The organism is Virgibacillus salarius (assembly GCF_039521925.1).
GTDB lineage: Bacteria > Bacillota > Bacilli > Bacillales > Amphibacillaceae > Virgibacillus > Virgibacillus salarius.
In genome coordinates, this window is sequence record NZ_BAAACY010000045.1 from 1 (window position 1) to 41,466 (window position 41,466).

Consider the following 41,466-nt stretch of genomic DNA (forward strand, 5'->3'; position numbering starts at 1 on the left):
CAGCTATCATTTTTTGATAACTGGAATCTTTTTTAACTTCATAAGGGCTAATTATGTCCCAGCCCCTTTTACTTTCCTAAACAATTAAAAAGTAAACGTTTTGTATGATCAAATCAGTCATCCACTTCTCTTTTCTATGTATGGTTAAAACGTAAGTACTAAATTAATAGAGATAGTCTAATAGTAGTGTGTTTATTTTGAATAAAAATACCCTTTTAAATATTAAGGAAAGAATCTATACTCTAAACAACTGGTTATAACCACATGATTTTTAAATCTAATGGGAAGCCAGAAGAATGGAAGGATTACTTTGGCTAGTATTACTTCAATAACGTAATCGACTACGAAGGAGGGGTCATTTTTTAAAAGCTAGTTTTATAGCTAGGAAGAGAGAATAATTTTAAACGATAGGAAGTGATTAATAAAGTGGAGAAACTTTTAAAATTGCTCGTCTCTAACGCTGTTATCATAGTTGCGCTTACAATGTTGGCATCAGCTAGTTTTGCGCAGGAGGAGCAAAAACATGAAACTGTAATTGGGAATCTTACAGACTTCTCTGTGGAAGAGAACACCTATACGTTATCCGCTGGTGATGCAAAGGTTCGTGTTGTTTTTTACAAGGATGATATGTTCCGGATTTGGTTGGCTCAAGATGGAGAATTTACGGATCCGGCTGGAGAAGCTATCATCGTAAAACATGAATTTCCAGAGTTAACAACGAATTGGTCTAATGAAGGAGATTACTATCGTATTGATACCAAAGATGTGACATTGCGTGTTTATAAACAGCCATTGCGGTTTGAGCTATATGAATCAGACAATAAAACCGTTGTATGGAAGGAAATGAAAGGGTTATCATGGGATGATGAAGAAACGAGCCAAACATTAAAACGTGCTGAAGAAGAACAGTTCTTTGGTGGTGGTATGCAAAATGGTCGATTTACTCATAGAGATGAAACGATAGAAATATCCACCTCTTATAATTGGGAAGATGGTGGACATCCGAATGCTGTTCCATTTTATATGAGTACAAGTGGTTATGGCGTTTTTCGAAACACCTTTTCTCCTGGATCTTATTCCTTTAACGACCCAGTAAAGACAATACACAAAGAAAAAAGATTTGACTCCTATTATTTTTATGGACCTGATTTAAAAGAGATTCTGGACGGTTATACTGAGCTTACTGGTCGACCTTTTATGCCGCCATTATATGGTCTGGAGCTTGGCGATGCAGATTGCTATAATGACGAAGGGCAAACGACTATAGACTCTCTAGAGGTGGCAAATGGGTATCTACAATACGGCATGCCTGTAGGCTGGATGCTTGTTAATGATGGGTATGGCTGTGGCTATGAAGGTCTGGTGGAAGTAGGTCAAGAATTAAGAGACCGGAATATTGAACTTGGGCTATGGACAGAAGACGGCTTGCCAGATCAGGAATATGAAGTTAGTGAAGCAGGAGTCCGTGTTAGAAAATTAGATGTTGCTTGGGTTGGACCAGGTTATCGATTTGCATTAAACGCTGCAAAAGAAGCCTATCAAGGCATCGAAGAAAATAGTAACGCACGGGGCTTTACCTGGATGGTTGAAGGTTGGTCCGGGGCTCAACGTTATGCTGTTCAGTGGACTGGTGATCAAACAGGATCATGGGAAAACATTCGCTTTCATATTCCAACAATTGCTGGTTCCGGATTATCTGGGCAGGCATTCACAACAGGAGATATTGATGGGATTTTTGGTGGAAGTGCAGAGACATACGTAAGAGACTTACAGTGGAAAGTATTTAATCCAGTATTAATGAGCATGTCAGGCTGGGCGGATACAGATAAACAGCCATGGAGGTATGGAGAACCGTATACCTCCATAAACCGAAAATACTTAAAGCTAAGACAACAGCTTTTGCCTTATATATATACCTATGCGGCAGAGGCACATCAAAGCGGCGTGCCTTTAGCTCGCTCCATGGTGTTAGAATATCCTGACGACCCTGTAACTTGGAATAAAACGACACAATATCAATACTTGTTTGGCGAATCCATGCTTGTTGCTCCGGTATATGAAGATACAGAAACACGAGATGGGATTTATTTACCAAAAGGGAAATGGCTAGACTATTGGAGTGGTAAAGTTTATAACGGACCACGTATCGTGAACGATTATGATGCACCATTAGATAAACTTCCGCTGTTTGTTAAAGCTGGTGCGATTATTCCGATGTGGCCGGAAAATAATTCCTTTAAAGAATTAGCCAATGATCATCGAGTGATACTCGATATTTATCCCCATGGCGAAAGTAGTTTCTCCTTATATGAGGATGATGGTATTAGTCGGGAGTATCAAGATGGAGCCTCGGCTAAACAATTAATTACAACCAACGCACCGAAGAATGGTAAAGGTAATATTGAGATTACAGTTGGTTCCAGCGATGGCGAATATGATGGAAAACCAGAAAGCAGACCGTATACCTTTACTGTTCATACAGGTGAAAAACCTGCAAATGTAGGGATCGGAAAAGGCAAGAAATTAATGGAATATGATTCGAAGGAAGATTTTGCAAAGGCAAGTGAAGGTTGGTACTATGATGCGGAAGATCGTAACGGTATTGTACACATAAAGACCAAACCAATGTCAACGAGTGAATCCTTCACAATGACAATACATGGATCCAGTAGTGTAGGAGATGACGAAGGTGATCCTGCAGCATTATTTCGCTTGGAAGTACCGGATGAGAAAAAAGCTGGAGATCCCATTACTGTGACAGCAAGCTTTCTGAATGGTTCGACCAAAAAAATGAAAGATGTGCTACTTTCATTAGAAGTACCTAATGGGTGGGAAGTAGATGGATCGACAAACGCTTTGTTTAATAAGCTGGATAAGGATAAAGAGGTCACTGCCACATTCACATTAATACCTCCAGAGCATACAGGCGAAGGTGAATATGATATAGTAGCCCATTCGACATTTAAACAGAGTGGAGATGATTATACCACTAATGCTTATTCGAACGTGTCTATTATGGATCCATATAAACTTAAACAATCGGAGATGACTGCAACTGCAACGAGCGAACAATCAGGTTCGGACCCAGCCGAAAATGCTATTGATGGAAACCAAAACACGATGTGGCATACGGATTGGTCTGGAGATGATAAGTTGCCACAATCTATCACCCTAGACCTTGGGGGCAAGCACGAAATTAATGAAGTTACCTATTTACCTAGACAGTCTGGGACTAATGGAATTATTACTAAATACAAGCTGTATACTAGTACCGATGGTGAAAATTTTAGAGAAATAGCAAATGGAGAGTGGAGTAACGATAAAGCGGAAAAAAGTATTCGTTTTGATTCAATAGAAGCGTCGCATATTAAATTAGAAGCAATTGAAGGTGTTGGAGGATTTGCTTCCGCAGCAGAACTAAATGTTTTTGTTTCAAAACGGCATCAAGATACGAGTACACAATCATTGTTGAAGTCGCTTCGTGATAATCGTGATAAAGTGTACACGGCAGATGCTTTCCATGAATTAGAATTACATTTGATAGCAGTGAGTCGTTATGAAAATAAACAAAAAGCAAAAAAAGTAGTGAAACACATGAAGGGGTGGAAAAGTCTACTTGATCAACAATTAGAAAAAGATGTAATATCTGATAAAGCTTTTGATAGCTTTCAAAAACAAGCTGATAAGCTAATTAAAAAGTGGAAGTAAATTTCACCTTGACGATCCATCTAAAATTCTGTAATAATAGAGTTAATTAAATATGGTACCTTTAATTCAGTCCAGAGAGGCTGACAAGGACAGCGGATATGTGTAGGGATATGTATTGATTTAACAATTATCCATAGTAAAGCTAGCAATGTTTTTGGATGTGGATAGTCCCTTTGAACATAGGCTTCTTGTCGCAAGCGACTGGAAGCCTATTTTTTAACACCATATTCTCTTCTTGGGTTGGTACCACAACCAGGAGGAAAGATAGATGAAAAAAATGGACGTAGAGTTTTCATTAGAAGCAGTGCCGTTGCACAAACGCAATGGATTTTTTAAAACGCTTGTGGTCATGCTTGGATTGACCTTCTTTTCAGCAAGTATGATGTCTGGGGGAGAATTGGGACAAGGACTAACATTTGTACAATTTATTGGCATTGTGCTTGTGGGTAATTTAATTCTTGGTGGGTACACGGGGGCATTGGCGTATATAGCTGCAAAGACTGGATTATCTACACACTTACTTGCTCGATATGCATTTGGAGAAAAAGGATCGTTTCTTCCCTCATTTCTGCTTGCTTTTACGCAAATTGGCTGGTTTGGAGTTGGCACCGCGATGTTTGCAGTGCCGGTCCAAAAAGTAACCGGTATAGATATCTATCTGCTGATTGCCATAGCAGGTATGGCTATGACATTTACTGCTTTTTTTGGCATGAAGGCTCTCGCTATCATTAGTTTTATTGCAGTACCATTAATTACGATATTAGGAAGTACATCTGTTTTTAAAGCAGCTGACAGTATAGGTGGTATGCAAGGATTATTGAATTATCAGCCAGAAGAAGCAATTAGTCTAGCAGCTGCTTTAACCATTTGTATTGGTTCATTTATTAGTGCAGGGACACTAACTCCAGATTTTACTCGATTTGCTCGTAAAAAACGATCAGCAGTTGTGACAACAGTCATTGCCTTTTTTATCGGAAATACACTGATGTTTGTTTTTGGAGCGATTGGTTCCATTGCAACAGGGTATGCAGATATTTCGGAAGTGATGTTTATGCAACAGCTCATTTTACCTGCAATTGTCGTATTGGGTTTAAATATTTGGACGACCAACGACAATGCGCTGTATGCTTCTGGACTTGGATTATCAAATATTACGAAGCTACCAAAGCAAAAACTTGTCATCTTTAACGGAATCATTGGAACATTAGCTGCGATGTGGCTATATAACAACTTTGTTGGATTTTTAACGTTATTAGGTTCTGCGCTACCACCAATAGGAGCAATCATTCTTGCAGATTTCTTTATCCTTCACCGGGGAAATTACCAGGCCTTTAGAAGCATGACGTTTCAAGCGATTAACTGGGTTGCGATAGTTGCGTGGGGAGCAGGGATTGCCGCAGCTATATTTATACCAGGTATTGCTCCACTTAATGCGCTAATTGGTTCAGCAGTCGTTCATGTAGTGGGGATGAGACTAGTCCAACTAAAGGAAAAACAGGTGATGACATCTAATGTAGAGAAGGTGAGTAATTAAAATGATTATTAAAAATGCTTCCTTACGAGGAAAAGCTGGAAAATGGGATATTACTATTAAGGATAAAATAATTACGTCTGTTACGCCTGCTAATACAAAAAGGAATGGGACAGATGCGATTGATGTAAAAGGTTCACTTGTGTTACCTCCATTTATTGAGCCTCATATTCATCTCGATACGACGCTTACTGCAGGAGAACCAGCATGGAATCAAAGTGGAACATTATTCGAGGGGATACAACGTTGGTCAGAACGGAAAGCTTCCTTAACGAAAAAGGATGTAAAAACCCGTGCTAAGAAAGCATTGACATGGCAAATTGCTCAAGGAATTCAACATGTACGTACACATGTTGATGTTACTGATCCGAAATTAATAGCTTTACAAGCATTATTAGAAGTTAAAGAAGAAATGGCACCTTATGTAGATTTACAGTTGGTAGCTTTTCCTCAAGAGGGAATCCTGTCCTATCCAAATGGTAAAGAATTAGTAGAAGAAGCATTAAAGTTAGGTGCGGACGTGGTTGGTGGAATCCCCCACTTTGAATTTACCCGTGAGTATGGTGTGGATTCGATGAAGATCGCTTTCGACCTAGCAGAAAGGTATGATCGTCTTGTTGATATTCACTGTGATGAGATTGATGACGAGCAATCACGTTTTGTAGAAGTAGTGGCTACAGAGGCATATGAACGCGGATTAGGTTCCAGGGTAACGGCCAGTCATACAACGGCTATGGGCTCCTATAATGATGCATATGCGTATAAGCTGTTTCGTTTATTAAGACTTTCAAATATCAATTTCATTTCCAATCCACTCGTTAATATCCATTTACAGGGACGATTTGATTCCTATCCGAAGCGACGTGGTTTAACGCGTGTGAAAGAATTACTAGAAGCAGAAATGAATGTCTGCTTCGGACATGATGATATCTTTGATCCGTGGTATCCACTTGGTACAGGAAATATGTTGCAGGTGCTCCATATGGGCATTCATGCTTCTCAATTAATGGGTTATGAACAAATTATTAATGCTATCGATCTCATTACAACAAACAGTGCAAAAACAATGAATATCGAAGAACATTATGGAATTGAAGCTGGAAAACCAGCAAACATAATCGTCTTGGATGCTGAAGATGAATACGAAGCTATTCGTAAACAAGCTTCCGTACTCTATTCAGTTCGTAATGGAATGATAATTGCTGAAACAAAACCAAGCGAATCACATGTTCATTTATTAGAAACAGCAAAGGTGGACTTTCAGAAATAGACTTAAAAGAGACTGATACAAAAGAATAAAGAAACAATTAAAAACGGACGATAATTAGTTGAATGAAGTGCCCCCTGTCAAGTAGACAGTGGAAATAATAAAAACTGACTTAAGCGGTTTTAGCTCTAAATTCGATAGGGCTAAGGCCGTTTAGTCGTTTTTGATATCTATCATAATTATAGAAATGTATATAGTCCTCTATGGATGCAGATAATTCTTCAAAGGACTCATATTTATTTAAATAATACTTCTCGCTTTTCAGTGTTCCCCAAAAAGATTCCATCGGCCCATTATCAATACATCGTCCGACTCGTGACATACTTTGCTTCATGTTTGCGGCATCTATCTTTTGCTTAAACATTTTAGATGTATACTGATACCCCCGATCGCTATGAATAAGCGGGCGATCTTGCAGATTTATTATATATAACTGGTAGTAAGCCTCTCACTTCAACCCAATAAAGTGAAATCAATGTTGGTAAATGGGAGACTGCCAATATTGGTTCAAAGGCATTTAGGTCACACACTTGTGGTACGAACAATCAGTGAGAGAAAACAAAACCCTCATTGATTAAAGTTTCACTTTATGGAAAAATTATAATCAAAAGTTAGTAAGACTGCATTCTTCCTTTGGTAATTTATTAAACTTGACAGGTTTTCGGAAAAAATGTATCCTTTAACGCTGTGTGTTAATTTAAAAATGCTTATTAAATCTCACATACAACTGACTAAATAAGTGAAAAGCAAAAAGGTCAGTATATGGTTATGTGAGATTTTTTTGTATGGAATTGAGAGGAGCAGATTGTTGAAGAATAGAAAGAAGCAAGATCAAACCATAGATAAGCCAGTTCTTTTTCTAAGTGGAGGGGCGCTACTTGCCTTTGTAATTCTTGCATTAATAAACCAGGAAATGGTCACCTATGTAGTTAATACGATGTTTAATTGGTCGGTAACCTATTTCGGCTCGATATATCAAGTTCTAATGGTAGGAACTCTAGTCATTGCATTAATACTTGGGTATTCAAAGTTTGGGAAAATTCGTTTAGGAAAATTAGAAAAGCCTGAGATTGGAACGTTCAAGTGGATTTCGATTATTATGTGTACGCTGCTAGCGGCAGGTGGTGTTTTTTGGGCAGCGGCAGAACCGTTGAGCCATTTTTTAACCATCCCACCACATTTCTCAGGAATTGAGGCTGGGACTACAGAAGCAGTAGTACCTGCACTTGCAGCAAGTTTTGTCGATTGGGGTTTTGTCTCATGGGCAATTTTAGGAACATTAGGTACGATTGTATTCATGTATTCCCATTATCATCGAAATGCACCATTAAAGCCAAGATCGATGCTTTATCCGATCTTTGGCGATAAGATTATGAAAAAAAGTGCACTTGGTACGTTTGTTGATGCCTTTTCGATTGTGTCAGTGGCAGCTGGTACGATTGGTCCAATTGGATTCCTTGGATTACAAGCAGGTTATGGATTAAGTGCATTGTTCGGTGTACCAAATAATTTATTTGTACAATGTCTTATTGTTATCGTTATTGTTCTAGCAGCTGGGATTTCTGCTGCGACAGGAATTCATAAAGGAATCCAAATTTTAAGCAGCTATAATATTATTCTCGCAGTTTGTTTAATGGTTGCTGTGATTATTCTAGGTCCAGCATTATTTATTTTTGATTCCTATTTGCAATCATTTGGATTATATGTCCAAGACTTCCTAACCTTAAACACCTTCCGTGGAGATGGAGCTTGGCTTGGCTTATGGACCGTTTTTTTCTTTGCTTGGTTCATTGGCTATGGTCCAATGATGGCGATGTTTGTTAGTCGTATTTCTCGTGGTCGCACAATTCGAGAGCTTGTAACTGCTGTTGCGGTAATTGCACCTGTGGTAACGACGTTCTGGTTTACAGTTGTTGGTGGCACAGGGATTTTTGCTGAAATGAATAACCCTGGTGCCGTATCTGAAGCTTTAAATAGTGCTGGACCTCCAGCAGCTATGATTGCTATCGCAGAACAATTGCCACTTGGTACGATTATCGGTTTCTTCTTTTTAGTAGCAACTATTGTGTTTGTATTAACGACAACCGATTCGATGTCATTAACCATCTCGATGGCGATTACAGGTAATGGAGACCCATCGAAATTCCTGCGTGTGTTCTGGGCAATTCTTATGGGACTTGTCGCAACTGTACTCATCACTATTGGCGAGGATAGTGTTGGATCGCTACAATCCTTTATTGTGGTGACGGCTGTTCCTGTATCGTTACTCATGTTAACCACATTTTGGACCGCGCCACGCGCAACTCGTGAACTTGCAAAAGAACAAAAGATTGATGAAGTTAAACGCTATACCAAATAAAAGAGATGTTAAGGGGCTGGCTCATTAGGTCAGCTCTTTTGTTAGTAGAGAATGGCAAAAAAATAGAAAATTGTTCATTTTTGGTAGACGAATAGTCCAAAATCATGTATTTTATAGACAAATGCATATTGAATAATTAAATTACGCTTCACTAGGGGTGCCTTTACGTAATGGCTGAGATCTATGTGTGACATGGAGACCCTTTGAACCTGAACTGGAGTAAGAACCAGCGGAGGAAAGTGACAGGAGTAGTGTGTATCAGCGACATATACCTTTTTTAGGATATCGTTATAGATTCATGCCACTTTTCCTTTGCTGGAAAAGTGGCATTTTTTTGTAGAAAAGGAGAGGAAGTGATGAAACTAATTGCGGTGACTACCGGTGAACAGGAGGAGAAATACCTTATCCAGACAATAGCGAGTATTATTCCCTATCTTGATGCTGTCATTCTACGAGAAAAACAAATGACCGAGCAGGACTATTCTTTGTTCATTCAACGTGTGCTTGCACAAGGAGTTCCGGAAGAAAAACTAATTATTCATGGCCATACAACACTACCTGGTGAAACGAATGTGAAGACACTTCACCTTTCAGAAAAGCGAATACAAGAGGTACACGATCTCCGAAAACAATCCCCCGGTTTACAAGTAGGGGTATCGACGCACTCCAACGAAGTAGCTAAGAGAGCGGAGCAGCTAGGTGCTACGTATATTTTGTATGGTCATGTCTTTTCGACAGCGAGCAAGAAAGGGGTGAAACCAAAAGGAGTAGAGAAATTAGCAGCAGTTGCAAAAGAGGTGAGCATTCCCGTTTATGCAATCGGTGGAATCACAAGCGCAAAGGTAACGGATATTTATCAAGCGAAGGCAAGTGGGATTGCTGTAATGTCAGGTGTTTTTAGTCAAAATAATCCACTGCAGGCAGTGCAATCGTTTCGAAAGGAGGTGAATCGATATGAAGAGACACGTTGATGTAGTGGTTATAGGTGGAGGCGTTATTGGGCAATCCATTGCTTACTATTTAAGTAAAAGTAGGGTTGTAACGACGGTAATTGAACAAGGTAGAAGTGGAAGAAAAGCTACACAAGCTGCTGCGGGCATGCTTGGTGTACACACAGAAAATGATCAGGAAGGTACGTATTATCAATTTTGCCAAGCAAGTAGAAATATGTATGCATCTCTAAGCAAAGAACTATTTTCGTTATCAGGGATTGATATTCAGCTTTCCACCAACGGTATGCTCGAGATAGCTACGAATGAAGAACAGAAGCAAAGACTGCGAGCAAAACAAAATGCATTTGAAGGCTTAGAATGGTTGGATGCGGAAGGGATTAGGCAACGAACATCAGCTTTATCCCAGGCAGTAGGGGGATTATATATGCGGCGAGATGGACATGTAGAACCATTGAAAGTGTGTGAAGCTTTTAAACAGGCATCTTTATCAATGGGAGGTCAGTTGATCGAGAATTGTCAAGTTGGAGAAATAGTCCATGACCATGATGTTTTTCATATTCAAATCGATAACGATGTTATCTCAGCTGATCATGTTGTTGTAGCGGCAGGTGTAAAAAGTGGGAGGTGGTTTGAAGCGACAGGATTAATGAATCCAATGGTCCCAACAAAAGGAGAATGCTTTGCCATAAAGCCAAGCATTCAATCTATTCAGCAGACGTTATTCTTTCACAATCTGTATTTGGTACCAAAACGAGACGGACGCTATATTATTGGTGCAACTAGCTATCATGATGATAGCAATAGTTATACGTCAACAGGTGGCATTTTTGAATTAATGAATCACTTATTGAAGTTGTTCCCATCGTTTAAGCAGGAAGAACTGCATAGCTGTTGGACTGGTGTTCGTCCGGGCACCAAAGATGGTAAGCCAATTATTGGAGAACATCCTGAGATTCCCCATTTGTATTTTGCAACCGGACATTATCGAAATGGTATTCTTCTTGCTCCTGCTACAGGGAAACTAGTTAGTGATATGGTCTTAAAGCGTTATGTACCATCATCGATCCAGCGTCTTTTTACACCAAATCGTTTCAGGAAAGGGGGGATCACATATGCAGATACACGTGAACGGACGTCAGGTGGAGGTAGCTAAGGATTCAATTATTGGCGAGTTACTAAAAAGCTTTAACATTCAAGCGAAACTCGCGATAGTCGAACAGAATCAACAAATTATTAATAAAACAGTGTATGACGAAACAATATTAACTAATGGGGATACTATTGAAATTGTTCATTTTGTAGGAGGAGGATAAGTCATGTTAACAATTGGCGAAAAATCATTTCATTCCCGACTGATGCTAGGTACTGGAAAGTACCCGACATTTCAAAGTCAAAAGAAGGCGGTGATAGCATCCAAAACAGAAATATTAACCTTTGCCGTCAGGAGAATGAACATATTTGATGAAAACGAGCCGAATCTGTTAGAAGAATTAGATTTGCAGCAATATGATTTACTACCAAATACTGCTGGCGCTAAGACAGCAAATGAGGCGGTAAGAATTGCCCGTTTAGCTAAGGCTACAGGTTTATGTGACATGATTAAAGTGGAAGTTATCGGTTGTGAGAAAACCTTGCTGCCTGATCCTTTTGAAACGATGAAAGCTTCAGTACAACTGCTAGAGGAGGGCTTCACTGTATTAACCTATACCTCTGATGATGTTGTATTAGCAAAACGATTGGAAGAAGCAGGTGTACATGCAATTATGCCAGGGGCTTCACCAATTGGATCGGGTCAAGGCATTATTAATACAATGAATTTGCAATTTATTATCGAACAATCCGACATCCCCGTAATTGTCGATGCAGGGATTGGTTCTCCGAGTGATGCCGCTTATGCCATGGAGCTTGGAGCAGATGGGGTTTTATTAAATACAGCTGTATCTGGCGCAAAAGATCCAATTCAAATGGCGGAAGCGATGAGGTTGGCTGTACAATCTGGACGATTAGGATATAAAGCAGGCCGTATTCCCAAACGAATGTACGGAATGAAGAGTAGTCCAGAGACGGCGATGATTGAATGATAACAGGACGGTATGCTCGCCAGGAACGCTTTGCCCCAATTGGACAGACTGGCCAGCGCCAATTAGTGACCAAACATGTTGTCGTAATTGGCGCTGGAGCATTAGGAAGTGCAAATGCGGAAATGCTTGTTCGAGCAGGAATAGGTAAGCTGACGCTGGTTGATCGCGATTATATCGAACTTAGTAATCTTCAGCGTCAGCAGCTTTATACAGAAGATGATGCGAGACAGAATCGAACGAAGGCAAAAGCAGCTCAACGAAGATTAAAAGCGATTAATCCGGAAGTGGAGATTACGGGAATTGTAGAAGAGTTTTCTGAGGAGAATGGAGAGAAAATAGTACAAGATGCCGATTTTGTTATTGATGGAACAGATAATTTTCAAACGCGTTTTGTAATGAATGATGTGTTAGCAAAACATCGTAAACCTTGGGCATATGGTGGCTGCTTACAGAGTACTGCCATCGCACTTACCATTATTCCTGGAAAAACTCCTTGTTTACAATGTTTAATTGATCACCTTCCTCAGGAAGGGAAAACCTGTGATACGGTTGGAATTATTTCTCCTGCGGTACAGGTGACAGCTGCCTATCAGACAACGGAGTGCTTAAAATACTTAACAGATAATGGTACATCTCCGGAGTTAGTACAAGTCGATATATGGGGACGGTCATATAGTGCGATTAATGTAAGTAGGTTAGTAGATCCCATTTGTTCATCTTGTTCTCAATCAGCAATTTATCCTTATTTAACCAAGGAAAAAGGGTTGAAAACGGCTATGCTTTGTGGAAGAGATACGGTACAAGTAAGACCAGGAGAAAAAGGGAGTTTATCAGTTTCTAATTTAGTGAAAGAGATCGGTAACCTTACGGATAAAATTAGAGATAATGGTGAAGTCCTCATTTTTGAAATTGACGATGTTCGTTTTGTCGTGTTTCAAGATGGCAGAACCTTAATACATGGCGTTAGCGATGTGAATACTGCCAAGCAATTATATCAGCGCTATATTGGCGCGTAGTTTTTAAGGTGGTACACTGGATGAAGTTTTTTCTCTATAAAGTAGAATATGACGGCGGAAGCCAGTGGAGGGAATAAAAGGAAATATTATAAGACAGGTGATCAAGCAAACGTTGGTCATAGTATTATCCGATTATAGCTAGTATTAGGAAGAGGATCGTGAAGCGTTATGGAATGGGGCTACTACTGTTCCATCTGCTATCCACAGATCTTCTGTCATGAAATAAGGATACATGGTTTAATATTGCTATGTAGATAGTTGAAGGGTGAGGTTACTAATCTAATACACTTATAAAGTAAGTGAAAGCAGAAGACCAAGGGATGGGGCTTCTGCTTTGTTAATTTTAAAAGTGGACCTATACAACTTATCTTAAAATGGGTTTGTTGCCCATTGTAAAGATTGTTTAATGAAAATACGAGGATGTAGTTTTAGTTGAGCGACCATATATTCCGCTAGATCTTCAGGCTGCATATACTTATCCTCATTTTTTTCTGCTAATTGGTCTCCGAAGGCAAGTTCTGTAGCAACAAGACTTGGATTCATCGTGAACACGCGAATATTGTTTTTACGAACTTCCTGCATTAGTGCTTCTGTCATACCTTGAATAGCAAATTTAGATCCACTATAGGAGGTAGAACCTGCTGTGCCTTTTAGTCCATTACTAGAAGAAATAGTAATAATGTCTCCTTGATTCTTTTCAACCATTTGTGGCAAGACAGCACGTGTAACGTGGTATGTTCCAAAAACATTAACCTCGAAAGTATGCTTCCATGTTACTGGGTCCATCTCTAGAAAAGCACCGTATGCTCCAATACCAGCATTATTTATAAGTATATCTGCTGAGCCAATTTCTTTTTGTAAGTAATCAATCGCTTGCTCAACTTCTTCTAGATTAGCTATATCAGCAGTAGCAAAGCTTGCTTTAACACCATGGGCTGCTGCTTCCTTTGCAACTTCTTCTAGCTTGCTTTTTGTGCGGGCGATTAGGCCAACATGGACTCCCTCTTTTGCTAATACGAGAGCAGTAGTTCGTCCAATACCACTACTAGCACCTGTAATGTAGGCAACTTTACCTTTGATAACTTGTCCCATATGAATCATCCTTTCTATAGCGATCTACGGTAAGTATAAGTTTTATAAGGAATAGATTCAAAGATAACTTATTACATCATTATCGGTGAGAAATGGATCCAATTTAAATGCTCACTACAAAGAGGGAATTAACAGGAAAAAGATTAATAAAAGCATGATTATAAAAAAACGTTGGTGAGAGGGAAAATGCTGTACTTCGCTTTCCCTCTCACTCGATTGCCTCCCATACGTTTTATCCTTTTTCACTACGAAACGCTAATTACTTTAATGATTAAGAAGGATGGGTAGTCTTTTCACACCGCGTACAATCATGCCTGTTCTCCATACTAAATCTTGTTTGGTAATATTCAAGGCAGCGTGCGGATAACGTTTAAAGAAGCTAGAAATCGCAATTTCACCTTCTAAACGAGCAAGCGGAGCACCTAAGCATGCGTGAATTCCCTTACCAAATGCTAAATGCTTACTTTTTTCTCGCGTAATATCTAGAATTTCTGGATCTTTGAATTGCTCTGGATCGTGATTGGCAGAATTAAGGGAAATGATGACTAGATCCCCTTTTTTCATAGATTGTCCTTTAAATAGGATATCTTCTCCAGCCCAACGCGATGTACTGTATTCAACCGGACCATTAAATCGCAGTGTTTCTTCCAATGCATTGGTGATTAATGTTGGCTGCTTTTTTAATAATTCTAGCTGCTCAGGGTGTTCTAATAAATTCATAATGCTATTCCCAATAAAATTAACGGTTGTCTCGTGTCCTGCAATTATTAATAATGATACAACACCGTATAACTCTTTTTCAGTAAGTTGGTTCCCTTCTGCCTCCGTAATGACCAACTTACTAATTAAATCTTCACCAGGATTTACACGTACGATAGCAAACCGTTCCTTTAAATAGTGGATGAAATTATCCATGTGCTGTTCCATATCCTCTTGTACCATGGCACCATTTGTTCCTTCAATTAAGACATTTGACCAAATGCGAAATTTATCACGATCTTCTGTTGGGATTCCTAACATTTCACAAATAACGATGATTGGTAGTGGGAAAGCAAGTGAATCGATTACGTCAACAGACTGGTGATTAGCCATTTCGTCAAGGAGATGGTCTGTTATTTCTTGAATACGACCTCTCATTCCTACAATCATTTGTGGAGTAAATGCCTTAGAAACAAGACCACGTAAGCGTCTGTGATCAGGCATATCTGCAAACAACATATTTTCATCTAAAACGGTATAATAATTTAATTCATCTTCATGTATCAGTTTTCTAAAATCTTTAATAAATCGTTGGTCCTTTAATGCTGCTAACGCATCTTCATATCTCGTAATAAACCATGCATACTGACCATCTGGAAGTCGTATTTGGGTAATTGGCTCTTCCTTTCTTAATTGATTATAAGTTGGATAAGGATTAGCAATGAATGGCTTTGTAAATAACGTATCGCTCACAGATTTCATTTGAACCGCTCCTTTTGCAGAAAAATAGGTTATCGAGTTTCTTTTATTTGATCAAACATAATTTCTACATATTGGAATTAAGAAGATCTTTTTACCATATCAATATAAAGCTGTTGATATGCTTTATGTTCTGCTTCCATACCTAACTCAGAATAGAGAATGGATAACCATTCTACTGGTTTAGGGTCATCAGGATATAGTTCCATATCCCAACTCATGCATTCAATAGCTAATTCTTGCTGTTTAAAATAATGATAGAGTTCACCCAGACGTCGCTGTTGATTAGGGTCTTCAGCAAGTTCATTTATTTCATGAACCAGATTAATAATCCGCTTTGCAAATGGTTTCGTCATAAATGGCTCTAGCCATTTTAAAATATCGGGAAGGGGTAGTTCAGAGAGTAATCGGCAGATAGCTTGATGTAACATCCTATCTGCCTGCTTCCTATCTATCGTATGTAATGTGAGAATGAGCTGCTGGAGTTCTTTAGAATTCAGTGAGACGGGATTGACGGTAATTTGTTCGATTGTATTTACTAACGATTTGGATTGGGTAGGTTCCAAGGAGAGGCTGTGCTCGCTTTGCAAAACCATTAATTTTTGTACGTTTTTTGTTGATAAATATACATTCAATAAGTCTTTGAGGAATGTATCTAAGGTAAGTCCGCGTGTATATAAATCTTCCAAAACCTCTATTAAAGAGATAGCAGGGTAGTGTTGGTCTAACGTGGCTTTTAATTCCTGATAATCGGCATTACGTTGTGTATAGACAGCTTGGCTTATATGGATAGCGGCTAAATCCATCCATCGTTCCTGCTGCTTATATATGTGTGCAAGCTTTTGAAAATCTTCGTATTTATGGTCATAACAAATTTCTTCTACATAAATGGGGTCTTTCATAAGCATTTTCTCATCTTTATGTTTGTATAGTTCCTCGTACTTTGCAAATGTTAAATCACTGGAAAACGTATCAACTAATCGGTGATTAGGAGCAAAGCCTCTAAGGATCCTAAAAATACGGTAACAAGATAGTAATTTTCCATCTCGTCGCTCTTTATAAAAGCATTTTTCAATAAAATTTGCTAGCTTTTCTTTTTTTATAAAGGATTCGAAGTAGGTAGTGATTAATGCAGTTTCCTGAAGTGTGTATTCATTTAATAGTTTTTGAAAAAGGGAACTATATTTTCGTTTCTTAAATTGGGAATAAGGTGAGATTTGTAATTCGATAAATGGATGTGGAGAAGAAAGTACGAGTCCGTATTGGAAAGCTTTCCTTAGGTGAGATGTTTTTCGGGTGGTCCTTGAGCTGTCATACGTTAAATACTTATCGTTATGGAAAAATAAATAATATCGTTGCTGCTGGAGGTCAGTGGCTTCTATAACCTTACTTTGTTTATAAATGGCCATTCGATTAACATCAAGTTTTAACGTATGCTGATTCAAATTCTTTAAAAATATAGTTTGATTTCGCATGCTTATCCTCCTCTAAAAGAAACTTATGTATATATATTAAGTATGTCTAAGATAAATGACTTGATCAAGAAAAACAATTTTAAATGGTGTCCTTTCATTATAGATGAAATAGTTTTAATTTGCATGCTTTGATTTTTTAACATAATTTGGGCTGCCTAATATATTGGTATATAGATGTTTTTATCCCGCATATAACTGGCAGTAAGCCCCCCACCTCAAGGAATAAAGTGAAAGCAATATAGATAAGAAGGGGTTCAACTGCCAGTAAATGTCCGATTGGTTCCACTAACCATCCGTGGGGAATAAACACACTCCCCACGGATGGAAGTTTCACTTTATCCCGCATATAACTGGCAGTAAGCCCCCCTCAAGCAGTGAAGAGAAACCATTATAGCTAATTGTGGGTTCAACTGCCAGTAAATGTCCGATTTGTTCGGGCCTACATGGAAGTAGGTCACAAAGGCGTTGCCACAGGACGTGGCGATTTAAGCCTTTGTACGTATTTGTTTCAGTAAAAGCCGGATGGAAGTTTCACTTTAAGAAAGAAAATCTTTTTAAATGATACGATGCATTTAATTTGGAAATTGTAAGGGGTGTAACAAATGCCTGCCATTTCAGGTGACGATTATATAAAGCGGATTGATCAGTTGAACACAGAAATTTGGTATAACGGGGGGAAAATAAATGGGAGGATTTCTCAGCATCCAGCTTTTAAAGGCGCGATTCAAAGTCAAGCCATGCTCTATGATTTGCAGCTGAGGGATGATTATATTGAAGAAATGACCTATCATTCACCTCATACAGGTGATCGTATTGGAACTTCTTATATACAGCCTAGGACGATACAGGAATTAAAGAAACGTAGTCGTATGATACAAATATGGGCAAAAATACATGGTGGAATGATGGGTAGGAGTCCAGATTATATGAACACCGTATTAATGGCCTTCGCTTCTTCTGCAAGGTTATTGGAACGAAAAGCAAATTGCTTTCCGAAGCGGCTTGTTCAATTTTATGAAAGGGCTAGGGAAGAAGATATGTCGTTTACACATACCTTTATTAACCCACAATTCAATCGGTCAAAGCATTATATAGAAGATAGCGAAGAACCAATTGCTGCCAAAATTGTAGATGAAACAGAAGCAGGTTTAATTATAAAAGGTGCCCGGCTTTTGGCAACACAGGGCGGAATGACAGATGAGCTGCTTGTTTTTTCAGCTGGAAGAATATTTGAAGAAAATAATGCATACTTTTTATCTGTTCCTAGTGATGCTAATGGGCTAAAATTCATTTGTCGCGAATCATTCTGTAAGGGAGATTCCTCTTTTAATTATCCATTAAGTTCTCGATTTGAAGAAATGGATACGATGATTGTATTTGATAATGTTTTCATACCATGGGAGCGGGTCTTTTTTTATAAAAACATCGAGGTAGGTAATCGTTTTCAACGAGAAAGTGCGTTTTTGCCTTTTAGTCTGCATCAAGTGATTAATAGGCAGGTTGTAAAGCTAGAATTCGTTTTGGGTATTGCTGAGGAGATTATCGAGTCAATCCATACTGGTACGTACGAGAATGTACAAGAGAAGATGGCAGAAATCATTGTCGGTTTAGAGACAATAAAAGCATTGTTAATTAAATCAGAGGTGAATGCGACACTGGATGAGTTTGGACTGATGCGACCGGAATTAGCTTCGTTACAGGCAGCAAGTAGCGCATTTCCCAAAATTTACCCACGGGCAGTGGAAATCATTCAATTACTTGCTGCTAGCGGATTAATGACTATACCTACAGAGGAAGATTTTAATTCGTCTATACGGATGGATTTGGATCAATATTTGCAGAGTGCAACAAAAGATGCAGTGGAAAGGGTGAAGTTATTTCGATTAGCATGGGATTTGACAATGAGCCCATTTGGTTCCAGACAAACACAATATGAGCGATTTTTCTTTGGTGTTCCTAATGTATTAGCAAGTGAATTATACCATGGTTATAATAAGAAAAAATATCAGGAGTTTATTAAAGCATTTATAGATCAAACATTCACATCGGAAAATGAAAGCAAAAGTAGTAGATAGCATAACTAAATATTAGTTGCTGAGACTTCACTCTGTATCGCACATTGTGGGGGGCAGACCCGAGAGACTATTTCTCCGACATTATTTTACTTAACGATTTAGGCGAGATTATCACCCTGCAAAATAGAAGCTAAGGCTTATCTAGGATTGCGCGCATTACTGAAATAAGTGAAGTCTATGAACTGGGTACCTATCGATCGATGCTACCTTTTGTTGACCGAAACCAACATCAGATTAAGGGGCAGTTTGTGAAGTATGAAAGGTGATTAAAAGAAGTGTCGATATAATAAATGCTTAGTAGGCATTATTTTTTTGCGGAGTAAGGGTAAAACCCACTTATTTGTTCAACTAGTAATCAGTGGGGGATAAACAATAATTGATAAACAAAAACCCCCACTGATTGAAGCTTTACTTTATCTAAAAGTTTCTCTTTTCATATGTATACATTTAGTCTATAATTTACAGGATATTTGCATAATTATGTCGAATATTAATGCGTAAATTTTAGATTAAGGTGGTGAATGGTATGGATCAACTAATAGATAAGATACCTTTTGTTAATCACGATTCAAGAATAAAGAAAATTAAGAAGGGTTTTTCAGCTGATAAAAAATTTGTAGTTGATAATCGCTATCTTATCCGAGTTTTTTCAAGTGAACAGGAAGCGAGTAGGGAAAAGGAATTTAAGACAATCATGCGCTTACAAACTTATTCCAAGTATGTCCCTGAAGCAGTTGAATTTGGCTCTATAACGGATACGGATTATTCATATATGATACTTACTTATATTACCGGTAAGGATGGAGAAGCTGTCTTACAATGTTTAACAGAAGATGAACAGTACGAAGCGGGAATTCAAGCTGGTATGGAATTAAAGAAGCTGCACGCCTTTCCAGCCCCAGAAAATATACCATCATGGTACGAAATTAAAAGACGAAAAAGTAATAAATATCTGTCAGAATTGGAGGCTATCGATGTTGATGTAAACATGAAAAGGATACTTCGGTCGTATATTAAGGAAAATGAGCAATTATTATACAATAGGCCAAATACATTTCAGCATGATGACTTTCATCCTGCTAATCTATTGATCAACGAAGGCAGATTTGCAGGAATAATTGATTTTCAGAGAATAGACTGGGGTGATTCTATTCATGATCTCCAAAAACTCGGCTTTTTTTCTAATCGAGTAAGCAATGCGTTTACAAGGGGAATTGTTGATGGTTATAACGAAAATGATGTTTCTATAAAGTTTTGGGAACTATATGCATTATATAGTGCCATGCATATTGTATCCTCGCTTGTGTGGGGAAGGAAAATGGGCAACTATCAGACCATGCTGACCTATTCGCTAGATGTTATTAGAGATCATAAAAACTTTACAACGTGTATCCCAGCTTGGTACCGCTGATCTTCATTCATAATTGATGGAACCATTAAATGAATGTGTTCGTATATAAATGATAAATATAAATAAGGAGTTAGCTATGAAACGAACGGTAGAATTTATATTAGGTTTAATTGCTGTTGCGATGGTATAGATGAAGTTATTAACATAATTTAGCTATATAGGCTAGATAAAATGGATTTTAAAGTATAAATACCTGCTTTGAAATCTATTTTTTGGTAGTCATCGGAAATGAAGGAAATGATAAAATTTGTCCATGTGGATAAATATGCGTGTTAAGCCGCGTCCAGCTCCAGCGCCCAGAAACGATGTGACTTCACGAATCGTCTCACGATAATTCATCATCGGCTCGCAAGCTCACTGTGATTTCCTTATTTCCGTTGACTCGCTCCACTCGCTATGTTTCCAATCGGGAGCTTGTATCCCGCATATCACGTGCAGTATGCCCTCAATATGGATAAGAAGGGGATCAACTACCAGTTATAGGTCAGATTGGTTCCAAGGCCTTTAGGTTATACCCTTGTGGTACTAACAATCCGTGGAGGATAAACATCCCTCCACGGATCGTTGTTTCACTTTATCTATATAGTGTGCACATCCCATGCTCTATATCTGGTTAATTACAATTAAACGTTATTTCTTATTTTTCCCCACTTAATTCTACTAATATTTTTGCTTGAGACTTGTCCTTAGATAATGCTTCAAAGCCTTTTTCAATTATGTCATCCAGCTGTATTTCATCCGTGATAACAGATTGTGGCTGTATTTGACCAGATGCCATTAAATCAATCGTTTGCTGAAAAGAAGTAGGTGTATAAGCTATAGATGAAGTGATTTTCACACCTTTACCTGTTAATTGGAATGGGTTCCATTCAATCGGTCTAGCAAAGATTGATACGATTACCATGGTTCCTCTTGGTTTCGTTGCTTGAATAGATTGCTCAAATGTAGGAGCTACGCCAGCAACTTCAAAGGAAACATCTACACCTTCAGGTACGATATCTGTAATAGCTTTTACTGGATCAGTTTCCCCAGAATTAATAATATGTGTTGCTCCGACTTCTTTTGCTTTTTGCAGCCTTGTTTCCGATAGGTCTAATGCAATAATTTTGCTTGCACCTGCTGCTTTTGCTGCAATGATTGTTAATAATCCAATCGGTCCAGCACCGAATACTGCAACAGTGTCGCCAAATACTAGTCCGCCTTCTTTTATTGCTTGAACAGCAACTGCTGTCGGTTCAACTAAAGCTCCGTCTTGTAATGTTAATGGCTCAGGTAGGTGATATACATTTTTTTCTGGAACATTTGTAAATGATGTAAATCCACCATCTGTATTTAAACCGATAAAGGCAAAGCCATCATATGGGTCAAGATCCTCTGATTTATTTCCGAATGTAAGGGTAGGATTTACTGCTACTCGGTCGCCCGGCTTATATGTGGTAACCTTTGCACCTACTTCTTCTACAACTCCTGCAAACTCATGCCCAAATGTTAATGGAGTTGTATCACCTGTTAAAGGATCTTCTTTTTCTACAGGAACAAATACAGGTCCTTCCTCATATTCATGAAGATCACTTCCGCAAATGCCTGCCCAAGCTACTCTCACCTTTACTTCAGTTTCTTTTAAAGGTTTCAATTCTCGTTCTTCTACTCGTACATCTTTTTTACCGTACCATACTGCAGCTTTCATGGAATTATCCTCCTTATTACTCAGATGGAAATAATTAAATTACTACTTTAGTATACCATTCTTATTTTATAATTTGTCTATTTCTGTCGAAACTTCACATATTAGTCAAGATAATTTTACAAGTAATATACAAATTAGAAAATATATTGTTTGTAGTCTATAAGTTATGGGTCAATCGGAATTTTGTTAGAAGTATACCTTTAGTAGTTAGTTCGTAGATGTGAATCATTATGTTAAAATTATGATTGAGAAACATAGAATCATCTAGTCTAGCATGCAGGTAGAATGAAGATATGGTTTCTAACTTTTAACGATTTATCCCACATATAACTTGCAGTTAGTTCCCTGCTTCAAGCAATAGAGAGAAAGCAATATGGATAAGGGGGAAATCGACTGCCAGTAAATGTCCGTTGGTTTAAAGGCCTCTAGGTCATACCCTTGTGGTGCTAACCATCCGTGGGGATAAACAAAATCCCCTACGGATGGAAGTTGCACTTTATACTACATGAAATATTGAATTTTACAGTAATCGAAGAATAATAGATGAATCTTATTATAAGGAGGAATATGGAATGAAATTTATTCACACTGCTGATTGGCATCTTGGCAAATTAGTACAGGGTGTCTATATGACAGAAGATCAAGCGTACATACTTCATCAATTCATCGTGGCTATTGAAAATGAAAAACCTGATGCTGTTATTATTGCAGGAGATTTATATGATAGAGCAGTGCCGCCAACAGAAGCGGTACATCTCTTAGATGAAATTTTAGAGAGAATCGTACTTCAACTTCGTATTCCGGTTTTGGCAATTGCTGGGAATCATGATAGTCCGAGCCGATTAAATTTTGGTAGTAAAATTATGCGAGATAATGGCTGCCATATTGTAGGGACGCTCACGAATGATTTACAACCAATTGTTTTACATGATCATGATGGAGAAGTTCATTTTCATTTAGTTCCTTATTGTGATCCAAGTGTGGTAAGAACTACTTTTCAGGATGATACGGTTCGTACACATAATGATGCAGCAAAGAAAATTATCGAGCAGATTGAGGGGAGAATGGATTCACATGCTAGACATGTATTTGTAGGACATGCTTTCGTTACTCCTTATGGAGCAGAAGAAGAAAATACGAGTGATTCAGAACGTCCATTATCTATTGGTGGATCGGAATATGTAGCTGCTGAGCACTTTGCAAAATTTCATTACACAGCGTTAGGACACCTTCATCAAGCGCATTATGTATGGAACGAGACGATACGTTATGCTGGATCTCCATTGAAGTACTCTATTTCAGAGGAGCATCATAAGAAAGGATTCTATGTTGTGGAAATAGATGGAGAAGGTGCTGTTAATGTTGAGAAACGTATACTGCATCCGAGAAGAGATGTGCGCACAGTTGAAGCTTCTATAAATGAGTTGCTGACACACCCTATCAATGATGATTATGTATTTATTCGCTTAACAGACGAGTTACCAGTACTTTCACCGATGGAAAAGGTGCGATCTGTTTACCCAAATGCGTTGCATGTTGAACGGAAGCATAATCAATTTTCTCTTGCTGATGATGAGGAGAATAATCGGGCAGAACGCACCAAGCTGTCAGAACTTGAATTATTTCATGCTTTTTACAAAGAAGTGAAGGGAACAGAAGCAACACAAGAAACGGAACAGCTTTTTAAAGAAGTACTGAATGAATGGCTGCATGAGGAATCAGATGTAACACAAACAGAAAAGTTGAAGCCTTATCTTACCATTTAATGCAGAAGGGAGTGGAATAATTGAGACCTTTAAAGTTAACAATGACAGCGCTTGGCCCATATAAAGATACGGAAACAATAGATTTTACGGAAATAGAAGCGTATCGTTTATTTGTTATTTCTGGAAATACTGGTGCCGGTAAGACGACTATATTTGATGGTATTTGCTTTGCTTTATATGGCTCAGCAAGCGGAGAAGATCGAGAAGAAAATATGCTGCGAAGTGATTTTGCCGATGACAATGTCCATACAGCAGTGGAGTTACTGTTTGAATTAGGCGGTCGTATTTTTCGAATTCTGCGCCAACTAGGCCATGTGAAGCAAGGGAATAAAACGAAGACAGGTGACCGATACGAATTCTATGAGCTAATAGATGGCAATGAAATTCCTTGTGTAGATAGGCAGATTGTATCTGAAATAAACAAAAAAATAGAAGCTTTAATTGGTTTAACGCAGGATCAATTTAAGCAGATTGTTATGCTTCCGCAAGGAGAATTCCGTAAGCTGCTCACCTCGAAAACGGATAATAAAGAAGAAATATTACGTCGACTATTTAAGACGGAACCGTATAAAAAAATTAGTGAACGGATGAGAGAGAAGAAGGCTAATGCAGAACAGGCATACAATAAAGCTATCCAAGCTCGTGATCAATTGATTAAGCATATTGAAGTGAGGTTACCTAAACGAGAAAATTCATTTCTATTTCAGCTTTTAGAAAGTGAGCATTACAATATCAATCAGGTTATAACTGGTTTACAAGAAGAAAGTCACTTTTATATGGAGAGAATCGCGTGTGATAAGGCTAGATATGAACAAGCATATGAGGGTCATAATAACAAACAGGCGGAATATCACCAAGCAAAAGCTATAAATGATCGTTTCAATGAAATGCAACAAAAAAAAGCCAGACTAAACGAATTAGATAATCAGCTTACAACATATCAAAAGCGAGAAAAACAATTAGACGATGCAGAGCGAGCTAACAACCTCATTCCTTATGAAAAACAGCGAAATGATTGGCATAAAGAAGAGGAAATGCAACAAAAGAATCTTCACTACGCAGAAAATAAGCTTAAAACAGCTAACGAGCGAGTAAAGCAAGTGCAAGCCTTGTATAAAAAAGAGGAAGATAAGAAGGAAGAAAGAGAACAACTACGTATTATTCTGGAACAACTAAAGGATTATTTACCAATAGTTAAAGAAATGGATGCGTCTAACCAACAGTTGAATAAGCTGAATCAGCAAGTGCAGGATGGCGCCTCCGAATTGGAGAAACTTCAAAAACTACTCGATGTAAAGAATCAGCGAGCAGAAGCTATTCACGAACAAATAGAAAAGCTCGATCTCACAGTCGAGCAGTTACCAGATAAACAGCAACGATTACAAGAGATGCGAGATCAAGTAAAAGTCCTAATAGATTATATAGAGTTAGCAAAAAAACACGATAAATTAGAAAAAGAATCCAAACAAAAACATCAAGAAGCATCTCAAGCGCAAGCTGATTACCAACAAATTGAAAGGGATTGGCTTAATAATCAAGCTAGTATTCTAGCAGCGCATCTACATGATGGACAAGCTTGCCCGGTCTGCGGAAGTATCGATCATCCACAAAAAGCCATAAATAGGGATCGTAACGTATCGAGGGAGCATTTAGAAAAAGCGAAGCAGCAATTTCAGATACTAGATACGCAATATCGTAACAGCTTTGCTGAATGGAATTCAGTAAGCGTACAATTAAAGGAAAGGGAAAATGAATTAAATAACTATTCCATAAATAAGAGAGATGTAACAAGTGCTAAAGAAGCATTAGTACTTCAAGGGCAGCAACTAAGTGAAGAAGTGAAGCAATTACATCATGATAGAAAACAGCTTGCTGAATATAAAGCTATGTACGAACAGGCATTAAAAGAAACCAAAGATGTAGAAGCTAAAGTGAAAAGAACGGAGCAATATTATCAAGAGCAAGTTGCATCTTATCGTACTGCTCATGCTGTTTATCAGGAAAGAATACAAAAGATTCCTCAAGATGTGAGAACTCTGTCTGAATTAGAGAAAAAAATAGAAGTAAAAGAAGAGCAACGAAAGGAATTGGAGGAGCGCTGGGAGCAAATACAACAAAAGCTGTTGCAGGAGAAAGAAGAATTGACTAAAAGTGAATCCGATGTTAGTCATGCAAGCAACCAGCTGCAGGAAACGAAGATAAGGCGGGAGAATGCAAACAAACAGTTTGTTGATGCATTAAGCCAAGCGTCCTTCCAAACGGAGGAGGTGTTTCAACAAGCTAAGCTGGAAGAGGATGAGCGTAAGCAGTTAAAGCATAGCATAGAAGAATATAATCAGCATCGGCTTACGCTGCAAAAGCAGGTCCGTGATCTGAACAGAGAATTGAAAGATAAGCAGCAGGTTGAATTAACGACTATTGAAGCCAAACTGAAAGAATTAAAAGTAGAATACGAACAAGCATTAAAGACATGGGATCAATCAAATAAATACTATGAGGAAATCATTACACTACAGCAAAACATTGTCGAGGTCACTGAACAAGCTAATAACTTGGAAAAGAAATTAGCCACTATAACCGATCTCCATGATGTATTAAGAGGGCAAAATAACAAGAAAATATCCTTTGAACGGTATTTACAAATTGAGTATTTGGAGCAGATTATCGATGCGGCAAATTTACGATTAGATCGATTATCAAATGGTCAATTTTTCCTGAGTCGTAGTGACAGGCAGGAATCGCATGGAAGACAGAGTGGTCTAGGCCTCGACGTTTTCGATGCATACACGGGACAGACAAGAGATGTGAAATCCTTATCCGGAGGCGAGAAGTTTAATGCAGCTCTTTGTTTGGCACTAGGTATGTCAGATGTTATTCAAAGTTTTCAAGGCAATATTTCGATTGAAACAATGTTTATTGATGAAGGGTTTGGTACGCTGGATGAAGAAGCACTAAACAAAGCAGTTGATACATTGGTAAGTTTACAGCAATCGGGTAGAATGATTGGCGTGATCTCACATGTGCAGGAATTAAAAGCTATGTTCCCAGCAGTACTCGAGGTAAAGAAGACAAAAGAAGGATCTAGTCGAGCAAAATTTGTTGTAAAGTAACGGTAGCCTTTAAAGAATTTTAAAGGAACTGAATAGAGGAGGGCTATCAAAAGCTGAATCCTAGTGAATTTTTGTATCGCTTTTCACTGGCGTAGTTACATTTGACATGTGCTGTTTTCACAATTTTTTCGGCTAGGATAGACGTTCATGCATCGATTTCTCTCGGTAGAATAATTACTATTCCAAAGAACTGTCGAACTACTATCCTGATATACTTCATATTCGAATAGTAGTTCGACATTACTTATCTCAATTTCTATAGTCTCTCGCTCTTCATAATCGTTTAACTTGCTGAAACGATGGACTGTAAGTGCTGTAATGTTTGTTTTAGATTGTTTGTTTCCTCTTGTGTTAGAGGTACCATTGGAAGCCGAACATCCCCAACTGGAACACCTTTCATAGATAATGCTGATTTGACGGGCGAAGGACTAGGTGCAGCAAACAAAGCTTTCATGATTGGAAGTAAATGTTGATGTAGCGCTGCACTAGCTTTGACATTTCCAAAGCTAAATTGATTTATCATCTCTTGCATTTCATTACCAATGATATGGGAGGCGACTGAGACCACACCTTTTCCTCCAATAGCTAATGCTGGTAATGTTAGTCCGTCATCTCCGCTGTATAGGGAGAAGTCCTTGGATGTGCGTCTAATTATTTCTGACATCGCATCAAGGTTACCGCTCGCTTCTTTGATGGCAACAATATTATCTATTTTAGAAAGCTGTACCGTAGTATCTACAGTTAAATTGACACCAGTTCTTCCCGGTACATTATAAAGCATAATAGGGAGATTAGTAGCTGCTGCGATCGCTTGGAAATGCTGATAAATTCCTGTTTGCGAAGGTTTATTGTAGTATGGAGTAACAAGCATGATACCATTAACTCCAACTTTTTCCGCTTGTATTGTTAAATTAATAGTAGCTTTTGTGTTATTTGCCCCAGTTCCAGCTAATACCGGAATTCGATCATTTACTACTTCAACAACGAAGCGCATAAGCTGAATCTTTTCCTCATCTGTTAATGTAGCTGATTCACCTGTAGTTCCAGCAACAATCAGCCCATCCGTTCCATTTTTAATTAAATAATTTACGAGAGATCTTGTGGCATGAAAATCAATTTTTCCATGTTGATCAAATGGTGTCACCATTGCGGTTAATACTTGGCCAAATTCCATTTCTTTACACCCCTTGTGATAAGTTAAAACAATAGATGGATAGACCATTTCTAATTAACGCAAAAAAACAGCAGCAAGGGTTTGCTACTGCAGAAATGTAGTATTTCATTTTCTGCGTCAGATAGCCCTCCATATAGTTACCTATACGACAGTCCTGTATTTATTCAATAGCAGAACCAGCAACAGTAAATAATGAGTTATCTGTTACTTCGGCAACGATCCCTTTCCACAATCGTCAATGGATCTCATTATCCTCAAACTGTGTAATGATGACCGATGCACCTCTATCCTCACTTCAAATAATTGAAATAAGAAATATTTAATTGTCTGTAATATAACAGATTTCCTTATTTCACGCAAGGCTATTTGAATTTTAGCAAGGAAATGATGCCTATCGTTTATTCAATTGTTCCTTTAATGACATACAAATAAAGTGAACCTTCAATCAATTGAAGGTTTTGTTTGTCCCCCTAGTTACTAATAGTGTTGTTCCTTTATTGCTTGAAGCGGGGGTCTTACTGCTAGTTATATGTGGAGAAAAACATAATTTAGCTAAGCATCTCACCTAGAGTAATTACTCGAATCAATCAAAATATGACAAGTTGACATCCAGTCTATGCTTGAGGTGGTACGTGTTCTATAGGACGAAATACTTCTAGGTGACCTAAGGGCATCACTGTTTAAAGAATTCTTCCACCAATCCTATAAACTTCAGTACAATTGGAGGTAAATAACGATTTTTCTCATAGGCTAGATATACGCTTCTGGATAAATGTGAATCGTTAATATGTTTTATATGATAATCTGAATGAACTGTATTTTTAACATAGTTTTCAGGAACAACTGTGATTCCTAAACCTTCGATAACAAGACGACATGCTGTTTCAAATCGCTCGATTTCAAATTGAATCATTGGCTGAATCCCTGATTTAGCAAATGCATAAAGAATATCCTCTCTTGTTTGAAAGCCTTCTTTGCAAATGATAAATGTTTCGTCTTTCAAGTCATAAATAGTTAGCTCTGTATAATCTTGTAAGTTGTGCCCTTGAGGAAGAACAGCAACTAATTTTTCCTCATAGATAGGTAATGTCTCAATCGCATCATTATTCAAATTCTGATTTGTTATAGCTAGATGAATATCGAAGTTTGTTAAAGCTTTCTCTACATCCGTTAAACTTAGAATTTCTAATAATTTTATATGAGCATCCTGATATTCTTTCTGAAATTGTTTCAAAATTTTTGGTACCCAAAAATTGGAGGACTCTATTAAACCGATTGTGAGTTCCAGCGGTCCCTGCTCTTTCAAGCGGATCATTTCTTTAGATACATGCTGATAGTGATTTAACAATTTTTTAGCCTCTTGATAAAGTATTTTACCCTCACTTGTGACCTCGAGGCTCCTCGTATTACGTTTAATTAATGTCAATCCTACTTCATTCTCTAGCTTTTTAATAGCAGCACTAAGTGATGGCTGAGATACATGTAAGACGGTTGCTGCTCGAGTATAGGTTGATTGTTCAACAATCGTAACAAAATAGACTAAATGGCGAAATTCCATCCTAATCTCCTTAATTTATAGTTGAATTTTATAAAAATATAGAATATTTATATTTGTAATTATATATTATTATAATTATAATTTTAATGTATGGTATTAAATTAAAAAAATGTTATGTCTTCTATTATCTATAGTACCAAATAAACAGAAGGATCGATAATCAGATGGAAAAGGAATGTGAATTTTTTAACTACAGAAAATGTAAACGGTTTATTTGAGGTTGCTAACATAGGGAGGAGATGAAGAAAATGAGAATGGAAAAGAACATGCAAGTAGAACAATATCGTGGTTCAGCATTACATACGAAAGGATGGATACAAGAAGCTGCTCTTCGAATGTTGAATAATAATCTGAGCCCAGAGGTGGCAGAAAATCCAGACGAGCTAGTGGTTTATGGTGGGATAGGTAAAGCAGCACGAAATTGGGAATGCTACGAGGCGATTGTGAAGGAATTAAAACAGATAGAGGAAAATGAGACCTTACTCATTCAATCAGGAAAACCCGTTGCTGTGTTCCGTACGCATACAGATGCTCCGAAAGTGCTGATTGCTAACTCGAATTTAGTTCCAGCATGGGCGAATTGGGAGCACTTTCATGAATTGGATCAGAAAGGTTTAATGATGTATGGGCAAATGACTGCGGGCAGCTGGATCTATATTGGCAGCCAAGGAATTGTGCAAGGAACATATGAGACATTTGCAGAATGTGCTAGGCAGCATTTTGACGGCAGTTTACAAGGAACGATTACTGTGACGGCGGGGTTAGGCGGCATGGGAGGAGCGCAACCTTTAGCGGTGATACTAAATGAGGGGATCTGTATTGCTATAGAAATAGATCCTCATCGTATCCAGCGTCGATTAGATACAAATTATTTAGATACCTCTACGGATAGCTTAGATGAAGCAATAAAGCTTGCTGAAGAAGCGCGTAGTAAAGGGGAAGCGCTATCTATAGGCTTGTTAGGCAATGCAGCTGAGCTTCTACCGGAAATGCTTACAAAAGGATTCATTCCAGACGTACTAACAGATCAAACCTCCTCTCATGATCCGCTGAATGGCTATATCCCTGTTCATATGACGTTAGCAGAAGCAGCTAAATTAAGGGAGAATAATCCAGGGAATTATGTTCAATTATCTAAACAAAGTATTGCAGTTCATGTTAAGACAATGCTGCAAATGCAGCAAAAAGGGGCGGTTACCTTTGATTATGGAAATAATATCCGCCAAGTAGCCAAGGATGAAGGAGTAGCGAATGCATTTGATTTTCCTGGATTTGTTCCTGCTTATATTCGCCCACAATTTTGTGAAGGTAAAGGACCGTTTCGCTGGGTGGCATTATCCGGCGATCCAGAAGATATTTATAAGACAGATGAGGTCATCCTGCGCGAATTTAGTGAGAACGAGTCGCTGTGTAAGTGGATTCGCATGGCGCAAGAGAAAATTAGTTTCCAAGGACTCCCTTCTCGGATTTGCTGGCTAGGGTATGGAGAAAGAGCCCGCTTTGGAAAAATTATTAATCGTATGGTTGAACGAGGTGAATTAAAAGCACCGATTGTTATCGGACGTGATCATCTTGATTCAGGTTCCGTAGCCTCACCAAATCGAGAAACGGAAGCGATGAAGGATGGAAGCGATGCGGTAGCGGACTGGCCAATATTAAACGCGTTGATTAATAGTGTTGGGGGAGCTAGCTGGGTCAGTGTCCACCACGGTGGCGGCGTTGGTATGGGATACTCGCTTCATGCTGGAATGGTTATTGTTGCCGATGGAACAAAAGAGGCGGAGGAGCGTTTGGATCGCGTCCTTACAACAGATCCTGGGATGGGGATTGTTCGTCATGTGGATGCAGGCTATGAAAAAGCCGAGGATACTGCGAAGGAAAAAGGTGTTCATATTCCAATGCTACAACGTAAAGGGGCGTTATAAATGTCAGATATCCTATTTATTAAACATGCAGCTCAATTACTTACCATAAGTGGAAATACCGATAAGCCAGCTAAAACTGATGCAATGAGAGAGCTTAATAGTATAGAAGATGGTGGATTACTTGCGAAGGACGGTGAGATTATTGCCATTGGTACGACGGAAAAAATTCAAGCGAAGTATGCCGATGAAATTGCTCAAGCTAAACAAATCGATGCGTCTAATAAAGTAGTTTCCCCAGGTCTGATCGATCCTCATACACATCTTGTTCATGCCGGAACAAGGGAGAATGAGTATGCAATGCGACTAAAAGGAAAGTCGTATATGGACATCATGCATGCAGGAGGCGGTATTCACGCAACAACTCGAGCTACGCAGCAAGCAAATTATGACCAACTTTATCATGAATCGAAGCTGCGTCTAGATACATTTCTAACAAATGGCGTCACCACAGTAGAAGCAAAGAGTGGATATGGTTTAACGACAGAACATGAAATCAAGCAATTGGAAGTTGCCAAGCAATTAAATAAGGATCATGTCATGGATGTTGTTTCAACATTTATGGGAGCACATGCTGTACCAGTAGCCGAAAAAGAAAATCCAGACATTTTTGTAGATCGAGTTATTTCAGAGATGATTCCAGAGGTTGCTAAACGGAATTTGGCAACATTTAATGATGTGTTTTGTGAGCGAGGCGTATTTACGCCAGAACAATCAAGAAGAATTCTGGAGGCGGGTAAGGAATATGGACTAATTCCAAAAATTCATGCGGATGAAATTGAATCCTATGGGGGGGCAGAATTAGCTGCAGCTGTTGGTGCGATTTCAGCTGATCATTTATTGAAGGCATCGGATGTAGGAATTCGTCAAATGGCTGAACAAGATGTTATTGGTGTTCTTTTACCAGGTACTGCATTTTTCCTAATGGCAGAATTTGCTCAAGCAAGAAAAATGATAGATCAAGGCTTAGCCGTTGCTCTTTCTACGGATGCAAACCCAGGTTCATCCCCAACGTTATCCTTACAGTTTATTATGAATCTTGGCTGTTTAAAAATGGGGATGACACCTGAAGAGGTTATTACAGCAACAACCATCAATGCTGCACATGCGATTGGTTGTGCTGATAAAATCGGGAGTCTAGAAATTGGTAAACAGGCAGATATTACGATTTTTAATGTACCAAATTATCTAATGCTATCCTATCAATATGGAATGAATCATGTGGATACAGTTATCAAGAAGGGAAAGGTAGTTGTAGAACAAGAGAACTTGTCCACATGTAACAGGCATGTATCCTCCGTATAAGAAATAACAAAAGATGGGGTGGAATTAGGTTAATACGATTTATTGCGTATATAACTGGCAGTGATATTTCCACTAAAAGCAATAAAGTGAAACCAATAATGGATAATAGAGATATCCACTGCCAGTAAATGTCCGAGTGGTTTAAAGACCTTTAGGTCATAATCTTGTGGTACAAACCTTCAATGGGGATAAAAATCCACACTAATTGATGTTTCACCCTATGATTATAGCTATGTAATATTTGATTTTTGAATAATAATAGACGGAATTTTTTGTAAATGTTATTGACGGATAATTTTACGAAGACGTATACTAAAAGTAGTTACTAGTCATTAGTTAAGATTAGATTATTTTAAAGAGCGTTTGATATATACTTGGCTTTCAAAAAAGAGGAGCTATGCGGACTACATAGTAGGTCTTCAACTCAGAAGAAGGCTGAACCGCTACCCGAAAGCGGAGTATTCCAGTTGTATGGAGGCAACTGACTTTTGAGAAACCATTTTGTATAAGCAGAGACCTTTAGGAGAAGAAACAATGACACAAAAACTTCGTATTGGAAAAATTGCTACGTTACTTGCAATGCTAGATGAGCAAGAACGAGCGTCCTATCAATCGATAGTTCCAGATGTCCAAATTTGTGAAGGAAAAGTTGGATCAATGGATATGCAAAAAGTGATTTCCGCAGTAGAAACGGCAGTGAAACGAAGCAAGCTAATTCAAGAAGGCGTTTATCGAGAAACACATGCACTTTATCATGCAATTTTAGAAGGATTAGAAGGAGTTACTAGAGGGCAGTGGGCAATTGGTGAAATGATGCGTACCGTTGGGTTACGATTCGCTGTTGTTCGTGGGAACCCATATGTAAATCCTGAAGAAGGTGAATGGATTGCCGTTGCCTTTTACGGTACCATTGGAGCTCCAATAAAAGGCTTGGAGCATGAAGCTGTCGGACTAGGTGTTAATCATATTTAATTATATAAATCATTACCTAAAGTGAGTAGACATGAGGAGGTGATGGTGGCTTATTTGTATGCCATTATCGCCTCTTTTTTATTGTATTAATGAAAAGGGGGAAGCGTAATGATTGAGCTATCAGGAGATTCTTTAACCATAGATCAATTGAAACGCATCTGTATTGAACAGGAGCAAATTACCATTTCAAAAACTAGTATGGAGAAGGTTCGAGAAAGCAGATTAGCTGTGGATAACATTGTTGCCAATAAAGAAATTGTTTATGGGATTACGACTGGTTTTGGGAAGTTTAGCGATGTTATGATTGAGGCAAAAGACGTAGAGGATTTACAATTATATTTAATTCGTTCACATGCCTGTGGAGTTGGTAATCCATTTGAAGAAAAGGTATCGCGTGCAATGATGGTCCTTCGCTTAAACGCACTATTAAAAGGGTTCTCTGGCGTACGTCCTGTGCTCGTTGAGCTATTAGCAGATCTAGTTAATGAGCGAATACATCCTGTTATTCCTGAGCAAGGTTCTCTGGGGGCATCAGGAGATTTAGCTCCATTAGCACATTTAGCCTTAGTGATGATCGGTGAAGGGAAAGTCTTTAATGAAAAGGGAGAAGCGGTTGATGCTGCCTCGGTTCTTTCTAAAAAACAGCTTCAACCAATTGTATTACAAGCAAAGGAGGGGCTAGCACTAATTAATGGAACCCAAGCGATGGTAGCAGTTGGTGTCATGAATTATATAGAAGCCGAAAAGCTAGCCTATGACAGTGAGTGGATAGCTGCGTTAACGATGGAGGGATTGCAAGGGATTATCGATGCTTTTCATCCAGCTGTTCATGAAGTACGAGGGTATCCGCAGCAAGTAGCGGTGGCTAAGCGAATGACAGCTTGGTTAGAAGGCAGTCAATTAATTACTCATCAAGGAGAAAAACGGGTCCAAGACGCTTATTCTTTGCGTTGCATTCCTCAGGTTCATGGGGCAACATGGCAAGCACTGGATTATGTAAAGGAAAAATTAGAAATAGAAGCAAATGCTGCAACAGATAATCCACTTATTTTTGATGGGGGAAAGCTGGTTATCTCAGGGGGCAATTTTCATGGTCAACCGATTGCGATAGCTATGGATTTTCTGAAAATTGCGATTGCTGAACTTGCCAATATTTCTGAACGACGTGTAGAGCGTTTGGTTAATCCACAGTTGAATGACTTACCGGCATTTTTAAGTGCTCAGCCTGGGCTACAATCTGGGGCCATGATTATGCAATATGCTGCAGCGTCGCTCGTATCTGAGAATAAAACGTTAGCTCATCCAGCCAGTGTCGACTCGATTCCGTCATCGGCTAATCAAGAGGATCATGTCAGTATGGGGACAATAGGTTCTCGACATGCTAGGCTGATCATAAATAATACAAGACGTGTGTTAGCAATTGAATGCATATGTGCTCTTCAAGCAGTGGAAAGCACAGGGATAGACAAAATGGCCGGTAAACTAAAAGAAAAATGGGAAGCATATCGGAAGGTCGTGCCAACGATAAGTGAAGATCGGATTTTCTCAACAGATATAGAAGAAGTTGCTTCGCTTTTAAACGTTAAAAAGGGGGATTATGCAACGGATCTCCAGCTAGATATAACTTGACATACAAAGGATGAATTATTAGAATTATCAATAATTATATCTTATGTAATTAAATAGGAATAATTGAAAACGATTGCATTTTGGGGGAAATATACTTAGCAATTAGAGGTCGATGTAGAGGGATTCTGCAAGAGAAACTTCTATAAAACAAAACCCCAACTGATTGGAGTTTCACATTATTGATGTAGTGGACAGAAAAGAGAGAATTATAATGAAGAGGAGTTTGCAGAAATGTCTAAACAAGCAATTCAACAAATGAAATTATCAATGCGTCTACCAGTCATTATGGCACCGATGTTTTTAGTGTCTAGTCCTAAAATGGTCGTGGCAGCTTGTCGTGCTGGAATTGCTGGGACTTTTCCAGCATTAAATGCAAGAACTAGTGATATTTTAGAAGACTGGATGCATCAAATTAATACGGAAATTGATGTACTCAAAGAAAAAGAACCGACGAGGAAAATCGCACCTTGGGGTATAAACTTTATTACTCATCGTTCCAATAAGCGGTATACGGAAGATTTGAAATTAATTGAAAAATACCAGCCACCCATTGTTATTACGTCTTTGGGGGATCCTAGTCCAGTTGTCGAGATTGCCCATCAGTATGGTGGCGTAGTTTTTTCCGATGTCATTAATGTAAAGTTTGCCAAAAAGGCGATTGAAAAAGGTGCTGATGGTTTGGTACTTGTTGCCAGTGGAGCTGGCGGCCATGCTGGAGTATTAAATCCAATTCCGTTTATTCATGAAGTCCGTTCATTTTTTGACGGACCTATCGTACTTGCAGGTGGTATGTCGGAAGGAGAAGATATCCTTGCATCAGAAATTCTAGGTGCTGATTTTGTTTATATGGGAACACGATTTATACCTTCTGAAGAAAGTGGAGCACCTGATGCATATAAGCAAATGATTGTTGAATCATCGATTGAAGATATTATTTATACAGATGCATTTAGTGGTGTTAACGCGAATTATTTAATTCCTAGTATTGTAAAAGCTGGGCTTGATCCAAATCAATTAGAAAAGAAACAAGAAATTAACTTTGAAAAATTGGATAATCCAGAAGTAAAGGCATGGAAGGATGTATGGGGTTCTGGTCAAGGAATTGGCGCGATTGACAAGGTTCAATCAATTGAGAGAATTGTTAGTGAGCTAGAGGAGTCGTATACAAAAGCAACGCGAAATATTGTCAGTCAGGATAATACTATGACACAAACATAATGTGAAAATGGTTTTAAAAGGGCTCCATATATAAAGTATCCACTGACACAGATGGATTTTATACAACGAATAGAAATAGGAATTTAACGTACTTCCGAAAGAAGTCTCCATCTTCAAGCGTGTGAAGGGCGTAGCCCAACGGTAAGAGGATGAATTTCGGTTGGGCGACAGCCCAAAGGCTTTTTTCCTTTTTTGCTCAAAGCACAACCCAACAGTGAATGATCGAAATTCATCAATGCCTATAAAAGTGCCAGTTCAAGACTTAGCAAGAGGGATTTTCCTCATGTCCGTAAAAAGTTAGGGAAAGAAATGTTTTGGTCAAGAAGTTTTTGCTTGTTGACGACTGGCGGTTCGCCTATTGAAGTAGTAAAAAAATAGATTGAAAATCAAAGGATAAAGTGAGGTGATTTGATATGGCTAAACAAAATAAAGCGTACAAGTTTAGATTGTATCCAACAGATGAACAGGCTTTGGTTATACGTAAAACCTTCGGTTGCGTTCGCTTTGTCTATAACAAAATGTTAGCAGAACGAAAAGAAACGTATGAAACCCTAAAAGATGATAAAGAAGCATGGAAAAAGGTAAAACATCCTACCCCTGCCAATTACAAAAAAGAATACGAATGGCTAAAAGAAGTCGATTCATTAGCGTTGGCAAACGCTCAACTAAATTTAGATAAGGCATATAAAGCCTTCTTCAAAGGGCATGCCAGGTTCCCAAAATTCAAAAGCAAACGCCATAAACAAAGCTACACAACGAATGTCGTCAATGGAAATATTCAGTTGTTGGATGGTCATATCAAATTACCTAAATTAAAAATGGTCAAAATCAAGCAACATCGAGCAATTCCTTCGGAGTACACCATCAAATCTTGTACCTTGTCTATGACTTCATCAGGAAAATACTATATTTCGATTCTTACAGAGTACGAGAAGGAGATAAAAAGGAAGGAAATTGAAAAAGTTGTTGGCTTAGACTTTTCAATGGATGGGTTGTTTGTTGATAGTGAGGGTGAGAAAGCCAATTATCCTAAGTTTTATCGACAAATACTTAATAAATTAGCAAAAGAACAACGTAAACTTTCTCGTAAAAAGAAAGGCTCTGCAAATTGGAATAAACAACGTATTCGAGTAGCTAACATTCAAGAGAAAGTTGCCAATCAACGCAAGAACTTTCTTCACCATAAATCAAAGGAATTAGTGTCTAACTTCGATGCTGTTGTGATTGAAGATTTAGACATGAAAGGAATGTCACAAGCACTTAAATTCGGTAAAAGCGTAGCTGATAATGGATGGGGAATGTTCACCTCTTTCTTACAGTACAAACTAAAAGAACAAGGGAAACAACTTATCAAAATTGATAAATGGTTCCCATCTACCAAAACTTGTTCGAGTTGCGGAAATACCCAACCAATGCCTATAGAAATTAGAACATACGCTTGTTCGTGTGGGCTAAATCTCGATAGAGATTATAATTCAGCTCTCCATATCAAAAAAGAAGGCATTCGCTTATTAGCAAGTGCCTAATGAAAATATAAACTCTTGGAACAAGAGGGTTAGCTTGGTCCATTTCGTCAGCTACCAAAAGTGGCGATTATCCAAGAAGCCCCCACTTCAAGCAACCCGTAAGGGTGGTAAGTGGTGGGAGTAGTTCACTAAGAGAATCAGCAGATGAAATTCCTAAAAGTGAATGAACTATCGATCAAATGTTGTGCCATAGCCAACGTTTGGTCGGTAGTTTTTTATTAGTCTAGTCTAGGAAAATATAAAATTTGCCTATGTGGATAAATTTGGGCGTGTTGAGCGGCGTCCAGCTCCAGCGTCCAGAAACGAGGCGACTTCATGAATCTCTCTATGATAAGTCATCATCAGTTCGCAAGCACACCGTGATTCCTTTTTTCCGTTGACTCGGTCCAGTCGCTGCGTTTATAATCGAGCGCTTTTGCTCTTATATTCTATTTATAGTTTTAAACTATAGAAATATAAAATTTGCATATTAGTAATTATATGTATAGTTATTTATAATAAATAATATATTTTCTGAATAAGCAAAATATGTAGGTAGTGAGGTGTTGATATGTATAAATTTCCAAATAGACAAACGTGGCAAGGTAGAGTGGATAGTAAAATAGACAAAGATAGCTTTCGCATTCATCAACGTGTGATATGTAACTCTACGGATGATGATTTTGAAAGCGCTTTTTGTCTTGTTGGTTTTGAATCTGACGAGGGTGTTCGAAGGAATAAAGGGAGAATTGGTGCTGCAAAGGCTCCTGATGAAATAAGAAAAAGTCTTGGTAAACTACCCTATCTCTTTGAAGATACAGCTTCAATTATCGATGTTGGAAATGTAGTATGCGAAGGAGAAAGCTTAGAAGCTGCGCAGGCAGAATTAGCGGATCGCGTTGATCAAATATTTAATAAAAGATCCACGCCAATTATTCTTGGTGGAGGACATGAAACGCTGTACGGTCATTATCTCGGAATTAGGAAGTATGTGGGAGAAAACACATCGATAGGTATTATAAATATAGATGCACATTTTGATTTGCGTCAGGATAGTAGACCTTCATCTGGGACTATGTTTAGGCAGATTTTAGAACAGGATAAGCAAGCAGGCTATTTATGTTTAGGAATTCAACCATTCGGTAATACAAAATCTCTGTTTCAGGTTGCAGAGCAGCTTGGATGTATTTATGTGTTAGAAGAATCACTAGCTCTACACAACATACAAAAACAATATGGAGTTATTGATCAATTTTGTAACCAGTACGATGTCATTATCGTTACGCTATGTACAGACTCGATTGCTTCTTCTGCAGCCCCAGGAGTTAGCGCACCGTCCCCTTTTGGACTGGACCCTGTTGTCGTAAGAACGTTATTACGTCATATTGTTGCTAAAGAGAATGTATGTAGCTTTGATATATCAGAGGTAAATCCTCTTTTAGATGAAAATGGACGAACTACAAAGCTAGCTGCTTATCTAGTGGCGGAGGTTTTGCATAATTTTAATAATACAGTTCAATGAGAGAGAATGTTACATTTTAATATTTCAACGATGAATATATCGAATTTCCCAGTTGTTTAACATATGAAGGAGGGACAACATGACATTAGAAATGAATCAAGTTACGACATTGTTTATTGCAATAGCTGTATTTCTTCTTGGGGGATACCTTAATAAAAGAATTAGATTCTTAGAGAGATTTTGTATACCTGCTCCTGTTGTTGGGGGGCTACTTTTCGCTATACTTGTAACACTACTAAAAGGACTTCATCTTGTAAATATTAATTTGGATACATCTTTACAAAGCTTATTTATGTTAACTTTTTTCACTACTGTAGGTTTGGGTGCAAGCTTTGGTTTAATCAAATTAGGTGGAAAGCTTTTGATCATTTATTGGTTATCATGTGGATTTCTTGCACTAGCACAAAGTGTTATTGGAATATCTTTTGCAACGCTTTTAAACTTAGATCCACTTATCGGTGTAATGGTTGGAGCTACATCAATGGAAGGTGGTCATGGTGCCGCAACTGCATTTGGTACAACCATTGAAGAGCTTGGAGTTGACTCTGCATTATCCATTGGATTAGCTGCTGCTACTGTAGGATTAGTAGCTGGCGGACTGATTGGTGGGCCAATTGTAAAATATTTAATCAAGAAATACAATCTGAAGTCTACGGAGCGGGCAACAGAGGAAAGTGCTGTTACGGTTGAAGCTAAAACAGAAGCAAGCTCTATTAATTCTAAAACATTTATGACACAAGCTTTTATTATTACTTTATGTATGGTATTAGGCTCTTATTTAGGAGAGCTATTCTCAAATGTAACCGGTTTTGTACTGCCCGGATATGTAAGTGCCATGTTTGTTGCTGTAATCGTTCGAAATGTGCTTGATCGATATGATAAAACATTAATTGAGATGAAAAGTATTGGAATTATAGGTGATATTACATTGGGTATCTTTTTATCAATGGCTCTTATGAGTATTAAATTATGGGAAGTTGCTAATTTAGCATTGCCATTATTAGTCATTGTTATCGTACAGGTACTATTTATAGCTTTATTTGGTATCTTTATATTATTTAGATTGCTAGGAAAGAATTATGATGCGGCAGTGATGGTTGGTGGTTTCACAGGGCATGGGCTAGGCGCTACTCCAAATGCCATTGCTAATATGGATGCAATAGTCAACCGATACGGTCCCTCTAAAAAAGCATTTTTAGTTGTTCCTTTAGTTGGAGCTTTCCTAATCGACGTCTTCGCAATGCCAATTATTATCACTTCTATAAATTTGTTTAGTTAAAAGGGAAAACCGGTCCATTTTTATGAAGCAGTTTTCTTACTATGAACGAGGATTAAAAGGAATGGTTATGTTTATAATTAAGTAAGTCAAAAAAAGTGCTGCTTCATCCGAATCTCCTTTTTCTGCTGGATTATCAGAGTATTTTTCTCTCTTTATCAAAAAATGATTAACCTTCACAGTTAAACCTTCATTATCCATCTAGTTCGAAAGTATAAGAATACGGTGCTATCGAGAACCCCTCGATAGCCTTTACTTCTAAGTTAAGAAAGTATAAAATTAGTGCAATGACTGTGTTAAGCCAAGTAGTTATTTTGAAATGTTAGATGTATATTGGCAATGCTCCGACTAATTACTTCGCTTTCCGTGGGCACGGCCTCAACTAACTTTGCAAAG

General features: G+C 38.3%; 27 protein-coding genes, 2 pseudogenes and 2 riboswitches. Of the genes and pseudogenes, 22 read left to right on the top strand and 7 right to left on the bottom strand.

The features are described 5' to 3' along the window. The first annotated feature begins 426 nt into the window (after window positions 1–426). The 3 genes from ABDZ84_RS06725 to ABDZ84_RS06735 all read left to right on the top strand — a co-directional run bounded on the left by ABDZ84_RS06725 (window position 427) and on the right by ABDZ84_RS06735 (window position 6,509). A complete protein-coding gene (locus tag ABDZ84_RS06725; protein WP_051388416.1) occupies window positions 427–3,708 on the top strand; it encodes a TIM-barrel domain-containing protein in 3,282 nt (1,093 codons plus the stop codon). A 268-nt stretch (window positions 3,709–3,976) separates the two neighbouring features. After that, a complete protein-coding gene (gene codB / locus ABDZ84_RS06730) occupies window positions 3,977–5,242 on the top strand; it encodes a cytosine permease (protein ID WP_026682443.1) in 1,266 nt (421 codons plus the stop codon). 1 nt (window position 5,243) lies between these two features. After that, window positions 5,244–6,509 (top strand): cytosine deaminase, encoded by a 1,266-nt coding sequence (locus tag ABDZ84_RS06735; protein WP_026682442.1) that lies wholly within the window; start codon window positions 5,244–5,246, stop codon window positions 6,507–6,509. 109 nt (window positions 6,510–6,618) lie between these two features. On the opposite strand, the pseudogene ABDZ84_RS06740 reads toward ABDZ84_RS06735, so the two are convergent. Beyond that, window positions 6,619–6,915: pseudogene (locus ABDZ84_RS06740) on the bottom strand (transposase); the annotation flags it as partial. A gap of 399 nt (window positions 6,916–7,314) precedes the next feature. Between ABDZ84_RS06740 and ABDZ84_RS06745 the strand changes: the two are divergent. The 6 genes from ABDZ84_RS06745 (at window position 7,315) to ABDZ84_RS06770 (ending at window position 12,915) form a co-directional block, all read left to right on the top strand. Beyond that, entirely contained in the window at window positions 7,315–8,865 is a 1,551-nt protein-coding gene (locus ABDZ84_RS06745; RefSeq protein ID WP_026682441.1) for a BCCT family transporter, read from the top strand. 143 nt (window positions 8,866–9,008) lie between these two features. Then, window positions 9,009–9,120, top strand: a riboswitch (TPP riboswitch). 101 nt (window positions 9,121–9,221) lie between these two features. Next, window positions 9,222–9,836, top strand: coding sequence for a thiamine phosphate synthase (locus ABDZ84_RS06750; RefSeq protein WP_026682440.1), 615 nt, complete (start codon window positions 9,222–9,224; stop codon window positions 9,834–9,836). Further along, window positions 9,820–10,971, top strand: coding sequence for a glycine oxidase ThiO (gene thiO, locus ABDZ84_RS06755; protein ID WP_051388415.1), 1,152 nt, complete (start codon window positions 9,820–9,822; stop codon window positions 10,969–10,971). The genes ABDZ84_RS06750 and thiO overlap by 17 nt, the downstream gene beginning before the upstream one ends. Continuing rightward, the gene (thiS, locus tag ABDZ84_RS06760; RefSeq protein ID WP_343780669.1) at window positions 10,931–11,131 is read left to right on the top strand and encodes a sulfur carrier protein ThiS; all 201 of its coding nucleotides are present in this window, start codon (window positions 10,931–10,933) and stop codon (window positions 11,129–11,131) included. The genes thiO and thiS overlap by 41 nt, the downstream gene beginning before the upstream one ends. A gap of 3 nt (window positions 11,132–11,134) precedes the next feature. After that, window positions 11,135–11,899 (top strand): thiazole synthase, encoded by a 765-nt coding sequence (locus ABDZ84_RS06765; RefSeq protein ID WP_026682438.1) that lies wholly within the window; start codon window positions 11,135–11,137, stop codon window positions 11,897–11,899. Beyond that, a complete protein-coding gene (locus ABDZ84_RS06770; protein ID WP_121605783.1) occupies window positions 11,899–12,915 on the top strand; it encodes a ThiF family adenylyltransferase in 1,017 nt (338 codons plus the stop codon). Before ABDZ84_RS06765 ends, ABDZ84_RS06770 begins: the two co-directional genes overlap by 1 nt. Window positions 12,916–13,284: 369 nt before the next feature. Here the strand turns inward: ABDZ84_RS06770 and ABDZ84_RS06775 are convergent, their stop codons facing one another. The 3 genes from ABDZ84_RS06775 to ABDZ84_RS06785 all read right to left on the bottom strand — a co-directional run bounded on the left by ABDZ84_RS06775 (window position 13,285) and on the right by ABDZ84_RS06785 (window position 16,940). Continuing rightward, entirely contained in the window at window positions 13,285–14,007 is a 723-nt protein-coding gene (locus ABDZ84_RS06775; protein WP_026682436.1) for a 3-ketoacyl-ACP reductase, read from the bottom strand. 264 nt (window positions 14,008–14,271) lie between these two features. Next, entirely contained in the window at window positions 14,272–15,468 is a 1,197-nt protein-coding gene (locus tag ABDZ84_RS06780; protein WP_026682435.1) for a cytochrome P450 family protein, read from the bottom strand. A gap of 77 nt (window positions 15,469–15,545) precedes the next feature. Next, a complete protein-coding gene (locus ABDZ84_RS06785) occupies window positions 15,546–16,940 on the bottom strand; it encodes a hypothetical protein (protein ID WP_121603821.1) in 1,395 nt (464 codons plus the stop codon). A 602-nt stretch (window positions 16,941–17,542) separates the two neighbouring features. Here ABDZ84_RS06785 and hpaB point away from each other — a divergent pair. Both hpaB and ABDZ84_RS06795 read left to right on the top strand, forming a co-directional pair. Beyond that, complete coding sequence (gene hpaB / locus ABDZ84_RS06790) at window positions 17,543–19,015, top strand: 4-hydroxyphenylacetate 3-monooxygenase, oxygenase component (RefSeq protein WP_121603820.1); 1,473 nt, start codon at window positions 17,543–17,545, stop codon at window positions 19,013–19,015. Window positions 19,016–19,541: 526 nt separating this feature from the next. Continuing rightward, complete coding sequence (locus ABDZ84_RS06795) at window positions 19,542–20,426, top strand: aminoglycoside phosphotransferase family protein (RefSeq protein ID WP_343780673.1); 885 nt, start codon at window positions 19,542–19,544, stop codon at window positions 20,424–20,426. Between the two features lie 637 nt (window positions 20,427–21,063). On the opposite strand, the gene ABDZ84_RS06800 is transcribed toward ABDZ84_RS06795, so the two are convergent. Then, window positions 21,064–22,113, bottom strand: a complete 1,050-nt coding sequence (locus tag ABDZ84_RS06800; RefSeq protein WP_026682432.1) for a 2,3-butanediol dehydrogenase — start codon at window positions 22,111–22,113, stop codon at window positions 21,064–21,066. Between the two features lie 572 nt (window positions 22,114–22,685). On the opposite strand from ABDZ84_RS06800, the gene ABDZ84_RS06805 reads away from it, so the two are divergent. Next, window positions 22,686–23,879, top strand: a complete 1,194-nt coding sequence (locus tag ABDZ84_RS06805; RefSeq protein WP_205388895.1) for an exonuclease SbcCD subunit D — start codon at window positions 22,686–22,688, stop codon at window positions 23,877–23,879. Window positions 23,880–23,899: 20 nt separating this feature from the next. Continuing rightward, window positions 23,900–26,989, top strand: coding sequence for an AAA family ATPase (locus tag ABDZ84_RS06810; protein ID WP_121603763.1), 3,090 nt, complete (start codon window positions 23,900–23,902; stop codon window positions 26,987–26,989). A 283-nt stretch (window positions 26,990–27,272) separates the two neighbouring features. On the opposite strand, the gene dapA is transcribed toward ABDZ84_RS06810, so the two are convergent. Together dapA and ABDZ84_RS06820 are read right to left on the bottom strand one after the other, a co-directional pair. Beyond that, window positions 27,273–28,163: a 4-hydroxy-tetrahydrodipicolinate synthase gene (gene dapA / locus ABDZ84_RS06815; protein WP_121603762.1), complete on the bottom strand. Its 891-nt coding sequence runs from the start codon at window positions 28,161–28,163 to the stop codon at window positions 27,273–27,275. 114 nt (window positions 28,164–28,277) lie between these two features. Beyond that, a riboswitch (Lysine riboswitch) is annotated at window positions 28,278–28,458 on the bottom strand. A 378-nt stretch (window positions 28,459–28,836) separates the two neighbouring features. Further along, window positions 28,837–29,721, bottom strand: coding sequence for a LysR family transcriptional regulator (locus tag ABDZ84_RS06820; protein WP_034679462.1), 885 nt, complete (start codon window positions 29,719–29,721; stop codon window positions 28,837–28,839). Between the two features lie 248 nt (window positions 29,722–29,969). Here ABDZ84_RS06820 and hutU point away from each other — a divergent pair, with 248 nt between their 5' ends. From hutU to gltS, 9 genes and pseudogenes are all read left to right on the top strand, one after another. After that, a complete protein-coding gene (gene hutU / locus ABDZ84_RS06825; protein WP_281414413.1) occupies window positions 29,970–31,646 on the top strand; it encodes a urocanate hydratase in 1,677 nt (558 codons plus the stop codon). After that, on the top strand, window positions 31,647–32,948 hold the full coding sequence (gene hutI, locus ABDZ84_RS06830) for an imidazolonepropionase (protein WP_026682426.1): 1,302 nt from the start codon (window positions 31,647–31,649) through the stop codon (window positions 32,946–32,948). Between the two features lie 534 nt (window positions 32,949–33,482). Beyond that, window positions 33,483–33,920, top strand: a complete 438-nt coding sequence (hutP, locus tag ABDZ84_RS06835; RefSeq protein WP_166530238.1) for a histidine utilization transcription antiterminator HutP — start codon at window positions 33,483–33,485, stop codon at window positions 33,918–33,920. A 108-nt stretch (window positions 33,921–34,028) separates the two neighbouring features. Next, complete coding sequence (gene hutH, locus ABDZ84_RS06840; RefSeq protein WP_166530239.1) at window positions 34,029–35,549, top strand: histidine ammonia-lyase; 1,521 nt, start codon at window positions 34,029–34,031, stop codon at window positions 35,547–35,549. A gap of 231 nt (window positions 35,550–35,780) precedes the next feature. Continuing rightward, a complete protein-coding gene (locus ABDZ84_RS06845; protein ID WP_121603758.1) occupies window positions 35,781–36,767 on the top strand; it encodes an NAD(P)H-dependent flavin oxidoreductase in 987 nt (328 codons plus the stop codon). A gap of 192 nt (window positions 36,768–36,959) precedes the next feature. After that, window positions 36,960–37,145, top strand: a pseudogene (locus ABDZ84_RS06850) (transposase); the annotation flags it as partial. Window positions 37,146–37,180: 35 nt separating this feature from the next. Beyond that, complete coding sequence (locus tag ABDZ84_RS06855) at window positions 37,181–38,293, top strand: RNA-guided endonuclease TnpB family protein (RefSeq protein ID WP_166530240.1); 1,113 nt, start codon at window positions 37,181–37,183, stop codon at window positions 38,291–38,293. 550 nt (window positions 38,294–38,843) lie between these two features. Then, window positions 38,844–39,794: a formimidoylglutamase gene (gene hutG / locus ABDZ84_RS06860; RefSeq protein WP_166530241.1), complete on the top strand. Its 951-nt coding sequence runs from the start codon at window positions 38,844–38,846 to the stop codon at window positions 39,792–39,794. Between the two features lie 79 nt (window positions 39,795–39,873). After that, window positions 39,874–41,073, top strand: coding sequence for a sodium/glutamate symporter (gltS, locus tag ABDZ84_RS06865; protein WP_026679606.1), 1,200 nt, complete (start codon window positions 39,874–39,876; stop codon window positions 41,071–41,073). The last annotated feature ends 393 nt before the right edge of the window (window positions 41,074–41,466 follow it).

Coding starts and splice junctions, on each gene's coding strand:
- ABDZ84_RS06845 (WP_121603758.1), top strand. CDS start 35,781: ATGTCTAAACAAGCAATTCAACAAATGAAATTATCAATGCGTCTACCA.
- hutI (WP_026682426.1), top strand. CDS start 31,647: ATGTCAGATATCCTATTTATTAAACATGCAGCTCAATTACTTACCATA.
- hutU (WP_281414413.1), top strand. CDS start 29,970: ATGAGAATGGAAAAGAACATGCAAGTAGAACAATATCGTGGTTCAGCA.
- ABDZ84_RS06750 (WP_026682440.1), top strand. CDS start 9,222: ATGAAACTAATTGCGGTGACTACCGGTGAACAGGAGGAGAAATACCTT.
- ABDZ84_RS06735 (WP_026682442.1), top strand. CDS start 5,244: ATGATTATTAAAAATGCTTCCTTACGAGGAAAAGCTGGAAAATGGGAT.
- ABDZ84_RS06805 (WP_205388895.1), top strand. CDS start 22,686: ATGAAATTTATTCACACTGCTGATTGGCATCTTGGCAAATTAGTACAG.
- ABDZ84_RS06795 (WP_343780673.1), top strand. CDS start 19,542: ATGGATCAACTAATAGATAAGATACCTTTTGTTAATCACGATTCAAGA.
- hutP (WP_166530238.1), top strand. CDS start 33,483: ATGACACAAAAACTTCGTATTGGAAAAATTGCTACGTTACTTGCAATG.
- thiO (WP_051388415.1), top strand. CDS start 9,820: ATGAAGAGACACGTTGATGTAGTGGTTATAGGTGGAGGCGTTATTGGG.
- hutG (WP_166530241.1), top strand. CDS start 38,844: ATGTATAAATTTCCAAATAGACAAACGTGGCAAGGTAGAGTGGATAGT.
- thiS (WP_343780669.1), top strand. CDS start 10,931: ATGCAGATACACGTGAACGGACGTCAGGTGGAGGTAGCTAAGGATTCA.
- ABDZ84_RS06785 (WP_121603821.1), bottom strand. CDS start 16,940: ATGCGAAATCAAACTATATTTTTAAAGAATTTGAATCAGCATACGTTA.
- codB (WP_026682443.1), top strand. CDS start 3,977: ATGAAAAAAATGGACGTAGAGTTTTCATTAGAAGCAGTGCCGTTGCAC.
- ABDZ84_RS06800 (WP_026682432.1), bottom strand. CDS start 22,113: ATGAAAGCTGCAGTATGGTACGGTAAAAAAGATGTACGAGTAGAAGAA.
- gltS (WP_026679606.1), top strand. CDS start 39,874: ATGACATTAGAAATGAATCAAGTTACGACATTGTTTATTGCAATAGCT.
- hpaB (WP_121603820.1), top strand. CDS start 17,543: ATGCCTGCCATTTCAGGTGACGATTATATAAAGCGGATTGATCAGTTG.
- ABDZ84_RS06780 (WP_026682435.1), bottom strand. CDS start 15,468: ATGAAATCTGTGAGCGATACGTTATTTACAAAGCCATTCATTGCTAAT.
- ABDZ84_RS06855 (WP_166530240.1), top strand. CDS start 37,181: ATGGCTAAACAAAATAAAGCGTACAAGTTTAGATTGTATCCAACAGAT.
- ABDZ84_RS06765 (WP_026682438.1), top strand. CDS start 11,135: ATGTTAACAATTGGCGAAAAATCATTTCATTCCCGACTGATGCTAGGT.
- ABDZ84_RS06775 (WP_026682436.1), bottom strand. CDS start 14,007: ATGGGACAAGTTATCAAAGGTAAAGTTGCCTACATTACAGGTGCTAGT.
- dapA (WP_121603762.1), bottom strand. CDS start 28,163: ATGGAATTTGGCCAAGTATTAACCGCAATGGTGACACCATTTGATCAA.
- hutH (WP_166530239.1), top strand. CDS start 34,029: ATGATTGAGCTATCAGGAGATTCTTTAACCATAGATCAATTGAAACGC.
- ABDZ84_RS06820 (WP_034679462.1), bottom strand. CDS start 29,721: ATGGAATTTCGCCATTTAGTCTATTTTGTTACGATTGTTGAACAATCA.